This is a genomic window from Pseudomonas entomophila L48, assembly GCF_000026105.1.
GTDB lineage: Bacteria > Pseudomonadota > Gammaproteobacteria > Pseudomonadales > Pseudomonadaceae > Aquipseudomonas > Aquipseudomonas entomophila.
The window spans coordinates 4,993,121-5,050,791 of the sequence record NC_008027.1; the positions used below are offsets into that span (position 1 = coordinate 4,993,121).

The window sequence follows — 57,671 nt, forward strand, 5'->3', positions numbered from 1 at the left end:
CATCAGGCGGTCGGCGTAGTACATCCACGACACCGACCCCGCCACCAGGAAGGAGGCGAAGATGGTGTTGATGATCAGCGAGATCTGGCTCACCGACACGCCAAGGATAGCCGGCAGCATCTGCTTGAGCACCCGCCATACGCCGGCATCTCGCAGGTTCAGGCGTGGCAGCACAAGCATGCCGATCTTCTTCAGTGCTGGCAGCTGGTACAGCAACTGCGCCAGGCCGCCGGCCAGCACGCCCCAGCCCAGGGCCATGATGGGTGGGTCGAAGTAGGGCGTGAGGAACACGGCGAAGGCGATCATCGCCACGTTGAGCAGGGTCGGCGTGAAGGCCGGCACGCTGAAGCGGTTCCAGGTGTTGAGGATGGCCCCGGCCAGCGACGACAGCGAGATCAGCAATATATAAGGAAAGGTCACCCGCAGCAGCGAGGTGGTCAGCTCGTACTTTTCGGTGCTGTCGACAAAACCGGGCGCCGTGGCCCAGACCACCCAGGGGGCGGCGAGGACGCCGATCACGGTGACCAGGGCCAGGGCCAGGGTCAGCAAGCCGCTCACATAGGCGATGAAGGTGCGGGTGGCCTCCTCGCCCTGCTGGGTCTTGTACTCGGCCAGGATGGGCACGAAGGCCTGGGAGAATGCCCCCTCGGCGAAGATTCGCCGCAGCAGGTTGGGCAGCTTGAAGGCGATGAAGAAGGCGTCGGTGGCGACGCCGGCACCGAAAACCCGTGCCAGGATGGTGTCGCGCACGAAGCCGAGCACCCGGGAAATCATGGTAATCGAGCTGACTGCGGCCAGGGATTTGAGCAGGTTCATCGAAAAGTTTCACGCCAAGGGCAGAGGGCGCTGCCAGACAGCGTCCGAATGTGCGATACTCCCGCGCCTTCGCAGGGGAGCCAAAAATTCCCGAGTTTACAGGTCGCGCCGCAGAAAGGAATCTTTCCGCTCATCGACCCACCACTCGGCGGAACCTTGCAGGTGGCCTTGACATCCGTTCGACTCGTCGGCATGATTCGCGGCCTATTTTGTTTGCTATTTACCTAAAGTCTTTCGAGGAGCTCGACGGTGGCCAACACACCTTCCGCCAAGAAACGTGCAAAACAGGCTGAGAAGCGTCGCAGCCACAACGCCAGCCTGCGTTCCATGGTCCGCACCTACATCAAGAATGTAGTCAAGGCCATCGACGCAAAAGACGCCGAAAAAGCGCAAGCCGCTTACGTTCTGGCTGTGCCTGTAATCGACCGTATGGCCGACAAGGGCATCATCCACAAGAACAAAGCTGCTCGCCACAAAGGCCGTCTGAATGGCCACATCAAGGCGCTGAAAGAAGCTGCAGCTGCCTAAGCGACGTTCTTGTCGAAAAAACCGACCCTAGGGTCGGTTTTTTTATGCCTGTGATTTGCCGCTGCCGTGCTCCGCACCCCGTAGGAGCCAGCCTTGCTGGCGAAAGGGCAAGCACAGACGACACATGTGTATCGCCCATATCGATGCATTCGCCGGCAAGCCGGCTCCTACAGGCCGATGGAGCCGCTTGGCGACCCCACTTTCAATCACTTGCCGATCTGAATCTTCGGCGCCCACTCCAGCCACGCATCCTCGGGCTTGTCGAACAAGGCAAAGGTCTGCTGCGGCCGCGCCGGGTTACCCATCTGCTCACCATCCGGAGTGGCGAAGGCGATGCCGCCTGCAATCAGCGTTTCCACGGACTCAGTACGCACCGTGGCGCCCTTGAACAGCCCCCAGTCGAAGCCAAACCCACTGCTGTTCCAGAACCGGCTGCCACCGCGCACCAGGCCTGCGTAGCGTGGCTCGATAAGGATGTGGATAAGTACCCGGTCGGCAGTCTGCCCCAGCTCGAATCCAACGACCTTGCCCACGGTGACCTCACGATAGGTCACCGGCACGCCCGGCTTGATCGAGCCGCGCCGCGGTGCACTCAGGGTCAGCGGCAGGCCGACCTCCTCACCTTTCACTTCAGGCGCATCGGCAAGTGCAATGAAATCGCGCTGCGGCCCCTTGTCCTTGAGCGCCGGCAACACTTCCAGGTACTGGCCACCCACCAGCGTGTCGAGGTTCTCGGTACGTACCAGGCCCAATGCTGGCTTGACCACCCAGAACTGCGTCCCGGCACGGGCGATACGCTCCGCCGACTGGGTGATGCGCGCCCTGAGCAGCACAGCCTGCAAGTCGCTCGTCAGGTCGACGCTTTCGACGCTGCCCACATCGAGCCCGCGGAAGCGGATTGGCGTGCCGGGCTTGAGGCCATCGGCACGCTCGACACGGATGGTGACCAAGGTACCGGCACGGTTGGCCGCATCCTGGCTTTCATGCAAGCGGAAGCGCGGGATGCGACGCTTGAGCGGCACGTCGGGCTTTGGGGTGTCGAAGGCGATACCGCCCGCCATGAGGGTCTGCAACGACTCACTCTTGACCTGAATACCCGACAGCCCACCGGTCAGGGTGATACCGCTGGCATTCCAGAAACGCGTGGAGCCGTTGACCAGGTTGGCGTACTCCTTTTCGATGTGCACGCCGATCAGGATCCGCTTGCTGTTACGCGCGAACTGGTAGCTCTGCACGCTACCCACGCGCACCTGGCGATACATGACCGGGCTGCCCACCTCCAGCGAACCCAGGGTGTCGGCGAACAGCACCATGTGCAGGCCAGGGGCCTTCAAGTCCAGCGGCGGCGCTTTGGCGCGCGCCTCGAACTCGCGCAGGGGCTTGGCACCCGGCTCACCCGGGCGAACGGCGATGTAGTTGCCCTTCACCAAGGCCTCAAGGCCGGTGATACCAGCAAGCGAGATGGACGGCTTGACCACCCAGAACTGCGTCCCCTCGACCAGATAGTCTTCGGCCAATGGGTCCAAGGTCAGCTCGGCCGTGGCGTTGGAGAGGTCACCTTCAATCTTCAGGTCCTTTAGCGTGCCGACCTGGATGCCTTTATAGAGAACCGGTGTACGACCTTTCTGCAGGCCCTCGAAGTCACTGAGTTTGACCTTCACGCGGATGCCGGCCTGGGCAGCATCGAAATCCTCGTACAAGCGGAACGGCAGGCTTGGGTCGGTGGGCGGGCTGTCCTTGCGATTCTCGGGCGTGGCGAAGGCAATACCGCCGGCGACGATGCTCGACAGCGACTCGGTACGCACTTTCACGCCGGAAAGGTCGGCGTCGATACTGACCCCGCTGGCATTCCAGAAACGCGTGTGCTTGCGCACCAGGCTCGCATAGGCAGGCACAATGAAGACCTTGATCTCCACCGTGTTCTGGTCCTCGGAAAGCCGGTAGCTCTTCACTCGACCCACCTGGATCTGCTTATAGAAGACTGGGCTGTCACGATTGAGCGAGCCAAGGCGTTCGGCCTTCAGGGTCAGGTGCAGGCCAGGCTCCTCGTCAGACAGAGGGGGCGCCTCCTTGAGCGCGGTATAACGCTTGGTCAACTCGCCCTCCCCCGGATCCACGGCAATGTAGTTGCCGGAAACCAGCGTCTCCAGGCCCGAGATACCGGCCAGACTGACACTCGGCTTCACCAGCCAGAACCGCGTCCCAGTGGTCAGGTGCGGCCCCGCTTCCTTTCTCATCTCGATGGTGGCGACGACGCCTCGGTTATCGCCCTTGTTGTCCAGCACCAGGGCGGTGACCTTGCCCACCGACATCCCCTTGTAGATGACCTCGGTCTTGTTGGCGACGATGCCTTCACCGGTCTCGAAGCGCACCTGGATTTCGATGCCGGCGTCGCGATAGGCCTGCCAGGCCAGCCAGCCGCCGATGGCCAGGGCAATCAGCGGCAGGATCCAGATGGCCGACCAGTTTGAAGCGGGGCGGGTTTTAGCCGTAGGCAAGTCACTCATGGTCGTCATCCGACTCCGTGTTGTCCCAGATCAGTCGGGGATCGAAAGTTAAGGCGGCGAGCATCGTCAGGATCACCACGGTGGCGAAGGCGACGGCGCCCAGGTTGGCTTCGACACTGGCAATGCGACCGAAATTCACCACCGCCACGAGGATGGCGATGACGAAGATGTCGAGCATGGACCAGCGGCCGATGAATTCGATGAAGCGGTACATGAGGATGCGCTGGCGCGCCGACAGCGGCTGGTGGCGTTGCACCGAGTACAGCAGCAGGGCGATGCCGACCAGCTTGAAGGTCGGCACCAGGATGCTGGCGATGAACACTACCGCGGCGATAGGGAGCATGCCGTGCTTGAGCAGGGTGATGACCCCGGACATGATCGTGTCGGGGCTGCCCTGGCCCAAGGCGCTGACGGTCATGATCGGCAGCACGTTGGCCGGGATGTAGAGCACCATCGCCGTGATCAGCAGCGCCCAGGTGCGCGCGATGCTGTTGGGCCTGCGCGCATGGACCACGGCGCCACAACGGGTGCAGGCCTGCGAAGTGCTATCAGGCTCGTGCCGGTTGAGCTCATGGCACTCGTTGCAGATCAGGATACCGGCATCAATCGCCCGCATGGGCATCCTCCCCGGACAACGCCACCCAGATCTGGTGGGGTGACATCACCACCTCCAGCCATACCTGGACCAGCAATAGGCTGATGAAGCAGAACAGGCCAAGGCCGATGCTCAGCTCGGCCAGGTCGACCAGCTTGACGATGGCCACCAGCACGCCCATGAAATAGACCTCGAGCATCCCCCACTCACGCAGGTGGTGGTAGATACGATAGATCAGCAGGCCGTAACTACGGCCGATGTTCAGGCGGATGCTCAGCAGCACAAGCAGCTGGCACAGCAGCTTGAGCAATGGGATAGCCATGCTGCAGAGGAACACGACAACGGCAATGCCACGCATCTGTGAGTTGTACAGGCCGAGCACGCCACTCCAGACCGTGTCGTCGGAGGTCTGGCCCAGCAGGTGCAGCTGCATGATCGGCAGGAAGTTGGCCGGCACGTAGAGCAACAAGGCTGTCAGTACCAGGGCGAGGCTGCGATTGACGACATTGTGGCGGTGAGCGTAGAGCTCATAGCCACACCGCGGGCAATGGGCCTTCTCGTCATTCTGTAGCGTCGTCTTGCGCATCAGCAGGTCGCACTCGTGGCAGGCCACGAGATCATCCAGCGGCAATTGCGCGAGCGCTTCGGGATCGGAAGGGTTGGGCATAGGGAAGTTCTGAATGGATGCGTCGGCTCTATTCTAGTGTTCTGACTCGAATTATGGGAGACGACCCTTGTGAGGAACTGTGCCCATGTTCGGGTCACACCTCTATATTCGTAGGAGCCGGCTTGCCGGCGAAGGGCGCGACGCGGTGGCTGGCACCGGCATAGCCGGTGTTCGCCGGCAAGGCCGGCTCCTACAGAGGGCGCGTGTTTCTTGGGCGCAAAGACAAAACCCCTACCTGCATGCGCAGATAGGGGTTTTGCGAAATGAATCTTGACGATGACCTACTCTCACATGGGGAAACCCCACACTACCATCGGCGATGCATCGTTTCACTGCTGAGTTCGGGATGGGATCAGGTGGTTCCAATGCTCTATGGTCGTCAAGAAATTCTGTTGCCAGAAGATCCAGATGGATACTCCAGCGAATTCGGATATGTGATCTTTGTGAAGCTGCGAACTTTCGGTTCTTTCGTCTTCACCACCACAATCTGCGTTCATGTGCAGATTGCTTGGGTGTTATATGGTCAAGCCTCACGGGCAATTAGTATTGGTTAGCTCAACGCCTCACAGCGCTTACACACCCAACCTATCAACGTCGTAGTCTTCGACGGCCCTTCAGGGAGCTCAAGGCTCCAGTGAGATCTCATCTTGAGGCAAGTTTCCCGCTTAGATGCTTTCAGCGGTTATCTCTTCCGAACATAGCTACCCGGCAATGCCACTGGCGTGACAACCGGAACACCAGAGGTTCGTCCACTCCGGTCCTCTCGTACTAGGAGCAGCCCCTCTCAAATCTCAAACGTCCACGGCAGATAGGGACCGAACTGTCTCACGACGTTCTAAACCCAGCTCGCGTACCACTTTAAATGGCGAACAGCCATACCCTTGGGACCGGCTTCAGCCCCAGGATGTGATGAGCCGACATCGAGGTGCCAAACACCGCCGTCGATATGAACTCTTGGGCGGTATCAGCCTGTTATCCCCGGAGTACCTTTTATCCGTTGAGCGATGGCCCTTCCATACAGAACCACCGGATCACTAAGACCTACTTTCGTACCTGCTCGACGTGTTTGTCTCGCAGTCAAGCGCGCTTTTGCCTTTATACTCTACGACCGATTTCCGACCGGTCTGAGCGCACCTTCGTACTCCTCCGTTACTCTTTGGGAGGAGACCGCCCCAGTCAAACTACCCACCATACACTGTCCTCGATCCGGATAACGGACCTGAGTTAGAACCTCAAGGTTGCCAGGGTGGTATTTCAAGGATGGCTCCATGAGAACTGGCGTCCCCACTTCAAAGCCTCCCACCTATCCTACACAAGCAAGCTCAAAGTCCAGTGCAAAGCTATAGTAAAGGTTCACGGGGTCTTTCCGTCTAGCCGCGGATACACTGCATCTTCACAGCGATTTCAATTTCACTGAGTCTCGGGTGGAGACAGCGCCGCCATCGTTACGCCATTCGTGCAGGTCGGAACTTACCCGACAAGGAATTTCGCTACCTTAGGACCGTTATAGTTACGGCCGCCGTTTACCGGGGCTTCGATCAAGAGCTTCGCTTGCGCTAACCCCATCAATTAACCTTCCGGCACCGGGCAGGCGTCACACCCTATACGTCCACTTTCGTGTTTGCAGAGTGCTGTGTTTTTAATAAACAGTCGCAGCGGCCTGGTATCTTCGACCGGCGTGGGCTTACGCAGCAAGTGCTTCACCCTCACCGGCGCACCTTCTCCCGAAGTTACGGTGCCATTTTGCCTAGTTCCTTCACCCGAGTTCTCTCAAGCGCCTTGGTATTCTCTACCTAACCACCTGTGTCGGTTTGGGGTACGGTTCCCAGTTATCTGAAGCTTAGGAGCTTTTCTTGGAAGCATGGCATCAACCACTTCGCGCTCTAATGAGCACTCGTCATCAGCTCTCGGCCTTGAGATCCCGGATTTGCCTAAGATCTCAGCCTACCACCTTAAACTTGGACAACCAACGCCAAGCTGGCCTAGCCTTCTCCGTCCCTCCATCGCAATAACTGGAAGTACAGGAATATTAACCTGTTTTCCATCGACTACGCTTTTCAGCCTCGCCTTAGGGACCGACTAACCCTGCGTCGATTAACGTTGCGCAGGAAACCTTGGTCTTTCGGCGTGCGAGTTTTTCACTCGCATTGTCGTTACTCATGTCAGCATTCGCACTTCTGATACCTCCAGCAAGCTTCTCAACTCACCTTCACAGGCTTACAGAACGCTCCTCTACCGCATCACCAAAGGTGATACCCGTAGCTTCGGTGCATGGTTTGAGCCCCGTTACATCTTCCGCGCAGGCCGACTCGACTAGTGAGCTATTACGCTTTCTTTAAAGGGTGGCTGCTTCTAAGCCAACCTCCTAGCTGTCTAAGCCTTCCCACATCGTTTCCCACTTAACCATGACTTTGGGACCTTAGCTGACGGTCTGGGTTGTTTCCCTTTTCACGACGGACGTTAGCACCCGCCGTGTGTCTCCCATGCTCGGCACTTGTAGGTATTCGGAGTTTGCATCGGTTTGGTAAGTCGGGATGACCCCCTAGCCGAAACAGTGCTCTACCCCCTACAGTGATACATGAGGCGCTACCTAAATAGCTTTCGAGGAGAACCAGCTATCTCCGAGCTTGATTAGCCTTTCACTCCGATCCACAGGTCATCCGCTAACTTTTCAACGGTAGTCGGTTCGGTCCTCCAGTCAGTGTTACCTAACCTTCAACCTGCCCATGGATAGATCGCCCGGTTTCGGGTCTATACCCAGCGACTAAAGCGCCCTATTAAGACTCGCTTTCGCTACGCCTCCCCTATTCGGTTAAGCTCGCCACTGAATATAAGTCGCTGACCCATTATACAAAAGGTACGCAGTCACCTAACAAAGTAGGCTCCCACTGCTTGTACGCATACGGTTTCAGGTTCTATTTCACTCCCCTCTCCGGGGTTCTTTTCGCCTTTCCCTCACGGTACTGGTTCACTATCGGTCAGTCAGTAGTATTTAGCCTTGGAGGATGGTCCCCCCATGTTCAGACAAAGTTTCTCGTGCTCCGTCCTACTCGATTTCACTGGCAAGAGATTTTCGTGTACGGGGCTATCACCCACTATGGCCGCACTTTCCAGAGCGTTCCACTAATCTCAAACCAGCTTAAGGGCTGGTCCCCGTTCGCTCGCCACTACTAAGGGAATCTCGGTTGATTTCTTTTCCTCAGGGTACTTAGATGTTTCAGTTCCCCTGGTTCGCCTCTTGCACCTATGTATTCAGTACAAGATACTCAGCTTGTGCTGAGTGGGTTCCCCCATTCAGAGATCTCTGGATCACAGTCTGTTTGCCGACTCCCCAAAGCTTATCGCAGGCTACCACGTCTTTCATCGCCTCTGACTGCCAAGGCATCCACCGTATGCGCTTCTTCACTTGACCATATAACCCCAAGCAATCTGGTTATACTGTGAAGACGACATTCGCCGAAAATTCGCACGTCGCTCTTTCGAGCAGAACTCACAAATTTTACCTTAGCCTGATCCACCAGCAGTGAAACTGGTGTTCAGTCTATTTCTATCACATATCCGAATTTTTAAAGAACGATCTGACAAAAGTCAGAAATCAACATTCATCACCGAATGCTCATTTCTAAGTTCTGAGCAGTGCTGCGAAACCTGAAAGAGTGGTGGAGCCAAGCGGGATCGAACCGCTGACCTCCTGCGTGCAAGGCAGGCGCTCTCCCAGCTGAGCTATGGCCCCGTATTCTAGGCCGCACCAAGTAATTGGTAGGTCTGGGCAGATTTGAACTGCCGACCTCACCCTTATCAGGGGTGCGCTCTAACCAACTGAGCTACAGACCTATAACAGGGTCGCGTTACAGCATCGTCTTTACACAATGAATCAAGCAATTCGTGTGGGAGCTCATCAGTAGGCTGATGTCGTCGATTAAGGAGGTGATCCAGCCGCAGGTTCCCCTACGGCTACCTTGTTACGACTTCACCCCAGTCATGAATCACACCGTGGTAACCGTCCCCCCGAAGGTTAGACTAGCTACTTCTGGTGCAACCCACTCCCATGGTGTGACGGGCGGTGTGTACAAGGCCCGGGAACGTATTCACCGCAACATTCTGATTTGCGATTACTAGCGATTCCGACTTCACGCAGTCGAGTTGCAGACTGCGATCCGGACTACGATCGGTTTTGTGAGATTAGCTCCACCTCGCGGCTTGGCAACCCTCTGTACCGACCATTGTAGCACGTGTGTAGCCCAGGCCGTAAGGGCCATGATGACTTGACGTCATCCCCACCTTCCTCCGGTTTGTCACCGGCAGTCTCCTTAGAGTGCCCACCATAACGTGCTGGTAACTAAGGACAAGGGTTGCGCTCGTTACGGGACTTAACCCAACATCTCACGACACGAGCTGACGACAGCCATGCAGCACCTGTGTCAGAGTTCCCGAAGGCACCAATCCATCTCTGGAAAGTTCTCTGCATGTCAAGGCCTGGTAAGGTTCTTCGCGTTGCTTCGAATTAAACCACATGCTCCACCGCTTGTGCGGGCCCCCGTCAATTCATTTGAGTTTTAACCTTGCGGCCGTACTCCCCAGGCGGTCAACTTAATGCGTTAGCTGCGCCACTAAAATCTCAAGGATTCCAACGGCTAGTTGACATCGTTTACGGCGTGGACTACCAGGGTATCTAATCCTGTTTGCTCCCCACGCTTTCGCACCTCAGTGTCAGTATCAGTCCAGGTGGTCGCCTTCGCCACTGGTGTTCCTTCCTATATCTACGCATTTCACCGCTACACAGGAAATTCCACCACCCTCTACCATACTCTAGCTCGCCAGTTTTGGATGCAGTTCCCAGGTTGAGCCCGGGGCTTTCACATCCAACTTAACGAACCACCTACGCGCGCTTTACGCCCAGTAATTCCGATTAACGCTTGCACCCTCTGTATTACCGCGGCTGCTGGCACAGAGTTAGCCGGTGCTTATTCTGTCGGTAACGTCAAAACAGCAAGGTATTAACTTACTGCCCTTCCTCCCAACTTAAAGTGCTTTACAATCCGAAGACCTTCTTCACACACGCGGCATGGCTGGATCAGGCTTTCGCCCATTGTCCAATATTCCCCACTGCTGCCTCCCGTAGGAGTCTGGACCGTGTCTCAGTTCCAGTGTGACTGATCATCCTCTCAGACCAGTTACGGATCGTCGCCTTGGTGAGCCATTACCCCACCAACTAGCTAATCCGACCTAGGCTCATCTGATAGCGCAAGGCCCGAAGGTCCCCTGCTTTCTCCCGTAGGACGTATGCGGTATTAGCGTTCCTTTCGAAACGTTGTCCCCCACTACCAGGCAGATTCCTAGGCATTACTCACCCGTCCGCCGCTGAATCAAGGAGCAAGCTCCCGTCATCCGCTCGACTTGCATGTGTTAGGCCTGCCGCCAGCGTTCAATCTGAGCCATGATCAAACTCTTCAGTTCAATACTGCTTGGGTTTTTAAGAAACCCTAAACTTGGCTCAGCAATCTCAAATGACTATGTGATTTCTCGCATGGCCACTTGTGATGCTGATAATCTTGGTGACTATCAGCCCGTACTCACAAGCACCCACACGAATTGCTTGATTCAATTTGTTAAAGAGCGATTGGTTAAGAGCGTTTCGTCTCAACCGAGGCGCGCATTCTACGCTAACCTCATTTCGTGTCAAGCGTTATTTTCGAAGTTTTTCGTTCAACTTCAACCGCTTAACTCGCTGCGATCTCTCGTAGCGGGAGGCGAATCATACAGCGTTACAACCTGCTGTCAACCACCTTTTTCACCGCTTTCGATGTGAAACCGAAGCCCTTCCAGCACCTTCGAACTCGCTTAACTCGTTGATTCTCAAGGAGTTTCGCGTTCCGTTGTCGCTGGAAGTGGGGCGCATTATAAGGGGATCTGAAACCCCGTCAACCTTTAATTTCAATAATTTCAAATAATTAGCGAAATGACCGCATCACGGCCACCAGGCGTGTGCTCAGCACCTGCACCGCCCTTGGGATCGAGCGCCGCCTTGCGGCGCATCGCGGATGAATCCGCTCCTACAGGTTTGGCACGATACGGTATGGCGGCGGGCGAGAAGGCGGGCAACCATGGCCTCACAGGTGCGGCACGTTGCAATAGAGGTAGGAGCGGATTCATCCGCGATGCGCCGCGCGGGCGGCGCTCGATCTACAGGGCGCCGGAGAAACCAAGACAGACACCCTGCAAACCCAACCTACTTTACGCCGCCCTCCCCCGCCCACCCATCAACCGCGGCACCCGCCGCCACACCGGCGGAATCCTCATCACCAGCAGCACCCCACCAATCCCCGCATAGATCGCCCACTCCTTCAGATCCGAACGCACGATCCACAAGAAATGCAGCAACCCCAACCCGAGAATCACATAAACCAGCCGATGCAGCTTCTTCCAGCGCGCCCCCAGCCGCCGCTGGCTATACCGATTGGACGTGACCGCCAACGCCAACAACCCAAGGAAACCCAGCGCACCCACAATAATGTAGGGCCGCTTGCGCAGCTCCACCCCGAACTGCCCCCAGTCCAGACCGAGGATGAACACCAGATAGGAAACCAGGTGCAGCACTATATAAGCAAAGCACCACAACCCCAGCTGGCGACGCACCACGATCCACCCCGACCAACCAGTCAGCCGCTGCAGCGGCGTCATGCTCAGGGTGATCAGGAGAAATACCAATGCCCCCAACCCAAGCCGGTCCATCATGATCTTCCCCGGGTCCGGCCCAAGCAGCCCCATGGCGGCTTCATAGAACCACCACAACGGAAACAGGCAACCCAACACGAAGATCGCCAGGCGAAACCAGGGATAGCGCATCAGTAGTTCTTCCGCAGATCGAGCCCGGTATACAGCGACGCCACTTCATCGGCGTAGCCATTGAACATCAGTGTGTCACGCACATTGGGACTGAACAGCCCGCTGGGCAGCCGCCGCTCCCGGGCTTGGGTCCAGCGCGGGTGGTCGACCGTCGGGTTGACGTTGGCATAGAAGCCATACTCGTCCGGCGCCAGCCCCTGCCAAGTGGTGCGCGGCTGCTCCGCCACTAGGCTGATGCGCACGATCGACTTGATGCTCTTGAAGCCATACTTCCACGGCACCACCAGACGCAGCGGCGCACCGTTCTGGTTGGCCAGCTCGCGGCCATACATGCCCACCGCCAGGATCGCCAACGGATTCATTGCCTCGTCCAAGCGCAAACCTTCCACATAGGGCCAGTCGATCAGGGCGAAGCCCGAGCGCTGCCCAGGCATGCTCTTGGGATCCTGCAGGGTTTCGAATCGGATATAACGCGCCTTCGAAGTGGGCTCGACCTGCTTGAGCACCTCGGACAAGGGAAAGCCCAGCCACGGGATGACCATCGACCAGGCCTCGACACAGCGCAACCGATAGATGCGCTCCTCGAGCTGGTAGGGTTTGACGAAGTCTTCCAACGCATAACGGCCAGGCTTGGTCACCTCGCCATCGACCACCAGGCTCCATGGTTCGGTCTTGAGGCTGCCGGCATTGGCCGCCGGGTCGCCCTTGTCAGGCCCGAACTCGTAGAAGTTGTTGTAGTGGGTGGCATCCTTGAACGGCGTAATCGCCTCGCCGCTTACGGTCACTGCCTGCCAGCGAGTCGCCGCCAGCTTGTCGGCGAACCAGGCAGGTGCATTGCCGGCGGCGGCATCGGCATAACGCGAGGGCTCGGCTGCCTTACTCAGGCGCGGAAGTGCGCCCAGGGCCAAGCCGGCCGCAGCACCACCCAGCAGGGTACGACGTGAAAGGTAGATGTCTTCGGGGGTGACGTCCGACGGCTTGCAGTCGGAAGCACGGGATAGCTTGATGAGCATGGCGGCTCCACAGTATGGGCAACTGATGTACCCATAAGACTATGGAGCCGGCAGGTTATTCCGCGATTAAATCATTCAGACTTTGCGACGACGGCCACGCAGCAGGTACTGCACCGGGCCGGAAATCGCGTAACCGAGGAAGATCAGCAGCAGGATGCGGGGTGGGTCGCTGAACACCACGGCGAACACCAGCACCACGGCCAGGATCGCAACGAACGGTACACGGCCCTTGAGGTCCAGCTCCTTGAAGCTGTTGTACTTGATGTTGCTGACCATCAGCATGCCCGCAGCGGCCACCAGCAAGGCCACCAGGAACGACAGCTTGGAGCCCTGGATACCATAGTCGCTGAACGCCCACACGGTACCGGCCACCACGCCGGCCGCGGCCGGGCTGGCCAAGCCGATGAAGTAGCGCTTGTCGGCGGTACCGACCTGGGTGTTGAAGCGCGCCAGGCGCAGTGCCGCGCCCGCCACATAGATGAAGGCGACCATCCAGCCGACCTTGCCCATGTCGCCCAATGCCCAGCCAAAGGCCAGCAGCGCCGGCGCCACACCAAAGGCAACCATGTCCGACAGCGAGTCGTACTCGGCACCGAAGGCGCTCTGGGTGTTGGTCATGCGTGCCACGCGGCCATCAAGGCTGTCGAGCACCATGGCAACGAAGATCGCAATCGCGGCGAAGGCGAAATACTTGCTAGCCTCGCGCGGGTCGCCCGCGCTCTGCGCGCTCATCGAACTGATGATGGAATAGAAGCCGGCGAACAGGTTCGCGGTGGTGAACAGGTTGGGCAGCAGGTAGATACCGCGGTGGCGGACCTTGCGCCCTTCGGCATCGTGGCCTTCCTCGACATGCTCATCGACAGGTAGCAGGCTTTCGGCGTCGGAGGGCTTGTTCGGCTCTTCGGGACGTTCGCTCATGAAAAGTACCTTGCAACAGGGTGGAATATGTTCGACATGGGCTCGCGAAACGGGTGCTGACGGCGAGCCACTGGTCGCTTTATACCAGAAGCTGGCCGCGCAAACGAAAAAACGCGGCCGAAGCCGCGTTTTTCATTTATCGAAGCAGGACCTTAGTTCTTGGTCTTGTCGACGATCTTGTTGGCCGAGATCCACGGCATCATCGAGCGCAGCTGCTCGCCGATGATTTCGATGCCGTGGGCGGCGTTGTTGCGGCGCTTGGCGGTCATCGATGGGTAGTTGGTGGCGCCTTCGGAGATGAACATCTTCGCGTACTCGCCGTCCTGGATGCGCTTAAGAGCATTGCGCATGGCCTTGCGGGATTCTTCGTTGATGACTTCTGGGCCGGTGACGTACTCACCGTACTCGGCGTTGTTGGAGATCGAGTAGTTCATGTTGGCGATGCCGCCTTCGTACATGAGGTCGACGATCAGCTTCAGCTCGTGCAAGCACTCGAAGTAGGCCATTTCCGGCGCGTAACCGGCTTCGACCAGGGTTTCGAAACCAGCCTTGACCAGCTCGACAGTACCGCCGCAGAGAACGGCCTGCTCACCGAACAGGTCGGTTTCGGTCTCGTCCTTGAAGGTGGTTTCGATGATGCCGGTACGGCCACCGCCCACGCCCGAAGCGTAGGACAGGGCGACGTTCTTGGCGTTGCCCGAGGCGTCCTGGTAGATGGCGATCAGGTCAGGGATGCCGCCGCCTTTGACGAACTCGGAGCGCACGGTGTGGCCCGGGGCCTTCGGCGCGATCATGATCACGTCGAGGTCGGCACGCGGAACGACCTGGTTGTAGTGGATCGCGAAGCCGTGGGAGAAGGCCAGGGTGGCGCCTTTCTTGATGTTCGGCTCGATCTCTTGCTTGTACAGCTGGCCCTGGAATTCGTCCGGGGTGAGGATCATGACCAGGTCGGCGGCAGCGACGGCAGTGGCAACGTCGGTCACTTTCAGGCCGTGGGCTTCGGCCTTGGCCACGGTGGCCGAACCTTTACGCAGACCGATGGTGACATCCACACCGGAGTCCTTCAGGTTGCACGCCTGGGCGTGGCCTTGCGAACCGTAACCGATGATGGCGACTTTCTTGCCCTGGATGATGGAGAGGTCGCAGTCTTTGTCGTAGAAAACTTTCATGAAAATACCCCTGGTTATATCTCGGCCCCTGCGGAGCCATCGCTAATTTTTGAAGTTAGATGCTGAGCACTTTGTCGCCACGGGCAATGCCGGTGACGCCACTGCGCACGGTTTCGAGAATCGATGCGGTGCCGATGGCCTGGATGAAGCTGTCCAGTTTGTCGCTGGTACCGCTCAGCTGCACGGTGTACACGCTGGCGGTCACGTCGACGATCTGGCCACGGAAGATGTCCGTGGTGCGCTTGATTTCAGCACGCTGGGCACCGGTGGCCTTGACCTTGACCAGCATCAGTTCGCGCTCGATGTGGGCGCTTTCCGACAGGTCGACAAGCTTGACCACTTCGACCAGCTTGTTCAGGTTCTTGGTGATCTGTTCGATCACTTCGTCATGGCCAACGGTGGTCAGCGTCAGACGCGACAGGGTCGGGTCTTCGGTCGGTGCCACGGTCAGGCTTTCAATGTTGTAGTTGCGCTGGGAGAACAGGCCGACCACGCGAGACAAGGCACCGGGTTCGTTTTCCAGCAGCAAGGAGATGATGTGCCGCATATCAGGTACGCTCCGTCTTGCTCAGCCACATGTCACGCATCGAGCCGTCCTTGATCTGCATCGGATAGACGTGCTCGGTCCGGTCGACCGCGATGTCGATGAACACCAGGCGGTCCTTCATCGCGAAAGCCTCTTCGAGTTTCGGTTTGAGGTCTTTCAGGCTGGTGATGCGGATACCCACATGGCCATAGGCCTCGGCCAGCTTGACGAAGTCCGGCAGCGACTCGACGTAGGAGTGCGAGTGACGACCGTTGTAGGACATGTCCTGCCATTGGCGGACCATGCCCAACACACCGTTGTTCAGGTTGACGATCTTCACCGGCAAACCGTACTGCATGCAGGTGGACAGCTCCTGGATGTTCATCTGGATGCTGCCTTCACCGGTAACGCAGGCCACGTCCTGGTCGGGGAAGTTGAGCTTGACGCCCATGGCCGCGGGGAAGCCGAAGCCCATGGTGCCCAGGCCACCGGAGTTGATCCAGCGGTTGGGTTTGTTGAAGCGGTAGTACTGCGCCGCGAACATCTGGTGCTGGCCCACGTCGGAGGTGACGAAGGCGTCGCCTTTCGTGACTTCGCACAGGGTCTCGATCACCTGCTGCGGCTTGATGATGTTGCCGTCGCCCTTGTCGTAGGGGAACAGCTCACCGTCGCCGCGCCATTCGTCGATCTGCTTCCACCAGGCGTCGATCGCGGCCTTGTCGGGCTGCTCACCGATCTCTTTCAAGATGGTGAGCATTTCGCTGAGCACGCTTTCGACCGGGCCGACGATCGGTACGTCAGCCTTGATCATCTTGGAGATCGACGCCGGGTCGATGTCGATGTGGATGATCTTGGCGTTCGGGCAGAACTTGGCCGGGCCGTTGACCACGCGGTCGTCGAAACGCGCACCGACGGCGAAGATCACGTCGGCGTGGTGCATGGCCATGTTGGCGGTGTAGCTGCCGTGCATGCCGAGCATGCCGAGGAACTGGCGGTCGGTGCCGGGGAAGCCACCGAGGCCCATCAAGGTGTTGGTGACCGGCAGGTTCAGCGACCTGGCGATTTCGGTGAGGGCTTCGGAGCCGCCACCCAGGATTACGCCGCCGCCGGAGTAGACGATCGGGCGCTTGGCCGCGAGGAGCATTTCGGCCGCCTTGCGGATCTGGCCGGAGTGGCCGCGCACGGCTGGGCTGTACGAACGCAACTTGACCTTTTTCGGGTAGATGTACTCGAACTTCTCGGCCGGGTTGGTCATATCTTTTGGAATGTCGACCACTACCGGGCCGGGACGGCCGGATTGCGCAAGATAGAACGCTTTTTTCAGGACTTCAGGGATTTCCGAAGCGTGCTTGATCATGAAGCTGTGCTTCACGATCGGCCGGGAAATACCGATCATGTCGGTTTCCTGGAACGCGTCGGTACCGACCATGGTGCTGGGCACCTGGCCAGACAGGATGACCATCGGTATGGAATCCATGTAGGCGGTGGCAATGCCGGTGATGGCATTGGTCGCGCCAGGGCCGGAAGTCACCAGCACCACGCCGGCCTTGCCGGTGGCGCGGGCGTAACCGTCCGCCATATGGGTGGCAGCCTGCTCGTGACGAACCAGGATGTGCTGGACTTCCGGTTCCTTGAACAGGGCATCGTAAACATGAAGGAGAGCACCACCAGGGTACCCGTAGATGTGCTTAACGCCTTCGTCACGCAAGAAGCGGACGACCATCTCAGCGCCAGATAAAAGCTCCACGTTGTTCACCTCTAAAACGCCAGAATACCGCCCTCACTGAGCGGGTCTTAATAGGTTTACTGCCAAGCAGAGCATGAGCGAACGTCAGCACTGACTGAGCAAGTATTGGGACTGCCCTGGTGTGTTGCGGGCCTTCCCACCCAGCGCGAGGTAACGCGTTGCGGGGTGTTACAAGTCGGCGCGGGTGTGCGCCTCATGATCTGCTTAGCGGGTCTGCTTCTGGCAGTCCCTCTACAGCGGAATCTGGATTCTTGTGATTCGGCGCGCACAAGTCAAGAGAAATTATTGCCAATTTTTCGGCAAGATGAATTTCCAGCACCACTAAAAAGGCGCACAGCAGCAGGAATATTAAGATTTCCATAAAAAAGGGCCACAATCTGCGGCCCTAACAGGAAAAAGAGAAGAAATCAGGCGGAAGGACTGATCAATTGGTCGAATTCTGCCAGCAGCCGCCGTAGTTCGCGGCTTTGTTCCGGACGGTCGACGAACACCGTTTCAGCCATCACCAGGATGCCGGAAGCATTGGGCAGCGGGTGGCCGTGCTCGAGAATCAGCTTCATGCGTGGCAGGAAGATCCATTGCAGCCACTGCTCGAAGGCCATGCTGTCGACCGCGAACGGCACCACGCTGGCCAGTGCTTCTGGGCTGGGCGCGGCGTCGCTCCACCAGCCCTGGACCTTGAGCTCGCGCTCGATCAGCAGCAGGTGGTCGGCGATGTCGAGGATGCGCTGTTCCATCACAGGTTGACCCGCGCCTTCTGCCGCGCCAGAGCCGCGCCAGCGCTGTCACCCTGCTTCTCGCGGGACTGAGCGATGGTATTCCAAAGCTGCGCCTGCAGGTCGGGGCGACCGTTGGCGTAGGTCAGGGCACGGCGGGCCAGTTGCTCCGACTGCGCCGCGTCACCTTGCGACAGGCGCACCTGGGCCAGGCGGAACAGCACTTGCGGCTCACGCGGGGCGATGCGCTGGGCACGCTCCAGGCTCGAGGCGGCGCCATTGAAGTCGCCACTGCCCTGCTGCTGCTGGGCGGTGGTCAGCAATGCCAGTACCGGGCCGTCGAGCTGTTCGTCGGCGGACAGGCCACCGCCGGAGACATTACCGCGCGGAATGCCGGTTGGCGCGCTGGTGACCGGTGCCGGGTTGCTCATCGAGGCGATGTCGAAGGGCTCGTCGGCGACCGGGTTGGGGTTGGTCGCGATCGGGGCGCTGCTGACCGGGCCTGGTGTGATCGGGCCGGTGCTGATCGGTGCCGCGCCGCTGCCGGCCGGGAACGACTGGATCGGCGCGCCGCCGGTGCCCTGCGGGATCATCACGGTCACGCCGGAGTCCTCGGGCAACGCCTGCGCCTGGCTGCTGCCGCCGCTGGTCGGGTAGGCCGAGGTGCGGTTGGCCGCAATGCGCTCGCTGTTCGAAACCCGGGTGCTCGAATCGACCACCGGAATGTTGCCACGCGGGACGCTGGTACAGCCGTGCAGCACGCTGACTGCCGCCAGGGCAGGTATCCACCACTTGTTCACTTCACACCCTCTTCAGAAGCTCGTGCTCAATTCATCCAGCCCTTGACCCAGTCCATCACCGACTCGGCCGGGTTCTGCTCGCCACCACAGGTGGCGCCAGCGGCCGGTTCACTGCCGCGAATATACGGCATCTGCACCGCTCCCGGACAGCTACCGTCGGAACCCTGGCCACTGTAGGGGTCGATCCACGACTTCACGACATTGTCCGGCTGCGGCATGTCCAGCGGCAGCGGGTCGGCTTTCTTCATGAAACTGGTCCACACCTGCAACGCACCGGTGGCACCGGTGAACGGCGTCTTGCCGTTGTCGTCGCGGCCGAGCCAGACCACTGCCAGCAGGTCCTGGCTGAAGCCGGAGAACCAGCTGTCGCGGGAGTCGTTACTGGTGCCGGTCTTGCCCGCCAGGGTCAGCGAGCTGGGCAGCACGCTGTACACCGAGCGCCCGGTACCTTCGCGCATAACCCGCTGCATGGCGTTCTGCACCAGGTAGATGGCGCCCGGGTCGAAGGTCTGCTGGATCTGGAACGGGTAGCGCTTGAGCGGCTCGCCTTCGGCGGTGAGCACGCTGCGGATACCGCGCATCGGGGTGTTGAAGCCGCCGTTGGCGATGGTCTGGTACATGGTCGCGACCTGCATCGGCGACATGCCGCCGGCGCCCAGCAGCATCGACGGGAATGCCGGCCAGTCGACCTGCACGCCCAGCCGGCCGATGGTCTTGATCACATTGGGCACGCCCACTTCCAGGCCGAGCTTGGCGGTCGACAGGTTGTAGGAATTGGCCAGGCCTTGGTACAGGTAGATGGTGCCGTGCGGGCGGCGGTCGTAGTTCTGCGGACGCCACACCTGGCCGTCGGCGCCCTTGACCGAGAACGGTTCGTCCTGCACCCAGGTGGTCAGGGTGTACTTGCTCGGTTGCTCCAGGGCGGTGAGATAGACCGCCGGCTTGACCAGCGAACCGATCGGCCGCACTGCGTCGATGGCGCGATTGAAGCCGGCGAAGCCCGACTGGCGGCTGCCGATCAACGCCTGGACTTCACCGGTTTCGGGGTTGGTGACGACCATCGCCGACTCCACCTCGTCGGCGCCCTTGCGTCCGGCCAGGCGCTTGAACGTCTCGCTCATGGCGGTCTCGGCCTTCATCTGCAGGATCGGGTCGAAACTGGTGAAAATGCGCAGGCCTTCTTCGGTCAAGTCTTCGTCGCGGTAGTCCTGGCGCAGTTGGCGCTTGACCAGGTCGAGGAACGCCGGGAACGAGCTGTCGGCCAGGCTGCCGCGCTTGGTCACGCCCAACGGCATCTTTTTCGCCGCGTCGACCACGTCCTGGCCAACCACGCCCTGCTCGGCGAGCAGGTCGAGCACCAGGTTGCGGCGTTGCAGGGCGCGCTCGGGGTAGCGGCGCGGGTTGTAGTAGGACGGGCCCTTGACCATGCCCACCAGCAAGGCGATCTGGTGCAGCTTGAGCTCCTGCAGCGGCTGGCTGAAGAAGAACTGGCTGGCCAGGCCGAAGCCGTGCACCGCGCGCTGGCCGTCCTGGCCGACGAACACTTCGTTCAGGTACGCCTCGAGGATCTCGCGCTTGTCGTAGTGCATTTCCAGCAGCACGGCCATCATGGCTTCGGTCAGCTTGCGGCTGAGGCTGCGTTCGTTGGTGAGAAAGAAGTTCTTCACCAACTGTTGCGTGAGGGTACTGCCGCCCTGGCGCATGGCGCCCGAGGAGGTGTTGACCCACACTGCCCGGGCGATGGACTTGGGCGAAACGCCGAAGTGGCTGTAGAAATCGCGGTCTTCAGTCGCGATCAGGGTTTCCAGCAGGTACGGCGGCACCTGGTCGATCTTGATCAGGATGCGGTCTTCGAGGTTCTTCGGGTAGATACCGCCAATCATCAGCGGCTCAAGCCGTACCACATCAAGCTTGACGCCGTTGGCGCCGCTCAGGCCCGCGACGTAGTCGCCGGAGAAGCGCACGCGCACGTATTGCGCCGGTTCCATGCCCTCGTAGAACTGGAAGCCACGGGTATTGAGCTCGACATCGTTACCGTTGACCGACGCCGCGCCCGGGCCGTTGGCCGCGCTTTCGCGACGGTAGCCCAGGGCATCGAGCTCGGTGAGGAAGTCGTTGCGGCTGAGCTTCTGGCCGACGAACAGCTCCAGCGGCCGCGCATACACCTTGGCCGGGATGGTCCAGCGCTTGCCGGAGAACTTCTCCTGCACGGTGGCGTCGAGGTAGACCGCGAAGCCGGCGATCACCACCAGGCCGACCAGGCTGAGCTTGAGCGCCCAGCCCAGCCAGGCGCGGGTGCGGCCGGTCGGGCGTTGTTTGTTGGTGCGAGGATTTCGGGTACGTGTCATGGCGGCGGATTATACGCACTTTGGAAAAGGGAGGCAGACGCCCCGCGGCGGTTTGCAGGGACGGCACCATTGACCATAATGGCGGTTTCGAATTCCCTGCCCCCCAGAAAAGGAACCTCCGTGAGCCAAGCCCTGATCAGCGCGCTGCAGAACCCCGCCCTCTATCCGCACCCCGTCGAGGGCTTCCAGCTCATCGAGACGCACATTTCCTGGGTCCTGCTCACGGGCGAGTTCGCCTACAAGATCAAGAAACCGATGAACTTCGGCTTCCTCGACTTCACCGGCCTGGACCAGCGCGGGCATTTCTGCAACGAAGAGTTGCGCCTGAACCAGCGCCTGACCGACGGCCTGTACCTGGAAGTCCTGCCGATCACCGGCAGCGCCGAGGCGCCGCAGCTGGGCGGCGAAGGCGCGCCGATCGAATATGCGCTGAAAATGCGCCAGTTCCCTCAAGGGCAAATGCTCAGCACCCTGCAGGCCAATGGTGAACTGAACGCCGGCCACATCGACCAGATGGCTGCGCAGATCGCCGCCTTCCACCTGCAGGCGCCGAAGGTGCCGGTCGAGCACGCGCTGGGCACCCCGGACGCGGTCATGGCGCCGGTGGAGCAGAACTTCGAGCAGATCCGCCCGTTCCTCAGCGACAAGGCCGACCTGCAACAGCTCGACAACCTGCAAGCCTGGGCCCAGGACAGCTTCAAGCGCCTGCATGGCCTGCTCGAGGCGCGCAAGGCCAACGGCTTCATCCGTGAATGCCACGGCGACATTCACCTGGGCAATGCCACCCTGATCGACGGCAAGGTGGTGATCTTCGACTGCATCGAGTTCAACGAGCCCTTCCGCCTGACCGACGTCTATGCCGATGTCGGCTTCCTCGCCATGGACTTGGAAGACCGTGGCCTGAAGTGCCTGTCGCGCCGTTTCATCAGCCAGTACCTGGAACTGACCGGTGACTACGAAGGCCTGGAGCTGCTCAACTTCTACAAGGCCTACCGCGCCCTGGTGCGGGCCAAGGTCGCCCTGTTCAGCATGCCGGCCGACGCCGACGGTGTGCAGCGCGCAACCACCCTGCGCACTTACCGCAACTACGCCAACCTGGCTGAAAGCTACAGCGCCATTCCATCGCGCCTGCTGGCTATCACCCATGGTGTCTCGGCCGTGGGCAAAAGCCATGTAGCCATGCGCCTGGTCGAGGCGCTGGGTGCTGTGCGCGTGCGTTCCGATGTCGAGCGCAAGCGCCTGTTCGGCGAGCAACAGCAAGCCGACGCCGGCCAGTTGCAGGCGGGTATCTATGACAAAGACGCCAGCGTGGCCACCTACCAGCGCCTGCATACGCTGGCGGCGACCATCCTGCGCGCCGGCTTCCCGGTGGTGCTCGATGCCACCTACCTCAAGCACGACCAGCGCAAGGCCGCGGCCGAGGTGGCCAGCGAGACCGGCGTACCGTTCCTGATCCTCGATTGCCAGGCGCCCGAAGCCGTCATCGCCAGTTGGCTGGCGCAGCGCCAGGCGGAAAACGTCGACCCCTCGGATGCCACCCTGGAAGTGGTCCAGGCGCAACAGGCCAGCCGCGAACCACTGGATGCCGAAGAGCTCAAGCACAGCAAGCGTGTCGACACCCAGGAAAGCGCCAGCATGGACCAGTTGATCGAGCAGATTCGGCAATACCTGCCTGGCATCTGATGCCTGCGGCGTGAAGCAGTCGACAGTTCACGCCTGAAGTTCGGCGCCTCCTCAGTGATGTCATTACAATATCATCACACCCACGAGGAGGCGCCGCCATGAACCAACCCCGCCAGCTGGACAACGTCCTGTACACCATGGTGCGCGACGAGAAGATCGCGGCCTTCAACCGCGAGAAGCCTGTGGACACGCCCATCGATTTTCGTGGTGGCGATTTCCGGGGCCTCGACCTGCGCGATCTGGATGTGCGCGGCATCGACTTCACCGACGCCTACTTCCGCGCCGCCGACCTGCGTGGGCTCGACCTGCGGGAGAACGGGATGGAAGGGGCGAGCCTTGCCCATGCGCAGATCTCCGGGACGTATTTCCCCAGCGAGCTGAGTGCCGACGAGATCCTGATGTCGGTGAAGTTCGGTACGCGCATGCGCTACCGCACCACCCGCTGACCCCGACTCCACCTGTAGGAGCCAGCTTGCTGGCGAACCACTTCCCAGCCGACCCCAGGACGGGCAACGGTTCGCCAGCAAGCTGGCTCCTACAGCGCATGCGCGTCGCTGGCAGCCTGTCGGCGGCAGATGGCAAAAGGCCGCGCAATTTCCAACCCCCGCTACACTCCACGTTGACCTGCTCGCGATTTATCCCCACGACCCGTTCAGCCATCGCAAGGAGGCTCGATGAACGATGAATTGCAGCATCTGAAAAACCTTGGCAAGACCTCCGCGCAATGGCTGCACGCCGTCGGTATCCACAGTGCATCGGACCTTCGCCGCCTGGGCGCGGTGGGGGCCTATCACGCCGTGAGAACGCGAGGATTCCGGGCTTCGAAGGTGTTGTTGTACGCCATCGAGGGTGCCCTGCTGGACATGCACTGGAACGACCTGCCCGCCGAACGCAAGCAGGCGCTCAACCAACAACTGGATGCGAAAAGCCATCCGCAGAAAATCGAAAAATAATCTGGCGAAGGCATTGACTACGTAATGAGAATCGTTATGATTATCACAGCTGGTCGCGAGACTGGTTGGGTAACCTGAAAGCTCCCTGGTTCGGACTCTCAGATTATCTCCTCATCAGGCTAATCACGGTTATTGACCCGGCAACTTGCCGGGTCTTTTTTTGCCTGCGATTCAGTGGCTCTTGCGCAGCTGCGCGCAGTAATCCAGCTCGGGAAGCGCCGCCGTGTACCAGACGAAGTCGGCCATGTCTGGCTCGACCGTCTCGCCGACTTCCGTCAGCAGCAGCACGGTGCTCTGCCCTTTCGCGCCCAGGTCGGCGAGGTGCAACGGCACGCCCAGGTCCTTGCGCGCGTGAAAGCTGCCGGTGACCAGCAGAGCGGGTTGCGGCGCGGCCAAAAGGCGTTCGGCGATACGCCGGTCACGCTGCTGCTGCACGCTGAGCATGGCCGGTAGCTGGCTTTCAGGCAGTAGATCGCAGTGGCCGGCGCGCACTTGCTCGCGCAGTGCCTGCACTACTGCCGGGGCGTTCGAGCGCGCTCCCGCAGGTGCTACCGGCTGGCGATAGGCTTGGCGGATCTCTTCCGGCGACAGGTTGGCGGACAGCAATGGATAGGGCCGGGCCAGCGCCTCGCGGACAATCGGTCCATACAACGCCCAGTCCCAGCCTTCCTGCCAACCGAGCGCCTTGGGCAAGTCCGGCGCTGGTTGTGCCTTGCCTTTTTGCGCATCGACCAGCGGCTGCTGCCCGGGCTCCAGCATCTCGAGCAGCAGGCTGCCCTGCGGTCGACGGCTTTCCAAGGCACGCAGCAACCAGAGCTGCAAGGCATGGTGATCGGGGTTGTCGTGCTTTTCGCCAACCAGCACCCGGGGTGCGCTTTGCAACCGTTGCACCAATTGCTCTGGCGTCAGCGTCTGCCCGCTGGCCAGGTCGACAATCTGCCCAAGCTGCGCGTTGTCGCGCCCCTCACTGCTTTGCCAGGCCGGCAGCGGCGTCAATTGCGCCTGGCAACCGCCCAACGCCAGCACCAGGCAGATCGACAGGCCGGACAGCAGAGGATGGCGCATGGGGTCAGGCTCCTAGCGAGTGATGATCAACGGGTGCCCGCGCTCCGGGTGCGGCTGCACCAGCACATCGATACCGAACACGGCGTTGAGTGCCGCCGGGGTCAGCACCCGTTGCGGTGTATCCAGGGCGTGGCTGCGGCCGTGCTCCAGCAGCAGGATATGGTCACAGTAGCGCGCCGCCAGGTTGAGGTCATGCAGGATCACCAGTACCGCCGCGCCGCGGTCGGCGAAACTGCGCACCGCTTGCAGCGTGGTGTGCTGGTGCAAGGGGTCGAGGGCGGAGGTCGGCTCGTCCAGCAACAGTGTGGTGCCCGCCTCGCCCGGCCACAGCTGGGCAAGTACGCGGGCCAGGTGCACGCGCTGGCGTTCGCCGCCGGACAAGGCCAGGTAGCTGCGGCTGGCCAGATGGCCGGCGTCTGCCGCCGCCAGCGCGGCCTCGACGATCTCGCGGTCGCGTTGGCGACCACTGGCATGGGGCAGTCGACCCAGGCCGACCACTTCCTCGACACTGAAGGCGAACCCCAGGCTGGACGCCTGTGGCAGCACGGCCAGGCGCCGGGCGCGTTCCTGCCCGGGCCAGGCGTGCAGATCGCGTCCGTCCAGGCGCACTTGCCCGGCACTCGGGGAAAGCTCGCCGCACAGCGCGCCCAGCAGGCTGCTCTTGCCGGCACCATTGGGGCCGAGCACACCCAGTATCTGGCCAGGGCGCAGTTGCAGGCGGATATCGCTCAGCACTTCACTGCTACCGCGCTTGAGGTGGAGCCCTTCGACATCGAGCATCAGTTACGCACCTTCACCAGCAGGAACAGAAAGAACGGCGCGCCAATGAACGCGGTGACGATACCAATCGGCAGCTCCGCAGGCGCCAAGGCCAGGCGCGCGATCAGATCAGCGAATAGCAACAATGTGCCGCCTGCCAGCAGCGAAGCGGGCAGCAGCACCCGGTGATCGGGTCCCGCCACCAGACGCACCAGATGCGGCACCACCAGGCCGATGAAGCCGATTAGCCCGGCGGCGGCCACCGCCGCACCGACGCCCAGCGCGGTGCAGAACACCAGTTCGCGCTTCAGGCGCTCGACCTCGACGCCCAAGTGGCGTGCCTCGGACTCGCCCAGCAGCAACGCATTGAGCGCCTGAGCCCGACGAGGCAACCACAGCGCCACCAACGCGGCCACCAGCAGCAGCGGCCACAGTCGCTCATAGCTGGCGCCGTTGAGGCTGCCAAGGTTCCAGAAGGTCAAGGTACGCAGGGTGGCGTCATCGGCCAGGTAGGTGAACAGCCCAACGGCCGAGCCACCCAGGGCGGTCATCGCGATACCGGCCAGGAGCATGGTGGCCACGTTGGTCTGCCCGTCGCGCCGGCCCAGGCGGTAGACCATGGCCGTCACCCCCAGGCCACCGATGAAGGCACACAGCGACAACAGGTAGGGGGCGAACCACTCGGGCATGCCCCCCAGCCAACTGCCGCCGACGATCGCCACTGCCGCGCCCAGGGCAGCCCCACTGGCCACGCCCACCAACCCAGGATCTGCCAGCGGGTTGCGGAACAAGCCCTGCATGGCCACGCCGGACAGTGCCAGCACCGCGCCGACAGCCAGGCCCAACAAGGTGCGTGGCAGGCGGATCTGGCCGAGGATCATTTCTGCCTGCTCAAGCCCATCACCGGCAAGCGGCAGGCCCATCAAACGCAAGCCACCGCGCAGGGTATCAAGCAACGGCAGGCTGACCGGGCCCAAGGCCAGCGACAGCCATACCGCCAGCAGGCACAGCAAGGTCAGGCAGATGAACAGTGTACGAGGCGCGACCCGCTGCTTCATTGTCCGAGGCTGACCTTGGCCGCAGGGTAGAAGCTTGCCGCCAACTCGTGCAGCGTCGCCGGCAGGCGCGGCCCCAGACCACCGACCAGGAGGGTCGGGTCGAGTGACACAAGGCGTTTGTCACGCACCGCCCGCGAGGCGGCCAGCGCCGGATTTTCCTTCAGCAGCGCCTGCAAGGCCTGCTCGCCGCTCAGGGTGCGGTCGGAGAACACCACCACGTCCGGGTCGAGGGCGGCCAGGGCTTCCACCGAGAAGTTCTTGTAGCCCTGGTGATCAGCCAGGTTGCGCGCGCCAGCCTGGCGCAGCACCCAATCACCGGAGGTGCCCTGGCCCGCGATCAGCGGTTTGGCGCCAGCATGCCCGACCAGCAGCAACACCCCCGGCGCCTTCTGGCTGGCCTGGGCCTGTTTGATCTGGCCTTGCAGGGTATCCAACTGACGGTGGTAGTCAGCGGCCAGCTCGGCAGCTTTCTGCTCGCTCCCCAGCAGCACACCCAGTTGCTTGAGGTTCTCGTCCACCGCGCCCAGTTCAGCCTTGCTGGAGAACAGTTCGACGCGCACGCCCGCCTTGCGGATCTGCGCCAGCACCGGTGGCGGCCCCATCTCCTCGGTACCGACCAGCACATCCGGGCGCAGGCTGAGAATGCCTTCGGCCGACAACTGGCGCTGGTAACCGATACTGGGCAGCGCCTTGAGCGACTCGGGGTGCTGGCTGGTGGTGTCGACGCCGACCAGGCGCTGTTCGCCGCCCAGGGCGCTGATCCACTCGCTCAGGGCACCTCCGGCACTGACCAGGCGTTGCGGCAGTTCGGCGGCCAGCGCTTGAGTGGTAAGGGCAAGACCGGCGCACAGGGCGATCAGGGCAACGGGACGGCGCATCTTCGGGTTCCTTTGCAGGTGGCGAGTCGCGCGCCTTGTGGCGGGCGACGCAAGTGCGCACCATAGGCAGCCTGGCGCGGTGAATGCGGGCAATTTGATAATTATTCGCATTGAAGCGTCAAGCCATCCCTTTGTCACACGGCTTAACCGGAAGAAATTACCTTCGATGCATTTTGTATGTGCCTCCACCGCCCTCACCGAAGGCCACAGCCACGCCTTCAGCGTAGCTGGCGTGTCACTGTTCGGGGTGCGCCGCCAGGGCAAGGTCCACCTCTACCGCAACCGCTGCCCGCACCGCGGCATCCCGCTGAACTGGGAAGCGGACCGGTTTCTCGATGACAGCGCCAGCCTGATCCATTGCGCTCACCATGGCGCGCTGTTCGTGATCGACAGCGGCGAGTGCGTGGCCGGCCCCTGCGAAGGCGAGTGGCTGGAGGCCCTGGGCTGCCTGGAAGACAGCCAGGGCATCTGGCTCACGGATTGAGCAGCACCGGCAATGGCCGGTCGATGACGATCCCACGGGCATCCAGGCGCGTGCCGTAGGCCAGCACCTCGACACCTTCTGCCACCGCGGCGCGCAGGGCCTGGGCGTAGGCAGCGTCGATTTCCTCGGCCGGGCGCACCGCTTCGATGCCGGTCAGGTTCACGCAGTACAGTTGCACCGCACGAATCCCTTGCCGAGCCAGCGCCGCCAGCTCGCGCAGGTGCTTGGCCCCGCGTTGGGTGACGGCATCCGGGAAAGCCGCCACGGGCGTATCCGGGAAACCTAACGTGACACTCTTGACCTCGACGTAGGCCGGGCGGCCATCGGCGAACTCCAGATAGAAGTCGATGCGGCTGCGCTCCTCGCCATACGCCACTTCACGCTTGAGCAGTTCGAAGCCGGCCAGTTCGAGGATGGTGCCCGCGCGCAGCGCTTCCTCGACCAGGGCATTGGCCCGCCCGGTGTTGACACAGGCCAGCCGGCCCTGGGGCGTTTCGCTGATCTCCCAGGTGCCGGGCAGTTTGCGCTTGGGGTCGTTGGAGCGGCTGAACCAGACCTGCCCACCTTCGCGCATGCAGTTGAGCATGGAGCCGGTGTTCGGGCAGTGGATGGTCAGTTGCTCACCATTGGCCAGCTCGATGTCGGCCAGGAAACGCTTGTAGCGGCGCAGCAGGCGCGCCTGTTCGAGTTCCGGGAAAAACACCATCAGCCCTGCCAGCTCCGCAGGCCCCGGGCAATGCGCTGCACCGCCTCTTCCAGGCGCGGCAGGCTCTGGGTGTAGGCGAAACGCACATGATGGCCGGCCTGGTGGCGGCCGAAATCCAGGCCCGGCGTGAAGGCCAGGTGCTCGGTTTCCAGGAAGTGCCGGCAGAAGGCGAAGGCATCACCGCCAAAGGCGCTGATATCGGCATACAGATAGAAAGCGCCCTGTGGCTCGACGGCGATGCCGAAGCCCAATTCGCGTAGCGCCGGGAGCAGGTAGTCGCGGCGGCGGGCGAACTCGGCGCGGCGCTCTTCGAGAATCGCCAGGGTGTCCGGCTGGAAGCACGCCAGCGCGGCATGCTGGGCCATGCTGGGGGCGCTGATATAGAGGTTCTGTGCCAGCTTCTCGAGGTCACCCACCGCCGAAGGTGGGGCAACCAGCCAGCCAAGGCGCCAGCCGGTCATGCCGAAGTATTTCGAGAAACTGTTCAGGACGAAGGCCTGGTCGTCCACTTCCAGCACGCTGGGTGCATCCATGCCGTAGGTCAGCCCGTGGTAGATCTCATCCACCACCAGATGGCCATGGCGCTCGCGGGTAGCCTTGGACAGGCTGGCCAGCTCGTCGCGGTCGAGCACCGTGCCGGTCGGGTTGGCCGGCGAGGCCACCAGGGCACCTACGGTGTCCTGGTCCCAGTAACGCTCGACCAGATCGGCGGTGAGTTGATAATTCACCTCCGGCCCCACTGGCACCAGCTGCGCGCCGCCTTCGACCAGGCGCAGGAAGTGGCGGTTGCACGGGTAGCCCGGGTCGGCCAGCAGCCAGTGCTTGCCCGGATCGACCAGCAGGCTGCTGGCCAGTAACAGTGCGCCGGAACCGCCCGGTGTGATGAGCACTCGCTCCGGGTCGAGGTCCACACCATAGCGCTGGCCATAGAACCCGGCGATCGCCTCGCGCAGCTGCGGCAGGCCGCGGGCCGCGGTGTAGCGGGTGTGCCCCGCGGCCAGGGCGGCCTGGCCGGCGGCGACGATCGGCGCGGCGGTGGTGAAGTCCGGCTCGCCGATCTCGAGGTGGATCACGTCGTGGCCTGCGGCCTGCAGCTCGTTGGCGCGGGCCAGCAGGGCCATGACGTGGAAGGGTTCGATGGCGCGACTGCGCGCACTGTGTGGCTGAGCCATGGGCCTTCTCTCAATTGGGTCTAAACTGGTGATTCTACCTGTGTACACCACCGAACGCGCCGGCCAGGCCGCTGTCAAAAGCAGGCATAGAGCGGGGTAGCGCACCCCGGATCTATCTGGTAAGTTCGGCGGCTCGCAGTCGCAGGGCCGGCGGGCGCCGGAGATGGAAGCAAGCCTGCGCATTGGATCAGATGAGTGAGAGGCGGTCTATTCATGTCCACCGTAGAAAAGCAAAAAGTCCAGACCATGTACGGTGTCGAGCCCTACGTCGAAAAGCAAGGTGAGGAGTACATGGGCGAGCCCATGAAGAAGCACTTCACCAAGCTCCTCGGTGCCTGGAAACAGGAACTGATGAACAGCGTGGACCGTACCGTGGATCACATGAAGGACGAAGCGGCCAACTTCCCCGACCCGGCCGACCGTGCCAGCCAGGAAGAAGAGTTCGCCCTGGAGCTGCGCAACCGTGATCGCGAGCGCAAGTTGATCAAGAAGATCGACAAGACCCTCGACAAGATCAAGGACGACGAGTACGGCTGGTGCGACTCCTGTGGCATCGAGATCGGCCTGCGTCGCCTGGAAGCCCGTCCGACCGCGGACCTGTGCTTCGACTGTAAGGAAATTGCGGAGAAAAAGGAAAAGACGGTCGGCAAAGGCTGATCCCTCTCCCTTTCAGACGGGGCGCATCATGCGCCCCGTTTTCATTTATATAGCTTGCCCAGCCCATGAACGACTCCCGCTACATCGGCCGCTTCGCCCCCACCCCCAGCGGCTTCCTGCACTTCGGCTCGCTGGTGGCCGCCCTCGCCTCCTGGCTCGACGCCCGCGCCGTGAACGGCCGCTGGCTGCTGCGCATGGAAGACACCGACCCACCCCGGGAAATGCCTGGCGCCCGTGACGCCATCTTGCAGACGCTGGAGCGCTACGGCCTGGAATGGGACGGCGAGGTGGTGTTCCAGAGCCAGCGCCACGAAGCCTATGCCGCCGTCGTCGACCGCCTGTTCAACATGGGCCTGGCCTACGCCTGCACCTGTTCGCGCAAGCAACTGGAAGGTTATGACGGCATCTACCCAGGATTTTGCCGCAATGCCGGGCATGCACGCGAAGGTGCGGCGATCCGCCTGCGGGTGCCGGAGCTGATCTACCGGTTCAGCGACCGGGTCCAGGGAGCATTCGAGCAACACCTGGGACGTGAGGTGGGCGATTTCGTCATCCAGCGCCGCGACGGGCTGTATGCCTACCAGCTGGCGGTGGTACTGGACGATGCCTGGCAGGGCGTCACCGACATCGTGCGTGGCGCCGATTTGCTGGACAACACGCCGCGCCAGCTGTACCTGCAGGAGTTGCTGGGCTTCTCGCAACCGCGGTACCTGCATATTCCGCTGATCGTCCAGCCCGACGGGCACAAGCTGGGCAAGTCTTACCGTTCGCCACCGCTGGAGGCGGACCAGGCAACGCCGTTGCTGTTGCGGGCCCTGCGCGCGCTTGGGCAGCAGGCGGATCCGGCACTGATAGGCGCCAGCCCGGCCGAAGTGTTGGCCGTGGCGCGCCAGCAGTGGCAGCCGGACAACATTGCGCGGCAAATGACGGTGCCCGAGGCCGATCTTCGTTGAGTGTCTTGCCGGCCCTTTCGCCGGCAAGCCGGCTCCTACAGGAATTCGCGCCACCGGTAGGAGCCAGCTTGCTGGCGAAAGGGCCCGACCGTGCAACACCGGAATCCATTTGAAAACCCCAATCAATTCAACCTCTTGGCTAACCACATGGAATCCGGCTAGCATCGCCCCAGCCATTTGCGCCAATAATAAGTCCAAGCCCGCAGCGCCCAACCCATCGAGGCCAGCATGTACATCTATCGTTTGGTCCTGCTTCTGGTCGTGGGGATCTACCTGTTCTCCCCGGCCATCATGGACTGGTGGATCGAACCGACCGGTGCCTGGTACCGCCCCTACCTGCTCTGGCTGATCCTGATCGTCGTCACCTTCATCCTGCAGAGCCAACGAGATGCCGATGAGCTTTAGCCTGACCCAGATGATCCTGATCAGCGCCGCCTACCTGCTGGTGCTGTTCGGCGTGGCCTGGATCAGCGAACGTGGGCTGATCCCACGGGCGGTCATCCGCCACCCCCTGACCTACACTTTGTCGCTGGGCGTCTACGCCAGTGCCTGGGCCTTCTATGGCTCGGTCGGCCTGGCCTACCAGTACGGCTACGGGTTCCTCGCCTGCTATCTCGGGGTGTCCGGGGCCTTCCTGCTGGCACCGGTGCTGCTCTACCCCATCCTCAAGATCACCCGCACCTACCAGCTGTCTTCGCTGGCCGACCTGCTGGCGTTTCGCTTTCGCAGCACCTGGGCCGGCGCGCTGACCACGGTGATCATGCTGATCGGCGTGCTGCCGTTGCTGGCCTTGCAGATCCAGGCGGTGGCCGACTCGATCAGCATCCTCACCGGCGAGCCGGTCAAGGCGCGGGTAGCGTTTGCCTTCTGCGTGCTGATCATCCTGTTCACCATCTTCTTCGGTTCACGGCATATCGCCACCCGCGAGAAACACGAGGGCCTGGTGTTCGCCATCGCCTTCGAGTCGGTGATCAAGCTGGTGGCGCTGGGTGGTATCGGCCTGTACGCGCTGTATGGCGTGTTCGGCGGCCCCCACGGGCTGGAGGTCTGGCTGCTGCAGAACCAGACCGCCCTCGCCGCCCTGCACACCCCGCTGCAGGAGGGCCCGTGGCGCACCCTGCTGCTGGTGTTCTTCGCCTCGGCGATCGTCATGCCGCACATGTACCACATGGCCTTCACCGAGAACCTGAGCCCGCGCTCGCTGGTCAGCGCCAGCTGGGGCCTGCCGCTGTTCCTGCTGCTGATGAGCCTGGCCGTGCCGCTGGTGCTGTGGGCCGGCCTGCGCCTGGGCGCCAGCACCAACCCCGAGTACTTCACCCTGGGCCTGGGGATCGCCGCCAACAACGAGGCGCTGGCCCTGCTGGCCTACGTCGGCGGGCTGTCGGCGGCCAGCGGGCTGATCATCGTCACCACCCTGGCGCTGTCGGGCATGGCGCTGAACCACCTGGTGCTGCCGCTGTACCAGCCGCCGGCCGAAGGCAACATCTACCGCTGGCTTAAATGGACCCGCCGGGCGCTGATCGTCGCCATCATCACCGCCGGCTTCGTCTTCTACCTCACCCAGAACAACCACCAGAGCCTGGCCAACCTGGGCATCGTCGCCTTCGTCGCCACCCTGCAGTTCCTGCCCGGGGTGCTCTCGGTGCTGTACTGGCCGACCGCCAACCGCCGCGGTTTCATCGCCGGCCTGGTGGCGGGCACGCTGGTATGGATGGTGACCATGCTGCTGCCGCTGCTGGGCAACCTGCAGGGCTTCTACATCCCGTTGCTGGACATGATCTACGTGCTGGACGACACCAGCTGGCACATGGCGGCCATCGCCTCGCTGGCGGCCAACGTCCTGCTGTTCACGCTGATCTCGCTGTTCACCAACGCCAGCAGCGAAGAAGTCAGCGCCGCCGAGGCTTGCGCGGTGGACAACGTACGCCGCCCACAACGCCGCGAACTGCACGCCGCCTCGCCCCAGGAATTCGCCACGCAACTGGCCAAGCCGCTGGGGGCAAAGGCTGCGCAGAAAGAGGTCGAGCAGGCCCTGCGCGACCTTTACCTGCCGTTCGACGAGCGCCGCCCCTATGCCCTGCGGCGCCTGCGCGACCGCATCGAGGCCAACCTCTCGGGGTTGATGGGCCCGAGCGTGGCCCAGGACATGGTCGAGACTTTCCTGCCGTACAAGTCGGGCAATGAAAACTACGTCACCGAGGACATCCACTTCATCGAAAGCCGCCTCGAAGACTACCACTCGCGCCTGACCGGCCTTGCCGCCGAGCTCGACGCCCTGCGCCGCTACCACCGCCAGACCCTCCAGGAACTGCCCATGGGCGTGTGCTCGCTGGCCAAGGACCAGGAGATCCTGATGTGGAACAGGGCGATGGAGGAACTGACCGGGATTGCCGCCAAGCATGTGGTCGGCTCGCGCCTGGTGACCATCGACGAACCTTGGCGCGGCCTGCTGCAAGGCTTCATCAACGTGCCCGACGAACACCTGCACAAGCAGCGCCTGGCCCTCGATGGCCAGCCGCGCTGGCTCAACCTGCACAAGGCGGCCATCGACGAGCCGCTGGCCCCGGGCAACAGCGGCCTGGTGCTGCTGGTCGAGGACCTGACCGAGACGCAAGCGCTGGAAGAGAAATTGGTGCACTCCGAACGCCTGGCCAGCATCGGCCGCCTGGCCGCCGGCGTGGCCCACGAGATTGGCAACCCGATCACCGGCATTGCCTGCCTTGCGCAAAACCTGCGCGAGGAGCGTGAGGGCGACGGCGAGATCATCGAGCTGTCCAGCCAGATCCTCGAGCAGACCAAGCGCGTGTCGCGCATCGTCCAGTCGCTGATGAGCTTCGCCCATGCCGGCGGCAGCCAGCAGAACAGCGAGGAGCCGGTGTGCCTGGCCGAAGTGGCGCAGGATGCCATTGGTCTGCTGGCCTTGAACCGGCGCAACTTCGAAGTACAGTTCTTCAACCTCTGCGACCCGGACCACTGGGTCGAGGGTGATCCGCAGCGCCTGGCCCAGGTGCTGATCAACCTGCTCTCCAACGCCCGCGACGCCTCGCCACCCGGCAGCGCCGTGCGGGTGCGCAGCGAAGTCAGCGAGCACACCGTCGACCTGGTGGTCGAGGACGAGGGCAGCGGCATCCCCAAGAGCATCATGGACCGGCTGTTCGAACCCTTCTTCACCACCAAGGACCCGGGCGAGGGAACCGGACTGGGGCTTGCTCTGGTCTATTCCATCGTGGAAGAGCATTATGGGCAAATCACCATCGACAGCCCGGCCGACATCGAGCGCCAACGTGGTACCCGGATCCGCGTGACCCTGCCCCGGCATGTCGTAGCGACGTCCCCTGAAATTCGAGACCGTCGAGAGAATTGAATCAATGCCGCACATTCTGATCGTCGAAGACGAAACCATCATCCGTTCGGCCCTGCGTCGCCTGCTCGAACGGAACCAGTACCAGGTCAGCGAAGCCGGCTCGGTGCAGGAAGCCCAGGAACGCTTCAGCATTGCCACCTTCGACCTGATCGTCAGCGACCTGCGCCTGCCGGGCGCCCCGGGCACCGAGCTGATCAAGCTCGGCCAGGGCACCCCGGTGCTGATCATGACCAGCTACGCCAGCCTGCGCTCGGCGGTGGACTCGATGAAAATGGGCGCGGTGGACTACATCGCCAAGCCCTTCGACCACGACGAGATGCTTCAGGCCGTGGCCCGTATCCTGCGCGACCGGCAGAACGCACCGGCCGCCATGCCTGCTGCCGAGCCACGCGCCGGCAACGGCAAGGCCGCCGGCGACAAGGCCGGCAGCGCACCCGCCAACGGCGAGATCGGCATCATCGGCTCCTGCCCACCGATGCAGGACATGTACGTCAAGATTCGCAAGGTCGCCCCGACCGACTCCAATGTGCTGATCCAGGGCGAATCCGGCACCGGCAAGGAGCTGGTCGCCCGTGCCCTGCACAACCTTTCGCGCCGGGCCAAGGCACCGATGATCTCGGTGAACTGCGCGGCGATCCCGGAAACGCTCATCGAGTCGGAACTGTTCGGCCATGAAAAAGGCGCCTTCACCGGCGCAAGCGCCGGCCGCGCCGGCCTGGTCGAAGCGGCCGACGGCGGCACGCTGTTCCTCGACGAGATCGGTGAGTTGCCGCTGGAAGCCCAGGCGCGCCTGCTGCGCGTGTTGCAGGAAGGCGAGATCCGCCGGGTCGGCTCGGTGCAGTCGCAGAAGGTCGATGTGCGCCTGATCGCCGCCACCCACCGCGACCTGAAGAACCTGGCCAAGGCCGGGCAGTTCCGCGAAGACCTGTATTACCGCCTGCACGTGATTGCCCTGAAACTACCCGCCCTGCGCGAACGTGGCAGTGACGTCAACGAGATCGCCAATGCCTTCCTCGCTCGCCAGAGCGCCCGCATCGGTCGCGACGACCTGCACTTCTCCCATGAAGCCGAACAAGCCATCCGTCATTACAGCTGGCCGGGCAACGTGCGCGAGCTGGAGAACGCGGTCGAGCGCGCGGTGATTCTCAGCGAGAGCGCGGAGATTTCCGCCGACCTGCTGGGCATCGACATCGAGCTGGGCGACCTGGAGGACGACGACACGCTGGACAACCTGCCGGCCCTCGCCAGTGTCAACAATGCCAGCCATGAACCCACCGAGGACTTGTCGCTGGAAGACTACTTCCAGCATTTCGTTCTCGAGCATCAGGACCACATGACCGAAACGGAATTGGCCCGCAAGCTGGGGGTCAGCCGCAAGTGCCTGTGGGAGCGCCGCCAGCGCCTGGGCATTCCACGGCGCAAGAGCAACGCCACCAGCGAGTAAGCCCTGCCGACTTTTTCCTGAGGGGGCCACTGTCCTGCGCTGACAGCACTGGCCCTTTCGCCGGCAAAGCCGGCTCCTACAGGCTTGGCACCGATCTTGGCGGCCCAACAGCCCCCCGTCCCCTGTAGGAGCCAGCCTTGCTGGCGATGCCCGGCAAAGCCGGGCCAGGCACCCCGCCCCCCCGGTAACACATCAGTTCCCGCAAAAATCTGTTACCCCTGCCCGATGGCGTAACAGCCTTCGAGGCATACGGTAACGAAATTTCTACATTTGCCCGCCCTCGCACCCTGCCTGATCCGCCAAAACCCCCGGTTTCATTGGGTTTTCAAAAGTTGGCACGGCACCTGCTATATCTTTCGTACAAGAACAATAACAAGCACTGCAACTCAGAATAAGAACAAGACGAAACGGCTCACGCACAATAAAAACAAGACGGCGGAGGCGCAGCTAACTGATTCTTTTGGAGAGGAGTTGTGTTTGGGGCTTGCCCCACGATCAGGCAGAGAACAACAAAAACTGCACTCAAAAGCAGCACCTGAACTGATTGGATCGAAAGATCAGCATCATCTCGGCGACCAAAGCAATCCGTTTGCTCTTCACCCCAGGTTTTGGGGTCGTTCACAAGCTTCGAGATTTGTGGACAGGGCACTCAACAAAAACAAGAAGCCCAGCAGAAAAATAATAAGAGCACACAACGACTTGGTGGGGAGCTTCGGCTCCCCATGTCGTTTCTCCCCCTCCCGCATCACCGTCCACACTGCGCCTACACCATTCCCCCAGTAAATGCTAGAATCCCCGGCCATCATGCGGCCATTCTCCTATCCTTGGCCGAACATTCCTTCAAACAGTGCATCCCATGCTGAAGAAGCTGTTCCAGTCGTTCCGCCCGCCCGTCCGTGGCCAGCACCACAGGCGCACCACGCCTGAAGTGATCAACAAGAGCCAGCACTCGCTGCAGCGCAGCCAGTTCAGCCGCCATGCCGTGGGCATCGTCGAGCGCCTGCAGGCAGCCGGCTACCAGGCTTACCTGGTCGGTGGCTGCGTGCGCGACCTGCTGCTGGGCATCACGCCCAAGGACTTCGACGTCGCCACCAGCGCCACCCCCGAACAGGTGCGCGCCGAGTTCCGCAACGCCCGTATCATTGGCCGGCGCTTCAAGCTGGTTCACGTGCATTTCGGCCGTGAAATCATCGAAGTCGCTACCTTCCGCGCGCCCCACTCGGATGAAGACCAGGCCGACAGCCACCGCTCGTCGCACAATGCCAGCGGTCGCATCCTGCGTGACAACGTGTACGGCACCCTGGAGGAAGACGCGCAGCGCCGCGACTTCACCATCAACGCCCTGTACTACGACCCGGTCAGCGAACGCATCCTCGACTATGCCAACGGCGTGCACGATATCCGCAACCGCCTGCTGCGCTTGATCGGCGACCCCACCCACCGCTACCAGGAAGACCCGGTACGCATGCTGCGGGCCGTGCGCTTCGCCGCCAAGCTGGACTTCGGTATCGAGAAACACACCGTGGCGCCGATCCGCAAGCTGGCACCGATGCTGCGCGACATCCCACCGGCCCGCCTGTTCGAGGAAAGCCTCAAGCTGTTCCTCAACGGCCAGGGTGCGATGACCTTCGAGATGCTGGTCGACCTGGAGCTGTTCGAGCCTCTGTTCCCGGCCAGCAGCCACGCGCTGGAAGAACGCCCGACGTACACCCACACCCTGATCAGCCAGGCGTTGACCAACACCGACCTGCGCGTGAAGCAGGGCAAGCCGGTAACGCCTGCGTTCCTGTTCGCCGCACTGCTCTGGCCAGCCCTGCCGGGCCGCGCGCTGTACCTGCAGAGCCAGGGCGTGCCGCCGATTCCTGCCATGAACGGTGCGGCCCACGACCTGATTGCCGAACAGTGCCAGCGCATCGCGATCCCGAAACGCTTCACGCTTCCGATCCGCGAGATCTGGGACATGCAGGAGCGTCTGCCACGACGCAGCGGCAAGCGCGCCGACATGATGCTGGACAACCCGCGCTTCCGTGCCGGCTACGACTTCCTGCTGCTGCGTGAAAGCGCCGGCGAGGAAACCGACGGCCTGGGCCAATGGTGGACCGACTACCAGGACGCCAACGACAGCCAGCGCCGCGACATGATCCGCGAGCTGGGCAGCCGTGACGAAGGCGCCAGCGCCGGTGCCGGCCCGCGCAAGCGCAAACGCAGCGGTTCGAAGCGCAAGCGCGACGACGAGCAGGCCTGGGACTGAGCATGGCCACCCGTGCGTTCATCGGCCTGGGCAGCAACCTCGACCAGCCCGCCGAGCAGTTGCGCAGCGCCTTCCAGGCGCTGGACCTGATCGCCGACACCCGCCTGGCGGCGGCGTCGGCGCTCTATACCAGTGACTCGCTGCTGCCCGGCCAGCCCCGCTACACCAATGCCGTGGCGGCCATCGACACGGCACTGGCCCCGCTCGAGCTGCTCGACGCCCTGCAGGCCATCGAGAACGACCAGGGCCGTGTGCGTAAGGAACGCTGGGGCCCGCGCACCCTCGACCTCGACGTGCTGCTGTTCGGTGACCAGGTCATCGATGTGCCGCGCCTGAAAGTGCCGCACTACCACATGCACGCACGCGCCTTCGTGCTCTACCCGCTCGCCGAGCTGGTACCCACCGACTTCCGCCTCGCCGATGGCCGTCACCTGGAGCACCTGCTCCAGGATTGCCCGTTCGTCGGCCTGGAACGCCTGTAATCCGGGCGTTCCAGACGGCGGTAACGCCAGTAACACCCACGCCGTAACAATGCGGTAACACGGGTCATTGACTTCCCCCACCTCGCTCACGACTATAGGCGTCCCGCGGCGCCACTATGCCGCAATCACCCATTTAGGCTCGGACGGACCTGCGCCCGAACATCACGAACGATGATGTGCCGCTCCGGAAGATGAATGCACGCGTTGTACGCAGTTGTTGTTCACAGCGCCTGAACGAGGATGCCCCTACATGCCTGAAGTAACCCTGACCACCCTGAACGGCCTCAAGGCCAAGGGTGAGAAAATCACCATGCTGACCTGCTACGACGCGACCTTCGCCAAGGCCGCGAGCGAAGCCGGCGTCGAAGTGCTGCTGGTAGGCGACTCCCTGGGCATGGTCCTGCAGGGCCATGACAGCACCCTGCCCGTCAGCAACGACGACATGGCCTACCACACCGCCAGCGTCAAGCGCGGCAACAATGGTGCGCTGATCCTCACCGACCTGCCCTTCATGGCCCACGCCACCCCTGAGCTGGCGTTCACCAACGCCGCCCAGCTGATGCGCGCCGGCGCCCACATGGTCAAGATCGAGGGCGCCGCCTGGTTGGCCGAAACCATTCGTCTGCTGGCAGAACGCGGCGTACCTGTGTGCGCGCACATGGGCCTGACTCCACAGACCGTCAACGTGCTCGGGGGCTATAAAGTCCAGGGCCGCCAGGAAGCCCAGGCGCGGCAGATGCGCGCTGATGCGATCGCCCTGGAACAGGCCGGCGCCGCCATGCTGCTGCTCGAGTGCGTGCCCAGCGAGCTGGCCGCGGAAATCACCCAGGCCGTCGGCATTCCGGTGATCGGCATCGGTGCCGGCAGCGCCACCGATGGCCAGGTGCTGGTGTTGCACGACATGCTGGGCCTGTCGCTCAGCGGCCGTGTACCGAAGTTCGTGAAGAACTTCATGGCCGGCCAGCCGGACATCCAGAGCGCACTGGCCGCCTACGTCGAGGCCGTGAAAACGGTCAGCTTCCCCGCCAGCGAACATGGGTTCAGCGCATGAATACCGTCAAGACCGTCCGTGAACTGCGCGCCGCCGTGGCCCGCGCCCGTGGCGAGGGCAAGCGCATCGCCTTCGTCCCGACCATGGGCAACCTGCACAGCGGCCACGCCGCGCTGGTGACCAAGGCCGCCCAGCGCGCCGACTTCGTGGTCGCCAGCATCTTCGTCAACCCGCTGCAGTTCGGCGCCGGCGAAGACCTGGACAAATACCCGCGCACCCTCGCCGCCGACCAGGAGAAGCTGCTCCAGGCCGGTTGCCACCTTCTGTTCGCCCCCACCGTCGAGGAAATGTACCCCGACGGTATGGCGGTGCAGACCCGCGTAAGCGTGCCACAGCTGTCCGAAGGTCTGTGCGGCGCCAGCCGCCCCGGGCACTTCGAAGGCGTGGCGACGGTGGTCAGCAAGCTGTTCAACATGGTCCAGCCGGACCTTGCCGTTTTCGGCGAGAAGGACTTCCAGCAGTTGGCGGTGATCCGCGCCATGGTGCGCGACCTGAACATGCCGATCCAGATCATCGGCGAGCCGACCGTGCGTGCCGAGGATGGCTTGGCACTGTCGTCGCGCAATGGCTACCTGAGCCCCGAACAGCGCGCCGCCGCGCCGGCGCTGTACCGCACGCTGAATGGTATGGCCGAGGCTATTCGTCGTGGCCAGCGGGACTTTTCGGCGCTGGTCGCCGACGGCCAGGCGCAGTTGGACGCCGCGGGGTTCCGCAAGGACTACCTCGAAGTGCGCCACGCATTGACGCTGCGTCCGGCGCAGGTCGATGACCGTGATCTGGTGGTGATCGCGGCCGCTTACATGGGCAGTACGCGGTTGATCGACAATCTCTACCTGCATCTGGAAGAGCAGACCGCCTGACCGGCCCTGTTCGCCGGCAAGCCGGCTCCTACAAGGAGCGGGGCTGCCGGCGAACCCACAGCAAAACCCCCGCAAAAAATTCATTGTTCCCCCGCCCGCCCCCCATTCCCGCCAAACGGCCAATGCCTATAATGGGCGACTTGCAACTGGCAAAGGTTGCCGGTGTCGAACCCTGACAATGCATTAAGGAAATCATTCGCAATGGCGTATTACCGTACCCCCCACGACGTGACGGCGCTGCCTGCCTGGCAGGCGCTCCAGCAACACCGCGACGCCATGCAGGGCTTCAGCATGCGCGAAGCCTTCGCCGCCGACGGCAAGCGCTTCGAAGAGTTTTCCCTGAGCAGCTGCGGGCTGTTCCTCGACTACTCGAAGAACCTGATCAACGAGCAGACCCGCGACCTGCTGGTCGGCCTGGCCAACGAAGTGGGGCTGGCCGACGCCATCAAGTCGATGTTCAGCGGCGAGATCATCAACGCCTCCGAAGGGCGCCCGGTGCTGCACACCGCGCTGCGCCGCCCGGTCGGCGACAAGCTGAGCGTGAACGGCGTCAACGTGATGCCCGACGTGCACAAGGTGCTGAACCAGATCACCGAGCTGGTCGGTCGCATCCATGACGGCCTGTGGCGCGGTTACAGCGAAAAGCCGATCACCGACGTGGTGAACATCGGCATCGGCGGCTCGTTCCTCGGCCCCGAGCTGGTTTCCGAAGCCCTGCTGCCCTACGCCCAGCGCGGCGTGCGTTGCCACTACCTGGCAAACATCGACGGCAGCGAATTCCATGAGCTGTCGGCCAACCTGCGCGCCGAGACCACCCTGTTCATCGTCTCGTCGAAGTCGTTCAACACCCTCGAAACCCTGAAGAACGCCACCGCCGCGCGCACCTGGTACCTCGCCCAAGGCGGCTCGGAAGCCGAGCTGTACCGCCACTTCATCGCCGTGTCGAGCAACAAGGCCGCCGCCGTGGCCTTCGGCATGCGCGAAGAAAACATCTTCCCGATGTGGGACTGGGTAGGTGGGCGTTATTCGCTGTGGTCGGCCATCGGCCTGCCCATCGCCCTGGCCATCGGCACCGCCAACTTCAAGGAGCTGCTGTCGGGCGCCTACACCATGGACCAGCATTTCCAGACCGCGCCGTTCGACAAGAACATGCCGGTGCTGCTGGCCCTGCTGGGCGTGTGGTACGGCAACTTCTGGGGCGCCCAGGCCCACGCGATCCTGCCGTACGACCACTACCTGCGCAACATCACCAAGCACCTGCAACAGCTGGACATGGAATCCAACGGCAAGAGCGTGCTGCAGGATGGTAGCCCGGTGAAGACCGATACCGGCCCGGTGATCTGGGGCGGCGTCGGCTGCAACGGCCAGCACGCCTACCACCAGTTGCTGCACCAGGGCACCCAGCTGATCCCGGCGGACTTCATCGTCCCGGTGGTGAGCTTCAACCCGGTCGCCGACCACCACCAGTGGCTGTACGCCAACTGCCTGTCGCAGAGCCAGGCGCTGATGCTCGGCAAGACCCGCGACGAAGCCGAGGCCGAACTGCGCGCCAAGGGCATGAACGAAGACGACATCGCCAAGCTGGCGCCGCACAAGGTGATCCCGGGCAACCGCCCGAGCAACACCCTGGTGGTCGAACGCATCAGCCCACGTCGTCTCGGCGCGCTGGTGGCGATGTACGAGCACAAAGTGTTCGTGCAGAGCGTGATCTGGGGTATCAACGCCTTCGACCAGTGGGGCGTGGAGTTGGGCAAGGAGCTGGGCAAGGGCGTTTACCAGCGCCTGGTCGGCAGCCTGGAAGACAGCGCCGAAGATGGTTCCACCCAAGGCCTGATCAACTACTTCCGCGGCCGTCACCGCGGCTGATCGCCTAACCCCTGTAGGAGCCAGCCTTGCTGGCGAACCGGCGTTTCACCGATTCATCGGTGTTGGTCGCTTCGCCAGCAATGCTGGCTCCTACAGGAACATCACCCGACGCTACACTGTCCTATCGAATAGCCGCCGCAGTCCCTCGCCTCCACAAGAGCAGGACCACCCGCCATGTTCGATATCCGCGACTCCCCCCAGGCCCTGGCCGTCAGCCAGGCCGCGCAACTCTCCGACGACGACTACCGCCGCCTCTATCGCCAGTCGATCGACGACCCCGACACCTTCTGGGCCAAACAGGCCAAGCGCCTGGACTGGATCAAGCCCTGGTCGAGCGTGCAACAATGCGACCTCAAGACCGGCAAGGCACGCTGGTTCGATGGCGCTCAACTGAACGTCAGCCACAACTGCATCGACCGCCACCTGGCGCAACGGGGCGAACAGACCGCCCTGCTATGGGAAGGCGACGATCCCGGCGACAGCAAGGCCGTCAGCTACCGCGAACTGCACCGCCAGGTCTGCCGCCTGGCCAACGCACTCAAAGCGCGAGGCGTGAAAAAGGGCGACCGGGTGTGCATCTACATGCCGATGATCCCCGAGGCCGCCTACGCCATGCTCGCCTGCACGCGCATTGGCGCCATCCACTCCGTGGTGTTCGGCGGTTTCTCGCCCGATGCCCTGCGCGACCGCATTCTCGATGCCGACTGCCGCACCGTGATCACCGCCGACGAAGGTATACGTGGCGGCAAGCGAATCCCGCTCAAGGAAAACGTCGACAAGGCGCTCGCCAGCTGCCCGGCGGTGAGCAGCGTGCTGGTGGTCAAGCGCACCGGGGCGGATGTGACCTGGAGCCAGGGCCGCGATCTCTGGTATCACGAGGCAACCGAGAAAGCCGGTGACGACTGCCCGGCCGAACCCATGGAGGCCGAGGATCCGCTGTTCATCCTCTATACCTCCGGCAGCACCGGCAAACCCAAGGGCGTGCTGCACACCACCGGCGGCTACCTGCTGCAGGCCACCCTCACCTTCAAGGTGGTGTTCGACTACCGCGATGGCGAGGTGTTCTGGTGTACAGCCGACGTCGGCTGGGTCACCGGCCACAGCTACATCGTCTACGGGCCGCTGGCCAACGGTGCAACTTCGCTGATGTTCGAGGGCGTGCCCAACTATCCCGACACCTCGCGCTTCTGGCAGGTGGTGGACAAGCACAAGGTGAATATCTTCTACACCGCGCCCACGGCCCTGCGGGCGCTGATGCGCGAAGGCTCCGCCCCCCTGCAGACCACATCACGCCAGAGCCTGCGCCTGCTCGGCAGCGTCGGTGAGCCGATCAACCCGGAAGCCTGGGAATGGTACTTCGAGGCGGTCGGGCAGAAACGCTGCCCCATCGTCGACACCTGGTGGCAGACCGAGACCGGCGGCATCATGCTCACGCCCTTGCCCGGCACCCCCAGGCTCAAGCCCGGTTGCGCGACCCAGCCCATGTTCGGCGTGCAGCCGGTACTGCTGGATGAAAAAGGCAAGCTCATCGAAGGCCCCGGCGCCGGCCTGCTGGCGATCAAGGCCAGCTGGCCGGGGCAGATCCGCAGCGTCTACGGCGACCACCAGCGCATGGTCGACACCTACTTCAAACCCCTGCCCGGCTACTACTTCACCGGCGACGGCGCGCGCCGCGACGCCGATGGCGACTACTGGATCACCGGGCGCATCGACGATGTGATCAACGTCTCCGGCCACCGCATCGGCACCGCCGAGGTGGAAAGCGCCCTGGTGCTGCACGACAGCGTCGCCGAAGCCGCCGTGGTGGGCTACCCCCACGACCTCAAGGGCCAGGGTATCTATGCCTTCGTCACCCCCATGAGCGGCGTCACGCCCGACGATGCACTCAAGCAGGAATTGCTGGCGCTGGTCAGCAAGGAGATCGGCAGCTTCGCCAAACCCGAACTGATCCAGTGGGCCCCGGCCTTGCCCAAGACGCGCTCGGGCAAGATCATGCGGCGTATACTGCGCAAGATCGCCTGCAACGAACTGGACAACCTGGGAGACACCTCCACCCTCGCCGACCCGAGCGTGGTCCAGGGCTTGATCGACAAGCGTCTCAACCAATAGCCCGCGGCCCGGGTGGGCCGCCTTGAAGCAAAGGCCGCCATGGAAACCCTCCGCCGTCGCATCGAAACCCAGGTCATGAGCCTTACCGGGGTGGCCCTCGGCCAGCTCGACCTGGAGTCGCCCAAGGGCGACCCGGGCCTGTTCGGCCCGCAGAGCGTCAGCTGGCAGGTGCACGGCGACTTCCCCAGCATGCTGGTGGGCGGCATCAGTGCGCTGATGCTGCAAGTGCTGCACCCCCTGGCCCTGGCCGGCGTGTGGGACCATTCGAACTTTCGCCAGGACCTGCTCGGGCGCCTGCGCCGCACCAGCCAGTTCATCTCCGGCACCACCTTCGGCTCGACCCGCGACGCCGAATGGCTGATCGACAAGGTACGCACCATCCACCTCAAGGTGACCGGCACCGCGCCAGACGGGCGCCCCTATGCCGCCAGCGACCCCGACCTGCTGACCTGGGTGCACGTGGCCGAGGTCAGCAGCTTCCTCGCCGCCCACCTGCGCTACCGCAACCCCGCCCTGCCCCGCGCCGCCCAGGACCAGTACTACGATGAGATCGCGCTGGTCGCCGAGCGCCTGGGCGCCCGCGACGTGCCGCGCTCCTGCGCCCAGGTCGATGAGTACCTGCGCCGCATGCGCCCACAGCTTCAATGCAGCGCCCGCAGCCTGGAAGTGGTCGACATCCTGCTCAAGGCCCCCGCCCCCAGCCGCCTGGCGCAACCGGTGGGCAAGCTGATGCTCAACGCGGGTATCGACTTGCTGCCGGGCTGGGCCAGCGACATGCTCGGCCTGCACCAGGGTGAACTGTCCCGGCGCATGATCCGCCTGGGCCTGAAAAACACCGCCCCCGTGCTGCGCTGGGCCATGCGCAATGGCTCTGCGCATCGCGCCAGGCGGCGCATGGGGATCGAGTGAGGTTTTTGGCCGGCTCAGCGGAACCGATTTAACGTGCCATACTCCAACCACTCCAGCCTGATACAGACGAAGCGACACATGCCCAAAGGATTGACCCGCGCCGTCGGCGCCCTGCTGGCCCTGGTGGCCCTGTACAGCCTGCTCGGCTTCCTGATTCTTCCCGGCATCGCCCTGCGCGTCGCCAACCAGCAACTGGCCCAGTACGCCACCTTGCCGGCCCACTTGCAGCGCATCGAACTCAACCCGTTCAGCCTTGAACTGACCCTGTGGGGGCTGCAGATCGGCGAGCCCGGCAAGGAGCAGGTGGGCTTCGAGCGCCTGTACGCCAACCTGTCCCTGGACAGCCTGTGGACCAAGGCCCTGCACCTGGAAGCCGTGGCGCTGGACAAACCGCGCACCGAGCTGCTGTTCGCCAAGGACGGCAGCCTCAACCTCACGCAGCTGTTCAAGCTGCCGCCCAGCGAAGCCAAGCCTGACGAGCCGCCCAGCGACCCGTTCCCGCTGCGCATCGGCAGCATCAAGCTCAGCGAAGGCTATCTGCACTTCCAGGACCTGCGCCCCAGCGAGCCGATCGAATTCCTCTACGACTCGATGAACCTGGAGCTGAAGAACCTCAGCACGCTGCCCGACGATAATGCCGACATGACCCTGGTGGCCAACGGCCCGGCCGGTGGCCGCATCGACTGGAGCGGCACCCTGAGCCTGGCGCCGATCGCCTCCGAAGGCACGCTCAAGGTCACCGAGGGCAAGATGAAGGCGTTCTGGCCCTATGTGCGCGATGCCGTGCCCCTGGTGCTCGAAGACGGCGTGGTCAGCCTCGACACCCACTACAAGCTCAACCTGTCCAAAGAAACCGAACTGTTACTGGACAACACCTCGGTGCGTGTCGCGCCCTTCGCCATCAAGGCCCCCGATGGCCGGCCACTGGCGCGCCTGGCCAGCCTGGAGGTGAGCGAAACGTCCATCGACCTGGCCAAGCAACTGGTCACCGTCGGCAAGATTCGCAGTGAAAAGCTGGAAACCTGGGCGGCGCTGGAAAGCGATGGCCAGCTCGACTGGCAGAAGCTGTTCGCCAGCCAGCCAGCAAAAGCCACACCCAAGGAAAAGGCCGAGCCCGCCGCCGCCGAACCGACCGAACAAGAGAAAGCCGCCAAGGAACCCAGCAAGCCCTGGCAGGTGCTGCTCAAGGATGTGCAAGCGCGCAATTACCTGATCCACCTGGCCGACCGCAGCCAGAAGGAACCGGTGGCGCTAGACGTCGGCCCGCTCAACCTCGACCTGCAGAACTTCGACAGCCTCAACCAGTCGCCCTTCACCCTCAAGCTCGATACCGGCGTGGGCAAGCAGGGCAAGCTGCAGGCGGCCGGCCAGGTCAACCTGGCGCCGGTCAGCGCCAAGCTGGACGTCGCCACCCGTGACATCGACCTGCGCGTGGCCCAGGCCTACATCAGCCCGTTCATCCGCCTTGAGCTGCGCAGCGGCATGCTGTCCAGCGACCTCAAGGTCGACCTCAAGAGCACCGAGCCACTGGCCTTCACCATTGGCGGCAAGGCCCAGGTCAACCAGTTGCACACCCTCGATACCATCAAGAACCGTGACTTCGTCAAATGGCAGCAGGTGAACGTCGATGGCTTGAGCTACGTGCATGGCGACGCCCTGTCGATCGACAAGGTGACCCTGCTGCAGCCCTATACGCGCTTCATCATCAACGAAGACCGCACCACCAACGTCGATGACTTGCTGATCCCACAGCCAGCCGGCGCACCAGCGGCTTCTCAGGCCAAGCCGGCCAGTGGCGGCGCCAGCAAGCCCCTGGGTATCCATGTCGGCCAGATCAGCATCAATGACGGTTCGGCCAACTTCGCCGACCTCACGCTCACGCCCAACTTCGCCACCGCCGTGCAGCAGCTCAACGGCCAGATCGGCACCATCGACAACCGCAAGCCGCAGCCGGCCAAGGTCGACATCAAGGGCAAGGTCGACCGCTATGCGCCGGTGACCATCAAGGGCGCGCTCAACCCTTTCAACCCGCTGGCCAGCCTGGATATCGCCACCAGCTTCAAGCGTGTCGAGCTGACCACCCTGACGCCCTACTCCGGCAAGTTCGCCGGGTTCCGCATCCGCAAGGGTCGCCTGAACCTCGACCTGCATTACCTGATCACCAACGGCCAGCTGAAGGCCGAGAACAAGGTGGTGGTCGAGCAACTGCAACTGGGCGAGAAGGTCGACAGTCCCGACGCCGTGGACCTGCCCATTCGCCTGGCGGTGGCGCTGCTCAAGGATACCGACGGCAAGATCTCCATCGAGCTGCCGGTCTCCGGCGACCTCAACAACCCGCAGTTCAGCGTGATGCCGATCGTCTGGCAGACCCTGCGCAACCTGGTGTTGCGCGCGGCCCAGGCGCCATTCAAGTTCATCGGCGGGCTGGTCGCGGGCGGCGGTGCCGAGGATCTCGGTACCGTGGCCTTTGCCGCAGGTTCGAGCGACCTGACCCCCGACGCCCAATCCGCCCTGGACAAACTGTCGTCTGCGCTCAAGGAGCGCCCGGAGCTGCGCCTGGAGATCGAAGGCACCGCGGCCCAGAACAGTGATGGCCCGCTGATCGCCCAGCAGCGCCTGGAGCGCGAGTACCAGGCCACCTGGTACAAGATCCTCCAGCGCCGTGGCGACAAGGTCCCGGCCAACGCGTCCCTGCTGGTGGTCGACGACAGCGACAAGCCGGCGATGCTCGAGGGCATCTACCGCACGCGCCTGAAGCAGCAGCCACCGGCCGAGTGGGAAAAACTTGGGCGCGACGAGCGCAGCGCGAAACTGCGCGAGGCGGTGATCAAGTCCTGGGCCGAAAGCGCCCCGCTGCTGCGCACCCTCGGCCAGGAGAGGGCCGCCAGTATCAAGGACTACCTGGTCGACAAGGGCCAACTGGCCGATGACCGGGTGTACTTCATCGACACCACCCTCGGCCAGGCCGAAAGCGATGGCCGAGTGATCACGCCGCTGCACCTGGACGTCGAGTAAGCGTCCGCCGCCTGTAGGAGCGGCTTCAGCCGCGATGAGGACGCCGCGGTGCATGGCACCCGCTACGCGGGTGATCGCGGCTGAAGCCGCTCCTACAGAGGTCGTATCGGGTCAACCCCACCCTTACGCCAGCCGCTGCCCCGACACCGCCGGGTGATACAGCGGCTGCACCTTGTTCCCTGCCGGGTCCAACAGGTGGAAGCTGCGCGCACCGTCGCCATGATTGAACGGGCGATCCAGCAGAGTCACGCCATGGGCCTTGAAGTACTGGTACCAGGCTTCCAGCTCCTCCACGCTGTCGACGATGAACCCGTAGTGATCCAGGGTCTGCAAACCATTGGCGGCACCCGCGCCACGCCCGAGCGACAGGTTGTCGTTGCCACAGGTGAGGTACACCAGGTCTTCGTTGGCGCGGTTGAGCACTTCCATACCCAATACGTCAACGTAGAAGCGCTCGCACTCCTCCAGGTTGGGTACCAGCAGGGCGATATGGCGCAGGCCGTTGAGGCGACCAGGGCGGACAGGTAGATCGGACATGGTCATGGATCCTTTTTTGTATACAATTCGAAAGCGAATTTAAAACAAAAGGAGCCGCCTGTGTATAGCCTGTTCATCAAGACCCGCGTCAAGCCCGGTACGGCCGAAGCCTTTCTGAGTGCCATCCAGCTCAATGCCGCCGCCTCGGTGGCCAACGAGCCCGGTTGCCTGGTGTTCGATGTGTCGCAGGATCGCGAGGACCCGGAGGTGATCTACCTGTACGAAATCTACCGCGATGACGCGGCGTATGAGGCGCATACACAAACCGCGCACTTTCGCGACAGCCGCCCGTTGGTGGAGCCGCTGATCATCGAGCAGGTGTGCTTCGAGAGCGAAGTGGTAGCGCGCAATCCCGGTGAGCTGTAGGAGCGGCTTCAGCCGCGATGCAGGCAACGTGGTGCCGGGCACCCGCTTTGTGGGTGATCGCGGCTGAAGCCGCTCCTACAGAGGTCGTGCCCAATCAGTGAGCGCCGGTTGCTGCAGCAACCACTGCGCAATAGCTTGGCTGCCTTCGTGGCCAGGATGCAGGTGATCGCCAGAATCGTGGCAAGCCTGCAGACGGTCCGGGTCGTGCGGGTCCCTTAGCAATGCATCCAGGTCCAGCACACCGTCAAACCCGCTGTCCTCGCGCATCCATCGGTTGAGCCGATGACGCAAGAGGTCCTTGCCTGGCTGGTGGAAAGCCTCGAACGGGGTCCCGGCGAAAGCGCCCTTGAACGGGGTCAGCGTCATGCCCAGCACACTGATGCCACGCCCATGGGCGGCCTCGATGAGCGCGGTGTAACCGGCCTTCAACGCTTCCAGCGTGGGTAACGCGCCGCCAGGCTCGATGACCGAGTCGGCCCACCCCAGGTCGTTCAGCCCCACCTGCACGATGACCATGGCCACGCCCGGTTGGCTCAGCACATCCCGCTCGAATCGATTGAGCACACTGATACCCAACCGGTCACGCAACAATCGGCCGCCGGATTGCCCGGCATTGATCACGGCGATGCCCTGCGGTGCCAACTGGCAGGCCAATAGGTCGGCCCAACAGCCATGGCTGTTCTTTGCAAGGCCATGGCCATTGACCAACGAATCGCCGATCACCGCCAGTGTCACGCCCTGCCCCAGCACCTCGACCGCGTTGACCAGCACCCGCACGTTCAAGGGTTGCGCATCAGGCAACGCTGCCTCATTGCCGGTGCGGTCACTGGGCTCGATGCTGCCGGTCTGGCGGGCGTCCCAGTGAAAGGTCGTGGGGGTGAAGGCGCTCGGCAAGTAGACAGCCAACTCAAGGTCGGCCAGATCGGGTACCGGCAGCTCCAGCGGGTCGCTGTGCAAGCGTTCGCCAGCAGCCAAGGTGACACGCTGGCTACCGCCAAAGGTGAGGTCTGCCCAGGCACTGACCTGCCCTTGTTCGCGTAGGGCCACCCGACACAGACCGAGGGTCAGCGGGGTATCGCCATATTCATTGGAAAACACCAGTCGCAACATCTGCCCGCCTCGGCTGATGCGCAGAGGTTGGCGCACGGTGCACGCACCGGCCATCGACGGCAGTTGGGTGGGGAATGGCAGTTCGGCGCCCCAGGCCGGTTGGGCCGGAGCCGTCCAGGTGGAAATCCAGGCGGCGCCCACCGAGGGCGAGAAATCGGAGGAGGAAACAGACACGCGGAAATTCCCTTTCGCAGTAGCTGGCACTCAGGCCAACGGTGGCAGATGCGACCGTCGCCAGAGGCTACTGCAGGCGCCACTAAAACGCCACCAACCGGGCTGCCCACGGGGTTTCTTCAACCCCATGGGCAGCGCCGATGATCAGGCGATCAGCGCCTTCACCACGTCATCGTCGGCGGCTGCCGCGATGGACGCCAGGTACTGGCCATAACTGGTCTTCTTCAGGGCCGAGGCCCGCGCCAGCAACTGCGCCTGGTTGATCCAGCCATTCTGGAAGGCGATCTCTTCCAGGCAAGCGACTTTCAACCCCTGGCGGTTCTCGATGGCCTGGACGAAGTTGCCGGCTTCGAGCAACGAGTCGTGGGTACCGGTGTCGAGCCAGGCGAAGCCACGGCCCAGCACGTTGACGTTCAGCGTGCCACGCTCGAGGTAGGCGTTGTTGATGTCGGTGATCTCCAGTTCGCCACGGGCCGATGGCTTGACCTGCGCCGCGATGTCGAGCACCTGATTGTCATAGAAGTACAGCCCGGTGACCGCGTAGTTGGACTTGGGCGCCTTGGGTTTCTCCTCGATGCTGATCGCCTTGCCCTGGGCATCGAACTCCACCACACCGAACGCCTGCGGGTCGGCCACGTAGTAGCCGAACACGGTGGCGCCGCTTTCACGGCTGGCAGCCTGGCGCAGGGTGTCGCTGAACTGGGTGCCGTAGAAGATGTTGTCCCCCAGCACCAGGCAGACGTTGTCGTCGCCGACGAACTCCTTGCCGATGATGAACGCCTGGGCCAGGCCATCCGGGCTTGGCTGCTCGGCGTAGCTGAGCTTGATACCGAACTGGCTGCCGTCACCGAGCATGCGCTGGAAGCCCGGCAGGTCGGTCGGGGTGGAGATCACCAGGATCTCGCTGATGCCGGCCAGCATCAGTACCGACAGCGGGTAGTAGATCATCGGCTTGTCGTAGATCGGCAAGGATTGCTTGGACACGCCCAGGGTGATGGGGTGCAGGCGAGTGCCCGAACCGCCGGCCAGCAGGATGCCTTTGTAGGTGGTCTTTTTCATGAAACAGCTCCCTTGAAACATGAATGAGGTGAAGGTTCAGGCGGCGTTGCCCAGGCGTTCCAGGCGGTAGGCGCCATTGAGCACGCGCTGCCACCAGCCACGGTTGTCGAGGTACCACTGCACGGTCTTGCGCAGCCCGGTCTCGAAGGTCTCCTGCGGGGTCCAGCCCAGCTCGTCGGCAATCTTGCTGGCATCGATCGCATAGCGCAGGTCATGCCCCGGGCGGTCACTGACGAACTCGATCAGGTCGCTGTAGGCCTGGACGCCCTCGGGCTTGTTCGGCTGCAGCTCTTCGAGCAGCGCGCAGATGCCCTGCACCACATCCAGGTTGCGGCGCTCGTTGTGGCCGCCGATGTTGTAGGTCTGCCCCACTTCGCCACGGGTCAGCACGGTGTACAGGGCCCGGGCATGGTCCTCGACGTGCAGCCAGTCGCGGACCTGCGCGCCGTTGCCATACACCGGCAGCGGCTTGCCGTGCAGGGCGTTGAGTATCACGTGGGGGATCAGCTTCTCGGGGAAGTGGTGCGGGCCGTAGTTGTTCGAGCAGTTGGTCACCAGCACCGGCAGCCCGTAGGTGCGGCCCCAGGCGCGGACCAGGTGGTCGCTGCCAGCCTTGCTCGCCGAGTAAGGCGAGCTGGGCGCATAAGGAGTCTGCTCGGTGAAGAAATCGTCGGTGCCTTCCAGGTCGCCGAACACTTCGTCGGTGGAGATGTGATGGAAGCGGAACGCCGCTCGGGCTTCCGGCGCCAGACCGTTCCAATAGCCACGGGCCACTTCCAGCAGGGTCGCGGTGCCCAGCACGTTGGTGCGGATGAAGGCGTCCGGGCCCTCGATCGAGCGGTCGACGTGGGATTCGGCCGCCAGGTGCATCACCGCCTGGGGCTGGAACTCGGCGAAGATCCGCTGCAGGTGCGCCTTGTCGCAGATGTCGGCCTGGTAGAAGCGGTAGCGCTCGGAGTCGGCCACGCTGGCCAGGGACTCGAGGTTGCCAGCATAGGTCAGGACGTCGACGTTGGCGACATGGTTATCGGTGTTTTGGATCAGGTGGCGGACCACGGCCGAGCCGATGAAGCCCGCACCGCCAGTAATCAAGATGTTCACGCAAGTACTCCTGTAATGGGTGTGGTGAATCCGTTCACGCTTTTTTAGTTGACCAGGGCGACCCAATACTTGCTGAGCGCGCCTTTGAGGATCAGCAACGACTGGATGCAGGTGAAGCTTTCGTCGGTGGTGGCCGAGGTGGTGTTCAGCGGGCCGAAGCCACCGTCTTTCTTCTGGTGCCGGGCAATCCAGTCCGTCACGCCTTGCTTGTCCCGAGGCTCGGCATCGAGCAGGTACAGGCCGGCCACCGCCATGTAGCTACCGACCAGGCTGACCGCCTTGCCCGGGCGATACAGGAACGGTCCGTCGGCTTGCTGCAACCCTTGGAGCCAGGCCACGGTGGCCTTGGCATCCACCAGCTCGCGGTCCAGCGCATGCAACAGCGACAGGGCACGGTAGGTGGAGAAGGTGTCGGGTGGGTTGCCCGGCCGGTTGCCGAAACCGCCATCGGCATGCCGGCAGGCCAGGATGAAGTCCAGCAGCGCCTGGGGCTGGTTCGCCTGCGCACCCAGCACATGCAGCGACAGTGCCGCCAGGTTGCTGTGCCAGATGTCCGACTGGTAGCCCGGCACGTTGCCGAAACCGCCATCGGCTTGCTGGCACTGGCGCAGGTAGGCGATGCAGGCCTGCTCGTTGCGTGGCGCGCTGCCCAGCAGGCGCAGGGAAATCACCGCGCAGTAGGTGGCGAACACGTCGCTGAGCTGGCCGGGCTGCTCGGAGAAACCGCCGTCGGGGTTCTGCGAGGCCTGGATGCAGGTCACCAGGCTGGCGCTGTCCTCGATGTCCGCTTTCAACGCATACAGGTCGGAAATCACGTGCAGCGCGGAGAACACCTGCCAGCAGCGGTCGGCGCGAAAGCCCTGCGGCGCCAGCTCGGCGGTCAGCCCATAGGGCACCGCGAGGGAGGCACGCGACTGGCTCAGCCAGTCGTAGTAGGCCGGCAGGTTGACGTCCAGGTTTGGCATCTGGCCCAGGTGGGGTTGCTCCAGTGGCCGACGGTTGTCCACCACACGCAGGGCGCTGCCATCGACCGAGGCCCAGGCTTGCGCCGCCGGCAAGGACGCGGTGTGGGCTGCCAGGGCCTTGAGGCAGGCCAGTTGGCCCTCCAGGCTCTTGATGTGCAACGGCAGGTACGACAGGTTGCCGATATGGAACACGCCCAATTGCCGAGGCGGTGCCCAGAACTGGCGAATGAAAGGTACTGTCGGGTCGACCGGGGTCGACCAGAAGTAGCCTTTGCCCAGGAAGAACCCACCGTGGTGGCTGTCGTGGAAATCCCCCAGCGCCTTGAGCAACTGGTCGCGGCGCTCGGCGGCATCATGTGGGCGTGCCAGCGCCAACGCATCGAGCAGCAAGGCCACGTCCAGGCTGGTCTTGATCGGGAACGGCGACTCGTTGCGCTTGAACGAGGTGAGCCAGTCCGCGCCAACACGCTGGTCGTAGCGCAGGCGATCCCAGAAGCCGCCATAGGTGTTGTCGTGCAGGCGCTCGAAGGTATCCTCGAGCAGCTTGCGTGCCAGTTGCAGCATCTCCTGGTGGCTGTTGGCCTGTGCCCAGCGGGCCAGGGCCGCCGCGGCGCGCGCCCGGCTGGCGGTGTTGCGCAGGGTACCGGCGCCCAGGCCATCGAGCTCGGCGCGCACCTCGTCCTCCAGCTTCCAGACGTGCTGCTGCAAGTGGGTCAGCAGTGCCTGGTCACCCTTGCAGGCGCACAGGCTGCACAGCAGGTTGACCGCACCGATGTCCAGTTCTATCGGCATGTGCCCATCGATCACCGCACCCCAGTCGCTGCTGAGCACACCCCCGAACAGGCGGTTGTCATAGACCTGCTGCAGGCGCTGGCTCAAGCCTGCGGTCACGCTCTTGAGCTGCGCATCGTCACGCCGCAGGCGACGGAACTCGAGCACCGCGCGCAGCGCATCGAACTGGCTCGCCAGGGTACGGCAGCGCCCGGAACCGTGCGGGTTCCAAAAGCGGTCGCCCAACTCGGTGAAACCATCCTGGCTGGCATCGTGCAGCGCCAGCAGGCCAGCCAACGCGAACTCGGCCTGCTCGGCCTCGCCATGGGCAGCGAAGAACAGCGTCGCTGCCACCTGGTCCTCCAGGCGCTTGTCGCTGCTGATGCGTACCGCACCAGTCGCGTCGGTGACCGCCAGAAAGCCACCCTCTTCCCTGTCCATCAAGGCTTCGGCCATGAAGGTATATGAGGCGCTGTGCATTGCCCTCTCCCTGAATAATGCTGTGGATGATGTTGCTTATTGCGCCAGGCTGAGAATCCGGCTGGCGGCTCGGTGGGCACCCAGTCCATCGGGCGCGGCGACCCGCTGGTGAGCACCGAAATAGGTCGGCGCCGCGGTGTCCTTGTCCAGCTCGGCACCGATCAGCTCGGCGATCCGCCCGGCCTCGCAACCCAGGTAGGTCGGGAAGCCCAGGCGCCCCAGGCGGTCGAGCGCCTCGGCCTCGTGGTACTCGGACTTCGATGGCAGCACGAACAAGGTCGGAATGTTCAACGCGGCGATTTCGGTCACGGTGATCCAGCCCGGCGCCGACACCAGCAGGCTGGCTTCGCGCAGCAGGCCCATCCAGTCCGGGTAGTACGGCACGCTGATGACGCCTTCGCGCGGGGCGATGTCCTGGCGGCCGAGCAGCACCATCTTCAGCTCCGGGCGTTCGGCGCGCAGGCGCTCGAAGGCTTCCAGGTAGCCGTTGAGCAGGTTCTGCTTGCTCTCGGCGAACATGGTGGTGCCGCTGATGGAGGCGACGACGAACGGCCCGTCGCCCAGGCCCAGGTCGGCGCGCACGGTGGAGGCGTTGGTCTGGGTGAAATCGCGGATCATCGGCCCGACGAAGTGCGCCTTGCCCGAGTGCAGCGCGCTGGCTACTGGCGTGCCGTTGTCCATTTCCGGGATGTAGGGCTTGTCGGTCAGCACCAGCTGGCTCTGCTCGATCATCCACGAGAACTGCTTGTGCAAGGCCAGGCGCGCCCGGTTCAGGTCTTCGGCGTTGAGCTCGAAACCACCTTCGCTCAGGTCCTCGTCGGTCAGCTGGCAAAGGGTGAAGTCATAGCGCTCGGTGACGAACACCAGGGGCGTGCGGCTGAAGATCGCCGCCAGGCAAGCCGCCATGTTGAAGTCGGAAATCACCACGCGTGGCTTGTGTTCCTCGATGATCGCCAGGTAGGCCAGCATGCGTTCGCTGGACAGGAACGTGTTGGAAATATAGCCGGCGATATAGCTGCCCCAGTCGAGCTGGCGCGACAGGTTGCTCTTTTTCGAATAGTCCATCAGTTGCCCGGCGACATCGATCACGCCGATGCCCGAGCCTTCGAACATCGGGGTGAACACGTCCTGCAGCGAGGCCAGGGCCACCTTCAGGTCGATATCGGGGTTGCGATCCTTCAGGGCACGGCCGATCGACAGCACGCGCATGTTGTGACCGGAACCGGTGGGTGCGGGGGCGAACAGAATCATGCGACTTCCTCCTTGAGTTGAATGATGCCTTTGACTACCGAGTGTGCAGGTACATCGCGAATGACCACGGCGTAGGGTTCGACCACCACGTCGTCGCCAAGGGAAACAGGGCCGACGATCAATGCGCCGGTACCGATGCGGCAACGCTTGCCGATACGAATGGGGGCGGCTTTCCAGGGCAGCGAGCGGTAGCCGTGGTCATGGGAGGACGACACCAGGGTGACCTGGTCGTCGAGCTGGCTGTGTTCGCCGATGGCGACACCACCGGCCCCTTCGATGACCACGCCACGGCCCAGACCGACGTGCTCGCCCAGGGCGATACCGCCTTGCTCGTGCATGCCACCGCGCCGGGTGCTGCGGCCGATCAGCACGCAGTCCTCACCGATGCGCACCGAGGCGCCGCCGGACAGTTCGGCGTCGATCAGCGCGCTGTCGGCGATATGCCAGGCACTGAGCTGCGGGTTCTGCTGGTGCACGAGGTGCAATGCGCAGGAAGCGCGATCGAGGAAAGAAGGCAGGCCTTCGCGCTGGCGCTTGAGGACTTTCTGCAAGACGGGCGCCGGGTCGGGCCAGCCATCCTCGCTGACCTGGCGACGGGCGATCACCCGTGCCGGGCGGCCGACGACGATGCAGTCCTGCTCGACATCTTCAGTGACCAGGGCACCTGCGGCCACCACGGCCCCGGCACCGATATGCACACCGGGCAGAAGGGTTGCCCGGGCGCCGATCCAGGCGCCACGGCCAACACGGATGGGCTGTTCCTTGTTGCCGCGGGCGATGACGCCGGTGGCCAGCATGCCACGATCGGCGACATCCAGGTGCTCGAGGCTGCACTTGAAACCGATGAAGCAGCCTTGCCCCAGGGTCACGCCCTGGAGGTGATTGCCGGCACGAACCCAGCTGGCATCACCAATGCGGGTGTCGGACGAAACGCGCGTCCCG

At 63.0% G+C, this 57,671-nt stretch carries 45 protein-coding genes, 2 tRNA genes and 3 rRNA genes (2 of these 50 running past the window's edge); 19 read left to right on the forward strand and 31 right to left on the reverse strand.

Annotation, left to right across the window (positions count from 1 at the left end):
- Positions 1–816, reverse strand: partial view of a murein biosynthesis integral membrane protein MurJ gene (gene murJ, locus PSEEN_RS21715; RefSeq protein ID WP_011535728.1) — the 5' portion only. The gene continues 723 nt to the left of window position 1, outside the view; the window shows 816 of its 1,539 coding nt (coding positions 1–816); its start codon is at positions 814–816; its stop codon lies beyond the left edge, outside the window.
- Positions 817–1,065: 249 nt separating this feature from the next.
- On the opposite strand from murJ, the gene rpsT reads away from it, so the two are divergent.
- On the forward strand, positions 1,066–1,344 hold the full coding sequence (gene rpsT, locus PSEEN_RS21720; protein ID WP_003247625.1) for a 30S ribosomal protein S20: 279 nt from the start codon (positions 1,066–1,068) through the stop codon (positions 1,342–1,344).
- A gap of 206 nt (positions 1,345–1,550) precedes the next feature.
- Here rpsT and PSEEN_RS21725 read toward each other — a convergent pair whose 3' ends face one another.
- From PSEEN_RS21725 to mrcB, 17 genes are all read right to left on the reverse strand, one after another.
- A complete protein-coding gene (locus tag PSEEN_RS21725) occupies positions 1,551–3,851 on the reverse strand; it encodes a PqiB family protein (protein ID WP_011535729.1) in 2,301 nt (766 codons plus the stop codon).
- Entirely contained in the window at positions 3,844–4,467 is a 624-nt protein-coding gene (locus PSEEN_RS21730; RefSeq protein ID WP_011535730.1) for a paraquat-inducible protein A, read from the reverse strand. Before PSEEN_RS21730 ends, PSEEN_RS21725 begins: the two co-directional genes overlap by 8 nt.
- Complete coding sequence (locus PSEEN_RS21735; protein WP_011535731.1) at positions 4,454–5,113, reverse strand: paraquat-inducible protein A; 660 nt, start codon at positions 5,111–5,113, stop codon at positions 4,454–4,456. Before PSEEN_RS21735 ends, PSEEN_RS21730 begins: the two co-directional genes overlap by 14 nt.
- Positions 5,114–5,381: 268 nt before the next feature.
- Positions 5,382–5,497, reverse strand: a 5S ribosomal RNA gene (gene rrf / locus PSEEN_RS21740).
- A gap of 135 nt (positions 5,498–5,632) precedes the next feature.
- A 23S ribosomal RNA gene (locus PSEEN_RS21745) occupies positions 5,633–8,525 on the reverse strand.
- Positions 8,526–8,770: 245 nt separating this feature from the next.
- Positions 8,771–8,846, reverse strand: a tRNA-Ala gene (locus PSEEN_RS21750).
- A 24-nt stretch (positions 8,847–8,870) separates the two neighbouring features.
- Positions 8,871–8,947 (reverse strand) — tRNA-Ile (locus PSEEN_RS21755).
- Positions 8,948–9,033: 86 nt separating this feature from the next.
- Positions 9,034–10,570 (reverse strand): 16S ribosomal RNA (locus tag PSEEN_RS21760).
- The 16S, 23S and 5S rRNA genes sit together here with 2 tRNA genes alongside, the layout of an rRNA operon.
- Positions 10,571–11,347: 777 nt before the next feature.
- Entirely contained in the window at positions 11,348–11,959 is a 612-nt protein-coding gene (gene msrQ, locus PSEEN_RS21765) for a protein-methionine-sulfoxide reductase heme-binding subunit MsrQ (protein ID WP_011535732.1), read from the reverse strand.
- Positions 11,959–12,972, reverse strand: coding sequence for a protein-methionine-sulfoxide reductase catalytic subunit MsrP (gene msrP, locus PSEEN_RS21770; protein WP_011535733.1), 1,014 nt, complete (start codon positions 12,970–12,972; stop codon positions 11,959–11,961). The genes msrQ and msrP overlap by 1 nt, the downstream gene beginning before the upstream one ends.
- A gap of 75 nt (positions 12,973–13,047) precedes the next feature.
- Positions 13,048–13,890 carry a CDP-diacylglycerol--serine O-phosphatidyltransferase gene (pssA, locus tag PSEEN_RS21775; RefSeq protein WP_011535734.1) on the reverse strand — a complete coding sequence of 281 codons (843 nt, stop codon included), beginning with the start codon at positions 13,888–13,890 and terminating at the stop codon, positions 13,048–13,050.
- A 152-nt stretch (positions 13,891–14,042) separates the two neighbouring features.
- Entirely contained in the window at positions 14,043–15,059 is a 1,017-nt protein-coding gene (gene ilvC, locus PSEEN_RS21780; protein WP_011535735.1) for a ketol-acid reductoisomerase, read from the reverse strand.
- A 55-nt stretch (positions 15,060–15,114) separates the two neighbouring features.
- Positions 15,115–15,606 carry an acetolactate synthase small subunit gene (gene ilvN / locus PSEEN_RS21785; protein WP_003250040.1) on the reverse strand — a complete coding sequence of 164 codons (492 nt, stop codon included), beginning with the start codon at positions 15,604–15,606 and terminating at the stop codon, positions 15,115–15,117.
- 1 nt (position 15,607) lies between these two features.
- Positions 15,608–17,332: an acetolactate synthase 3 large subunit gene (locus PSEEN_RS21790; protein ID WP_011535736.1), complete on the reverse strand. Its 1,725-nt coding sequence runs from the start codon at positions 17,330–17,332 to the stop codon at positions 15,608–15,610.
- Positions 17,333–17,739: 407 nt separating this feature from the next.
- Positions 17,740–18,072: a YqcC family protein gene (locus tag PSEEN_RS21795; protein WP_044488470.1), complete on the reverse strand. Its 333-nt coding sequence runs from the start codon at positions 18,070–18,072 to the stop codon at positions 17,740–17,742.
- Positions 18,069–18,848, reverse strand: coding sequence for a tetratricopeptide repeat protein (locus tag PSEEN_RS21800; RefSeq protein ID WP_011535738.1), 780 nt, complete (start codon positions 18,846–18,848; stop codon positions 18,069–18,071). The genes PSEEN_RS21795 and PSEEN_RS21800 overlap by 4 nt, the downstream gene beginning before the upstream one ends.
- A gap of 26 nt (positions 18,849–18,874) precedes the next feature.
- On the reverse strand, positions 18,875–21,196 hold the full coding sequence (mrcB, locus tag PSEEN_RS21805; RefSeq protein ID WP_011535739.1) for a penicillin-binding protein 1B: 2,322 nt from the start codon (positions 21,194–21,196) through the stop codon (positions 18,875–18,877).
- A 120-nt stretch (positions 21,197–21,316) separates the two neighbouring features.
- Here mrcB and PSEEN_RS21810 point away from each other — a divergent pair, with 120 nt between their 5' ends.
- The 3 genes from PSEEN_RS21810 (at position 21,317) to PSEEN_RS21820 (ending at position 23,832) form a co-directional block, all read left to right on the forward strand.
- Positions 21,317–22,879, forward strand: a complete 1,563-nt coding sequence (locus tag PSEEN_RS21810; protein WP_044488472.1) for a bifunctional aminoglycoside phosphotransferase/ATP-binding protein — start codon at positions 21,317–21,319, stop codon at positions 22,877–22,879.
- Positions 22,880–22,977: 98 nt separating this feature from the next.
- Positions 22,978–23,325 (forward strand): pentapeptide repeat-containing protein, encoded by a 348-nt coding sequence (locus PSEEN_RS21815; protein WP_011535741.1) that lies wholly within the window; start codon positions 22,978–22,980, stop codon positions 23,323–23,325.
- Positions 23,326–23,553: 228 nt separating this feature from the next.
- Positions 23,554–23,832: a TfoX/Sxy family protein gene (locus tag PSEEN_RS21820; protein WP_011535742.1), complete on the forward strand. Its 279-nt coding sequence runs from the start codon at positions 23,554–23,556 to the stop codon at positions 23,830–23,832.
- Positions 23,833–24,003: 171 nt separating this feature from the next.
- Here PSEEN_RS21820 and PSEEN_RS21825 read toward each other — a convergent pair whose 3' ends face one another.
- From PSEEN_RS21825 to PSEEN_RS21840, 4 genes are read right to left on the reverse strand one after another with little or no spacing between them, the layout of a single operon-like run.
- Entirely contained in the window at positions 24,004–24,897 is an 894-nt protein-coding gene (locus tag PSEEN_RS21825; protein WP_011535743.1) for a ChaN family lipoprotein, read from the reverse strand.
- Positions 24,898–24,909: 12 nt separating this feature from the next.
- Positions 24,910–25,677, reverse strand: a complete 768-nt coding sequence (locus tag PSEEN_RS21830; protein ID WP_011535744.1) for a heme ABC transporter ATP-binding protein — start codon at positions 25,675–25,677, stop codon at positions 24,910–24,912.
- The gene (locus tag PSEEN_RS21835; RefSeq protein ID WP_167535669.1) at positions 25,677–26,660 is read right to left on the reverse strand and encodes a FecCD family ABC transporter permease; all 984 of its coding nucleotides are present in this window, start codon (positions 26,658–26,660) and stop codon (positions 25,677–25,679) included. The genes PSEEN_RS21830 and PSEEN_RS21835 overlap by 1 nt, the downstream gene beginning before the upstream one ends.
- Before the next feature lie 50 nt (positions 26,661–26,710).
- Entirely contained in the window at positions 26,711–27,592 is an 882-nt protein-coding gene (locus PSEEN_RS21840) for a heme/hemin ABC transporter substrate-binding protein (RefSeq protein WP_011535746.1), read from the reverse strand.
- A gap of 166 nt (positions 27,593–27,758) precedes the next feature.
- Here PSEEN_RS21840 and PSEEN_RS21845 point away from each other — a divergent pair, with 166 nt between their 5' ends.
- The gene (locus PSEEN_RS21845) at positions 27,759–28,076 is read left to right on the forward strand and encodes a Rieske (2Fe-2S) protein (protein WP_011535747.1); all 318 of its coding nucleotides are present in this window, start codon (positions 27,759–27,761) and stop codon (positions 28,074–28,076) included.
- On the opposite strand, the gene sfsA is transcribed toward PSEEN_RS21845, so the two are convergent.
- On the reverse strand, positions 28,066–28,782 hold the full coding sequence (gene sfsA / locus PSEEN_RS21850) for a DNA/RNA nuclease SfsA (RefSeq protein ID WP_011535748.1): 717 nt from the start codon (positions 28,780–28,782) through the stop codon (positions 28,066–28,068). The genes PSEEN_RS21845 and sfsA overlap by 11 nt on opposite strands.
- Complete coding sequence (locus PSEEN_RS21855; RefSeq protein ID WP_011535749.1) at positions 28,782–29,954, reverse strand: pyridoxal phosphate-dependent aminotransferase; 1,173 nt, start codon at positions 29,952–29,954, stop codon at positions 28,782–28,784. The genes sfsA and PSEEN_RS21855 overlap by 1 nt, the downstream gene beginning before the upstream one ends.
- A 213-nt stretch (positions 29,955–30,167) precedes the next feature.
- On the opposite strand from PSEEN_RS21855, the gene dksA reads away from it, so the two are divergent.
- The 13 genes from dksA to PSEEN_RS21925 all read left to right on the forward strand — a co-directional run bounded on the left by dksA (position 30,168) and on the right by PSEEN_RS21925 (position 48,915).
- The gene (dksA, locus tag PSEEN_RS21860; protein ID WP_011535750.1) at positions 30,168–30,611 is read left to right on the forward strand and encodes an RNA polymerase-binding protein DksA; all 444 of its coding nucleotides are present in this window, start codon (positions 30,168–30,170) and stop codon (positions 30,609–30,611) included.
- Between the two features lie 65 nt (positions 30,612–30,676).
- Positions 30,677–31,564: a tRNA glutamyl-Q(34) synthetase GluQRS gene (gene gluQRS, locus PSEEN_RS21865; RefSeq protein ID WP_011535751.1), complete on the forward strand. Its 888-nt coding sequence runs from the start codon at positions 30,677–30,679 to the stop codon at positions 31,562–31,564.
- A 228-nt stretch (positions 31,565–31,792) separates the two neighbouring features.
- Positions 31,793–31,969: a hypothetical protein gene (locus PSEEN_RS26515; RefSeq protein ID WP_003250005.1), complete on the forward strand. Its 177-nt coding sequence runs from the start codon at positions 31,793–31,795 to the stop codon at positions 31,967–31,969.
- Complete coding sequence (locus tag PSEEN_RS21875) at positions 31,953–34,928, forward strand: sensor histidine kinase (protein WP_162042933.1); 2,976 nt, start codon at positions 31,953–31,955, stop codon at positions 34,926–34,928. Before PSEEN_RS26515 ends, PSEEN_RS21875 begins: the two co-directional genes overlap by 17 nt.
- 4 nt (positions 34,929–34,932) lie before the next feature.
- Positions 34,933–36,372: a sigma-54-dependent transcriptional regulator gene (locus PSEEN_RS21880; RefSeq protein WP_011535753.1), complete on the forward strand. Its 1,440-nt coding sequence runs from the start codon at positions 34,933–34,935 to the stop codon at positions 36,370–36,372.
- A gap of 856 nt (positions 36,373–37,228) precedes the next feature.
- Complete coding sequence (locus tag PSEEN_RS21890; RefSeq protein WP_011535754.1) at positions 37,229–38,623, forward strand: polynucleotide adenylyltransferase PcnB; 1,395 nt, start codon at positions 37,229–37,231, stop codon at positions 38,621–38,623.
- Positions 38,624–38,625: 2 nt separating this feature from the next.
- The gene (folK, locus tag PSEEN_RS21895; protein ID WP_011535755.1) at positions 38,626–39,105 is read left to right on the forward strand and encodes a 2-amino-4-hydroxy-6-hydroxymethyldihydropteridine diphosphokinase; all 480 of its coding nucleotides are present in this window, start codon (positions 38,626–38,628) and stop codon (positions 39,103–39,105) included.
- Positions 39,106–39,355: 250 nt separating this feature from the next.
- Positions 39,356–40,156, forward strand: a complete 801-nt coding sequence (panB, locus tag PSEEN_RS21900) for a 3-methyl-2-oxobutanoate hydroxymethyltransferase (protein WP_011535756.1) — start codon at positions 39,356–39,358, stop codon at positions 40,154–40,156.
- Positions 40,153–41,016, forward strand: coding sequence for a pantoate--beta-alanine ligase (gene panC / locus PSEEN_RS21905; protein WP_011535757.1), 864 nt, complete (start codon positions 40,153–40,155; stop codon positions 41,014–41,016). Before panB ends, panC begins: the two co-directional genes overlap by 4 nt.
- Before the next feature lie 201 nt (positions 41,017–41,217).
- Positions 41,218–42,882 carry a glucose-6-phosphate isomerase gene (pgi, locus tag PSEEN_RS21910; RefSeq protein WP_011535758.1) on the forward strand — a complete coding sequence of 555 codons (1,665 nt, stop codon included), beginning with the start codon at positions 41,218–41,220 and terminating at the stop codon, positions 42,880–42,882.
- Positions 42,883–43,056: 174 nt separating this feature from the next.
- Positions 43,057–44,991, forward strand: coding sequence for an acetate--CoA ligase (gene acs, locus PSEEN_RS21915; RefSeq protein ID WP_011535759.1), 1,935 nt, complete (start codon positions 43,057–43,059; stop codon positions 44,989–44,991).
- A gap of 39 nt (positions 44,992–45,030) precedes the next feature.
- Positions 45,031–45,900 (forward strand): oxygenase MpaB family protein, encoded by an 870-nt coding sequence (locus tag PSEEN_RS21920; RefSeq protein ID WP_011535760.1) that lies wholly within the window; start codon positions 45,031–45,033, stop codon positions 45,898–45,900.
- Positions 45,901–45,978: 78 nt separating this feature from the next.
- Positions 45,979–48,915: a DUF748 domain-containing protein gene (locus PSEEN_RS21925; RefSeq protein ID WP_011535761.1), complete on the forward strand. Its 2,937-nt coding sequence runs from the start codon at positions 45,979–45,981 to the stop codon at positions 48,913–48,915.
- A 123-nt stretch (positions 48,916–49,038) separates the two neighbouring features.
- Here PSEEN_RS21925 and PSEEN_RS21930 read toward each other — a convergent pair whose 3' ends face one another.
- Positions 49,039–49,452 (reverse strand): VOC family protein, encoded by a 414-nt coding sequence (locus tag PSEEN_RS21930; RefSeq protein ID WP_011535762.1) that lies wholly within the window; start codon positions 49,450–49,452, stop codon positions 49,039–49,041.
- Between the two features lie 60 nt (positions 49,453–49,512).
- On the opposite strand from PSEEN_RS21930, the gene PSEEN_RS21935 reads away from it, so the two are divergent.
- Positions 49,513–49,818, forward strand: a complete 306-nt coding sequence (locus PSEEN_RS21935) for a heme-binding protein (protein ID WP_011535763.1) — start codon at positions 49,513–49,515, stop codon at positions 49,816–49,818.
- Between the two features lie 75 nt (positions 49,819–49,893).
- Here PSEEN_RS21935 and PSEEN_RS21940 read toward each other — a convergent pair whose 3' ends face one another.
- The 6 genes from PSEEN_RS21940 to PSEEN_RS27145 form a co-directional block, all read right to left on the reverse strand.
- Positions 49,894–51,102, reverse strand: coding sequence for an SGNH/GDSL hydrolase family protein (locus PSEEN_RS21940; RefSeq protein ID WP_044488483.1), 1,209 nt, complete (start codon positions 51,100–51,102; stop codon positions 49,894–49,896).
- A 144-nt stretch (positions 51,103–51,246) separates the two neighbouring features.
- Positions 51,247–52,161 carry a glucose-1-phosphate thymidylyltransferase RfbA gene (gene rfbA / locus PSEEN_RS21945; RefSeq protein ID WP_011535765.1) on the reverse strand — a complete coding sequence of 305 codons (915 nt, stop codon included), beginning with the start codon at positions 52,159–52,161 and terminating at the stop codon, positions 51,247–51,249.
- A 36-nt stretch (positions 52,162–52,197) separates the two neighbouring features.
- A complete protein-coding gene (gene rfbB / locus PSEEN_RS21950; protein WP_044488485.1) occupies positions 52,198–53,262 on the reverse strand; it encodes a dTDP-glucose 4,6-dehydratase in 1,065 nt (354 codons plus the stop codon).
- A gap of 44 nt (positions 53,263–53,306) precedes the next feature.
- The gene (locus PSEEN_RS21955; RefSeq protein ID WP_011535767.1) at positions 53,307–55,478 is read right to left on the reverse strand and encodes a prenyltransferase/squalene oxidase repeat-containing protein; all 2,172 of its coding nucleotides are present in this window, start codon (positions 55,476–55,478) and stop codon (positions 53,307–53,309) included.
- Between the two features lie 36 nt (positions 55,479–55,514).
- Positions 55,515–56,729, reverse strand: coding sequence for a glycosyltransferase family protein (locus PSEEN_RS21960; RefSeq protein WP_011535768.1), 1,215 nt, complete (start codon positions 56,727–56,729; stop codon positions 55,515–55,517).
- Positions 56,726–57,671, reverse strand: partial view of a DapH/DapD/GlmU-related protein gene (locus tag PSEEN_RS27145; protein WP_011535769.1) — the 3' portion only. 26 nt of this gene lie beyond the right edge of the window; 946 of the gene's 972 nt are visible here — the last part of the coding sequence; its start codon lies beyond the right edge, outside the window; the stop codon is at positions 56,726–56,728. The genes PSEEN_RS21960 and PSEEN_RS27145 overlap by 4 nt, the downstream gene beginning before the upstream one ends.

What these genes read in the sequence shown, in the direction of transcription:
- PSEEN_RS21890 (WP_011535754.1), top strand. Translation starts at nt 37,229, where the DNA reads ATGCTGAAGAAGCTGTTCCAGTCGTTCCGCCCGCCCGTCCGTGGCCAG.
- rfbA (WP_011535765.1), bottom strand. Translation starts at nt 52,161, where the DNA reads ATGAAAAAGACCACCTACAAAGGCATCCTGCTGGCCGGCGGTTCGGGC.
- PSEEN_RS21880 (WP_011535753.1), top strand. Translation starts at nt 34,933, where the DNA reads ATGCCGCACATTCTGATCGTCGAAGACGAAACCATCATCCGTTCGGCC.
- sfsA (WP_011535748.1), bottom strand. Translation starts at nt 28,782, where the DNA reads ATGGTGTTTTTCCCGGAACTCGAACAGGCGCGCCTGCTGCGCCGCTAC.
- PSEEN_RS21725 (WP_011535729.1), bottom strand. Translation starts at nt 3,851, where the DNA reads ATGAGTGACTTGCCTACGGCTAAAACCCGCCCCGCTTCAAACTGGTCG.
- pgi (WP_011535758.1), top strand. Translation starts at nt 41,218, where the DNA reads ATGGCGTATTACCGTACCCCCCACGACGTGACGGCGCTGCCTGCCTGG.
- pssA (WP_011535734.1), bottom strand. Translation starts at nt 13,890, where the DNA reads ATGAGCGAACGTCCCGAAGAGCCGAACAAGCCCTCCGACGCCGAAAGC.
- PSEEN_RS21825 (WP_011535743.1), bottom strand. Translation starts at nt 24,897, where the DNA reads ATGCGCCATCCTCTGCTGTCCGGCCTGTCGATCTGCCTGGTGCTGGCG.
- panB (WP_011535756.1), top strand. Translation starts at nt 39,356, where the DNA reads ATGCCTGAAGTAACCCTGACCACCCTGAACGGCCTCAAGGCCAAGGGT.
- PSEEN_RS21960 (WP_011535768.1), bottom strand. Translation starts at nt 56,729, where the DNA reads ATGATTCTGTTCGCCCCCGCACCCACCGGTTCCGGTCACAACATGCGC.
- PSEEN_RS21840 (WP_011535746.1), bottom strand. Translation starts at nt 27,592, where the DNA reads ATGCGCCGTCCCGTTGCCCTGATCGCCCTGTGCGCCGGTCTTGCCCTT.
- PSEEN_RS26515 (WP_003250005.1), top strand. Translation starts at nt 31,793, where the DNA reads ATGTACATCTATCGTTTGGTCCTGCTTCTGGTCGTGGGGATCTACCTG.
- PSEEN_RS21730 (WP_011535730.1), bottom strand. Translation starts at nt 4,467, where the DNA reads ATGCGGGCGATTGATGCCGGTATCCTGATCTGCAACGAGTGCCATGAG.
- msrQ (WP_011535732.1), bottom strand. Translation starts at nt 11,959, where the DNA reads ATGCGCTATCCCTGGTTTCGCCTGGCGATCTTCGTGTTGGGTTGCCTG.
- PSEEN_RS21855 (WP_011535749.1), bottom strand. Translation starts at nt 29,954, where the DNA reads ATGGCTCAGCCACACAGTGCGCGCAGTCGCGCCATCGAACCCTTCCAC.
- mrcB (WP_011535739.1), bottom strand. Translation starts at nt 21,196, where the DNA reads ATGACACGTACCCGAAATCCTCGCACCAACAAACAACGCCCGACCGGC.
- PSEEN_RS21930 (WP_011535762.1), bottom strand. Translation starts at nt 49,452, where the DNA reads ATGTCCGATCTACCTGTCCGCCCTGGTCGCCTCAACGGCCTGCGCCAT.
- msrP (WP_011535733.1), bottom strand. Translation starts at nt 12,972, where the DNA reads ATGCTCATCAAGCTATCCCGTGCTTCCGACTGCAAGCCGTCGGACGTC.
- panC (WP_011535757.1), top strand. Translation starts at nt 40,153, where the DNA reads ATGAATACCGTCAAGACCGTCCGTGAACTGCGCGCCGCCGTGGCCCGC.
- PSEEN_RS21925 (WP_011535761.1), top strand. Translation starts at nt 45,979, where the DNA reads ATGCCCAAAGGATTGACCCGCGCCGTCGGCGCCCTGCTGGCCCTGGTG.
- PSEEN_RS21830 (WP_011535744.1), bottom strand. Translation starts at nt 25,677, where the DNA reads ATGCTCGATGTCGAAGGGCTCCACCTCAAGCGCGGTAGCAGTGAAGTG.
- acs (WP_011535759.1), top strand. Translation starts at nt 43,057, where the DNA reads ATGTTCGATATCCGCGACTCCCCCCAGGCCCTGGCCGTCAGCCAGGCC.
- folK (WP_011535755.1), top strand. Translation starts at nt 38,626, where the DNA reads ATGGCCACCCGTGCGTTCATCGGCCTGGGCAGCAACCTCGACCAGCCC.
- ilvC (WP_011535735.1), bottom strand. Translation starts at nt 15,059, where the DNA reads ATGAAAGTTTTCTACGACAAAGACTGCGACCTCTCCATCATCCAGGGC.
- PSEEN_RS21820 (WP_011535742.1), top strand. Translation starts at nt 23,554, where the DNA reads ATGAACGATGAATTGCAGCATCTGAAAAACCTTGGCAAGACCTCCGCG.
- PSEEN_RS21920 (WP_011535760.1), top strand. Translation starts at nt 45,031, where the DNA reads ATGGAAACCCTCCGCCGTCGCATCGAAACCCAGGTCATGAGCCTTACC.
- dksA (WP_011535750.1), top strand. Translation starts at nt 30,168, where the DNA reads ATGTCCACCGTAGAAAAGCAAAAAGTCCAGACCATGTACGGTGTCGAG.
- PSEEN_RS21735 (WP_011535731.1), bottom strand. Translation starts at nt 5,113, where the DNA reads ATGCCCAACCCTTCCGATCCCGAAGCGCTCGCGCAATTGCCGCTGGAT.
- PSEEN_RS21875 (WP_162042933.1), top strand. Translation starts at nt 31,953, where the DNA reads ATGCCGATGAGCTTTAGCCTGACCCAGATGATCCTGATCAGCGCCGCC.
- gluQRS (WP_011535751.1), top strand. Translation starts at nt 30,677, where the DNA reads ATGAACGACTCCCGCTACATCGGCCGCTTCGCCCCCACCCCCAGCGGC.
- PSEEN_RS21845 (WP_011535747.1), top strand. Translation starts at nt 27,759, where the DNA reads ATGCATTTTGTATGTGCCTCCACCGCCCTCACCGAAGGCCACAGCCAC.
- ilvN (WP_003250040.1), bottom strand. Translation starts at nt 15,606, where the DNA reads ATGCGGCACATCATCTCCTTGCTGCTGGAAAACGAACCCGGTGCCTTG.
- PSEEN_RS21815 (WP_011535741.1), top strand. Translation starts at nt 22,978, where the DNA reads ATGAACCAACCCCGCCAGCTGGACAACGTCCTGTACACCATGGTGCGC.
- PSEEN_RS21955 (WP_011535767.1), bottom strand. Translation starts at nt 55,478, where the DNA reads ATGCACAGCGCCTCATATACCTTCATGGCCGAAGCCTTGATGGACAGG.